The sequence below is a fragment of the Prevotella veroralis DSM 19559 = JCM 6290 genome, assembly GCF_000377625.1.
Lineage (GTDB): Bacteria > Bacteroidota > Bacteroidia > Bacteroidales > Bacteroidaceae > Prevotella > Prevotella veroralis.
The window spans coordinates 1-57,671 of record NZ_KB898325.1; the positions used below are offsets into that span (position 1 = coordinate 1).

Annotated in this window: 52 protein-coding genes (1 of these 52 running past the window's edge); 30 read left to right on the forward strand and 22 right to left on the reverse strand. The window is 42.0% G+C overall.

The features are described 5' to 3' along the window. Positions 1 to 90: 90 nt before the first annotated feature. Together D464_RS0100005 and D464_RS0100010 are read left to right on the forward strand one after the other, a co-directional pair. Complete coding sequence (locus D464_RS0100005; protein WP_004384745.1) at positions 91 to 522, forward strand: plasmid mobilization protein; 432 nt, start codon at positions 91 to 93, stop codon at positions 520 to 522. Beyond that, entirely contained in the window at positions 506 to 1,567 is a 1,062-nt protein-coding gene (locus tag D464_RS0100010; protein ID WP_026284590.1) for a relaxase/mobilization nuclease domain-containing protein, read from the forward strand. Before D464_RS0100005 ends, D464_RS0100010 begins: the two co-directional genes overlap by 17 nt. A gap of 587 nt (positions 1,568 to 2,154) precedes the next feature. Here D464_RS0100010 and D464_RS0100015 read toward each other — a convergent pair. The 5 genes from D464_RS0100015 to D464_RS0100035 form a co-directional block, all read right to left on the reverse strand. Continuing rightward, positions 2,155 to 4,131 carry a carboxylesterase/lipase family protein gene (locus D464_RS0100015; protein WP_018909584.1) on the reverse strand — a complete coding sequence of 659 codons (1,977 nt, stop codon included), beginning with the start codon at positions 4,129 to 4,131 and terminating at the stop codon, positions 2,155 to 2,157. A 132-nt stretch (positions 4,132 to 4,263) separates the two neighbouring features. Next, positions 4,264 to 5,271 carry a lysylphosphatidylglycerol synthase transmembrane domain-containing protein gene (locus D464_RS0100020; protein WP_018909585.1) on the reverse strand — a complete coding sequence of 336 codons (1,008 nt, stop codon included), beginning with the start codon at positions 5,269 to 5,271 and terminating at the stop codon, positions 4,264 to 4,266. A 36-nt stretch (positions 5,272 to 5,307) separates the two neighbouring features. Further along, positions 5,308 to 6,438: a PdxA family dehydrogenase gene (locus tag D464_RS0100025; RefSeq protein ID WP_024985731.1), complete on the reverse strand. Its 1,131-nt coding sequence runs from the start codon at positions 6,436 to 6,438 to the stop codon at positions 5,308 to 5,310. 40 nt (positions 6,439 to 6,478) lie between these two features. Continuing rightward, the gene (rlmN, locus tag D464_RS0100030) at positions 6,479 to 7,519 is read right to left on the reverse strand and encodes a 23S rRNA (adenine(2503)-C(2))-methyltransferase RlmN (protein WP_018909587.1); all 1,041 of its coding nucleotides are present in this window, start codon (positions 7,517 to 7,519) and stop codon (positions 6,479 to 6,481) included. A gap of 360 nt (positions 7,520 to 7,879) precedes the next feature. Then, on the reverse strand, positions 7,880 to 8,308 hold the full coding sequence (locus D464_RS0100035) for a DUF6078 family protein (protein ID WP_018909588.1): 429 nt from the start codon (positions 8,306 to 8,308) through the stop codon (positions 7,880 to 7,882). A 449-nt stretch (positions 8,309 to 8,757) separates the two neighbouring features. On the opposite strand from D464_RS0100035, the gene D464_RS0100040 reads away from it, so the two are divergent. Together D464_RS0100040 and D464_RS0100045 are read left to right on the forward strand one after the other, a co-directional pair. Beyond that, the gene (locus D464_RS0100040) at positions 8,758 to 9,306 is read left to right on the forward strand and encodes a glutathione peroxidase (RefSeq protein ID WP_004382601.1); all 549 of its coding nucleotides are present in this window, start codon (positions 8,758 to 8,760) and stop codon (positions 9,304 to 9,306) included. Positions 9,307 to 9,404: 98 nt separating this feature from the next. Beyond that, complete coding sequence (locus D464_RS0100045) at positions 9,405 to 9,716, forward strand: MGMT family protein (protein WP_004382603.1); 312 nt, start codon at positions 9,405 to 9,407, stop codon at positions 9,714 to 9,716. Positions 9,717 to 9,758: 42 nt separating this feature from the next. Here the strand turns inward: D464_RS0100045 and D464_RS0100050 are convergent, their stop codons facing one another. From D464_RS0100050 to D464_RS0100060, 3 genes are read right to left on the reverse strand one after another with little or no spacing between them, the layout of a single operon-like run. Continuing rightward, positions 9,759 to 10,709 (reverse strand): cation diffusion facilitator family transporter, encoded by a 951-nt coding sequence (locus tag D464_RS0100050; RefSeq protein ID WP_018909589.1) that lies wholly within the window; start codon positions 10,707 to 10,709, stop codon positions 9,759 to 9,761. 35 nt (positions 10,710 to 10,744) lie between these two features. Next, positions 10,745 to 11,557 carry a hypothetical protein gene (locus D464_RS0100055; RefSeq protein ID WP_024985732.1) on the reverse strand — a complete coding sequence of 271 codons (813 nt, stop codon included), beginning with the start codon at positions 11,555 to 11,557 and terminating at the stop codon, positions 10,745 to 10,747. Positions 11,558 to 11,582: 25 nt separating this feature from the next. Then, positions 11,583 to 11,852 (reverse strand): hypothetical protein, encoded by a 270-nt coding sequence (locus tag D464_RS0100060; RefSeq protein ID WP_004382605.1) that lies wholly within the window; start codon positions 11,850 to 11,852, stop codon positions 11,583 to 11,585. Positions 11,853 to 11,991: 139 nt separating this feature from the next. On the opposite strand from D464_RS0100060, the gene D464_RS12875 reads away from it, so the two are divergent. The 10 genes from D464_RS12875 (at position 11,992) to D464_RS0100115 (ending at position 25,491) form a co-directional block, all read left to right on the forward strand. Continuing rightward, positions 11,992 to 15,726, forward strand: coding sequence for a DUF4922 domain-containing protein (locus D464_RS12875; RefSeq protein WP_018909591.1), 3,735 nt, complete (start codon positions 11,992 to 11,994; stop codon positions 15,724 to 15,726). A 17-nt stretch (positions 15,727 to 15,743) separates the two neighbouring features. Beyond that, positions 15,744 to 17,057 carry an MFS transporter gene (locus D464_RS0100075; protein ID WP_018909592.1) on the forward strand — a complete coding sequence of 438 codons (1,314 nt, stop codon included), beginning with the start codon at positions 15,744 to 15,746 and terminating at the stop codon, positions 17,055 to 17,057. Between the two features lie 135 nt (positions 17,058 to 17,192). Beyond that, positions 17,193 to 18,086, forward strand: coding sequence for a M48 family metallopeptidase (locus D464_RS0100080; protein ID WP_018909593.1), 894 nt, complete (start codon positions 17,193 to 17,195; stop codon positions 18,084 to 18,086). Between the two features lie 209 nt (positions 18,087 to 18,295). Then, positions 18,296 to 18,745 carry an NfeD family protein gene (locus D464_RS0100085; protein ID WP_018909594.1) on the forward strand — a complete coding sequence of 150 codons (450 nt, stop codon included), beginning with the start codon at positions 18,296 to 18,298 and terminating at the stop codon, positions 18,743 to 18,745. Between the two features lie 100 nt (positions 18,746 to 18,845). Next, positions 18,846 to 19,802 carry an SPFH domain-containing protein gene (locus D464_RS0100090; protein WP_004382613.1) on the forward strand — a complete coding sequence of 319 codons (957 nt, stop codon included), beginning with the start codon at positions 18,846 to 18,848 and terminating at the stop codon, positions 19,800 to 19,802. Positions 19,803 to 19,808: 6 nt separating this feature from the next. Continuing rightward, the gene (locus D464_RS0100095) at positions 19,809 to 20,945 is read left to right on the forward strand and encodes a UDP-N-acetyl glucosamine 2-epimerase (protein WP_018909595.1); all 1,137 of its coding nucleotides are present in this window, start codon (positions 19,809 to 19,811) and stop codon (positions 20,943 to 20,945) included. Between the two features lie 206 nt (positions 20,946 to 21,151). Then, on the forward strand, positions 21,152 to 22,516 hold the full coding sequence (locus D464_RS0100100; RefSeq protein ID WP_018909596.1) for an MATE family efflux transporter: 1,365 nt from the start codon (positions 21,152 to 21,154) through the stop codon (positions 22,514 to 22,516). Then, positions 22,513 to 23,076 (forward strand): helix-turn-helix domain-containing protein, encoded by a 564-nt coding sequence (locus D464_RS0100105; RefSeq protein WP_018909597.1) that lies wholly within the window; start codon positions 22,513 to 22,515, stop codon positions 23,074 to 23,076. The genes D464_RS0100100 and D464_RS0100105 overlap by 4 nt, the downstream gene beginning before the upstream one ends. Positions 23,077 to 23,348: 272 nt before the next feature. Continuing rightward, positions 23,349 to 23,561, forward strand: coding sequence for a cation transporter (locus tag D464_RS0100110; protein ID WP_018909598.1), 213 nt, complete (start codon positions 23,349 to 23,351; stop codon positions 23,559 to 23,561). A gap of 10 nt (positions 23,562 to 23,571) precedes the next feature. Then, positions 23,572 to 25,491, forward strand: coding sequence for a heavy metal translocating P-type ATPase (locus D464_RS0100115; RefSeq protein ID WP_018909599.1), 1,920 nt, complete (start codon positions 23,572 to 23,574; stop codon positions 25,489 to 25,491). Between the two features lie 794 nt (positions 25,492 to 26,285). Here the strand turns inward: D464_RS0100115 and D464_RS0100120 are convergent. Then, complete coding sequence (locus D464_RS0100120) at positions 26,286 to 27,134, reverse strand: hypothetical protein (RefSeq protein WP_018909600.1); 849 nt, start codon at positions 27,132 to 27,134, stop codon at positions 26,286 to 26,288. Between the two features lie 78 nt (positions 27,135 to 27,212). Continuing rightward, positions 27,213 to 28,163: an aldose epimerase family protein gene (locus D464_RS0100125; protein WP_018909601.1), complete on the reverse strand. Its 951-nt coding sequence runs from the start codon at positions 28,161 to 28,163 to the stop codon at positions 27,213 to 27,215. Between the two features lie 220 nt (positions 28,164 to 28,383). On the opposite strand from D464_RS0100125, the gene D464_RS0100130 reads away from it, so the two are divergent. Together D464_RS0100130 and D464_RS0100135 are read left to right on the forward strand one after the other, a co-directional pair. Then, on the forward strand, positions 28,384 to 29,451 hold the full coding sequence (locus D464_RS0100130; protein ID WP_004382626.1) for a bifunctional 3-deoxy-7-phosphoheptulonate synthase/chorismate mutase type II: 1,068 nt from the start codon (positions 28,384 to 28,386) through the stop codon (positions 29,449 to 29,451). 26 nt (positions 29,452 to 29,477) lie between these two features. Continuing rightward, the gene (locus tag D464_RS0100135; RefSeq protein ID WP_018909602.1) at positions 29,478 to 30,458 is read left to right on the forward strand and encodes an endonuclease/exonuclease/phosphatase family protein; all 981 of its coding nucleotides are present in this window, start codon (positions 29,478 to 29,480) and stop codon (positions 30,456 to 30,458) included. 29 nt (positions 30,459 to 30,487) lie between these two features. On the opposite strand, the gene D464_RS0100140 is transcribed toward D464_RS0100135, so the two are convergent. The 3 genes from D464_RS0100140 to D464_RS0100150 form a co-directional block, all read right to left on the reverse strand. After that, entirely contained in the window at positions 30,488 to 31,270 is a 783-nt protein-coding gene (locus tag D464_RS0100140) for a DUF481 domain-containing protein (RefSeq protein WP_024985735.1), read from the reverse strand. 84 nt (positions 31,271 to 31,354) lie between these two features. Next, positions 31,355 to 31,774 carry a hypothetical protein gene (locus D464_RS0100145; RefSeq protein WP_018909604.1) on the reverse strand — a complete coding sequence of 140 codons (420 nt, stop codon included), beginning with the start codon at positions 31,772 to 31,774 and terminating at the stop codon, positions 31,355 to 31,357. A gap of 96 nt (positions 31,775 to 31,870) precedes the next feature. Continuing rightward, the gene (locus tag D464_RS0100150) at positions 31,871 to 32,737 is read right to left on the reverse strand and encodes a DUF4339 domain-containing protein (RefSeq protein ID WP_018909605.1); all 867 of its coding nucleotides are present in this window, start codon (positions 32,735 to 32,737) and stop codon (positions 31,871 to 31,873) included. Positions 32,738 to 32,986: 249 nt separating this feature from the next. Between D464_RS0100150 and D464_RS0100155 the strand changes: the two genes are divergently transcribed. The 10 genes from D464_RS0100155 (at position 32,987) to D464_RS0100200 (ending at position 41,960) form a co-directional block, all read left to right on the forward strand. Further along, positions 32,987 to 33,697, forward strand: coding sequence for a DUF421 domain-containing protein (locus tag D464_RS0100155; RefSeq protein ID WP_004382631.1), 711 nt, complete (start codon positions 32,987 to 32,989; stop codon positions 33,695 to 33,697). A gap of 520 nt (positions 33,698 to 34,217) precedes the next feature. Then, positions 34,218 to 35,573, forward strand: coding sequence for a signal recognition particle protein (gene ffh, locus D464_RS0100160; protein ID WP_018909606.1), 1,356 nt, complete (start codon positions 34,218 to 34,220; stop codon positions 35,571 to 35,573). Between the two features lie 34 nt (positions 35,574 to 35,607). Next, a complete protein-coding gene (gene folD, locus D464_RS0100165; RefSeq protein WP_018909607.1) occupies positions 35,608 to 36,492 on the forward strand; it encodes a bifunctional methylenetetrahydrofolate dehydrogenase/methenyltetrahydrofolate cyclohydrolase FolD in 885 nt (294 codons plus the stop codon). Next, a complete protein-coding gene (locus D464_RS0100170) occupies positions 36,492 to 36,671 on the forward strand; it encodes a tetratricopeptide repeat protein (RefSeq protein WP_004382634.1) in 180 nt (59 codons plus the stop codon). Before folD ends, D464_RS0100170 begins: the two co-directional genes overlap by 1 nt. A gap of 12 nt (positions 36,672 to 36,683) precedes the next feature. Next, positions 36,684 to 36,917 carry a 4Fe-4S dicluster domain-containing protein gene (locus D464_RS0100175; RefSeq protein WP_004382635.1) on the forward strand — a complete coding sequence of 78 codons (234 nt, stop codon included), beginning with the start codon at positions 36,684 to 36,686 and terminating at the stop codon, positions 36,915 to 36,917. 3 nt (positions 36,918 to 36,920) lie between these two features. After that, positions 36,921 to 38,006 (forward strand): 3-methyl-2-oxobutanoate dehydrogenase subunit VorB, encoded by a 1,086-nt coding sequence (locus D464_RS0100180; RefSeq protein ID WP_004382636.1) that lies wholly within the window; start codon positions 36,921 to 36,923, stop codon positions 38,004 to 38,006. Between the two features lie 20 nt (positions 38,007 to 38,026). Further along, positions 38,027 to 38,794: a thiamine pyrophosphate-dependent enzyme gene (locus D464_RS0100185; protein ID WP_018909608.1), complete on the forward strand. Its 768-nt coding sequence runs from the start codon at positions 38,027 to 38,029 to the stop codon at positions 38,792 to 38,794. Between the two features lie 29 nt (positions 38,795 to 38,823). Beyond that, positions 38,824 to 39,366 carry a 2-oxoacid:acceptor oxidoreductase family protein gene (locus D464_RS0100190; protein ID WP_018909609.1) on the forward strand — a complete coding sequence of 181 codons (543 nt, stop codon included), beginning with the start codon at positions 38,824 to 38,826 and terminating at the stop codon, positions 39,364 to 39,366. Positions 39,367 to 39,673: 307 nt separating this feature from the next. Next, a complete protein-coding gene (locus tag D464_RS0100195; RefSeq protein ID WP_018909610.1) occupies positions 39,674 to 40,804 on the forward strand; it encodes an OmpA family protein in 1,131 nt (376 codons plus the stop codon). A 391-nt stretch (positions 40,805 to 41,195) separates the two neighbouring features. Further along, the gene (locus D464_RS0100200) at positions 41,196 to 41,960 is read left to right on the forward strand and encodes an acyl-[acyl-carrier-protein] thioesterase (RefSeq protein ID WP_018909611.1); all 765 of its coding nucleotides are present in this window, start codon (positions 41,196 to 41,198) and stop codon (positions 41,958 to 41,960) included. Here the strand turns inward: D464_RS0100200 and D464_RS0100205 are convergent. From D464_RS0100205 to D464_RS0100220, 4 genes are all read right to left on the reverse strand, one after another. Further along, on the reverse strand, positions 41,949 to 43,847 hold the full coding sequence (locus tag D464_RS0100205) for a RecQ family ATP-dependent DNA helicase (RefSeq protein WP_018909612.1): 1,899 nt from the start codon (positions 43,845 to 43,847) through the stop codon (positions 41,949 to 41,951). The two genes, D464_RS0100200 and D464_RS0100205, sit on opposite strands and share 12 nt — an antisense overlap. A 16-nt stretch (positions 43,848 to 43,863) precedes the next feature. Beyond that, positions 43,864 to 45,585: a single-stranded-DNA-specific exonuclease RecJ gene (gene recJ, locus D464_RS0100210; RefSeq protein WP_018909613.1), complete on the reverse strand. Its 1,722-nt coding sequence runs from the start codon at positions 45,583 to 45,585 to the stop codon at positions 43,864 to 43,866. Positions 45,586 to 46,238: 653 nt separating this feature from the next. After that, on the reverse strand, positions 46,239 to 47,441 hold the full coding sequence (locus D464_RS0100215) for a C1 family peptidase (protein WP_018909614.1): 1,203 nt from the start codon (positions 47,439 to 47,441) through the stop codon (positions 46,239 to 46,241). A gap of 86 nt (positions 47,442 to 47,527) precedes the next feature. Continuing rightward, entirely contained in the window at positions 47,528 to 48,934 is a 1,407-nt protein-coding gene (locus D464_RS0100220; protein WP_004382681.1) for an aminopeptidase P family protein, read from the reverse strand. Positions 48,935 to 49,022: 88 nt separating this feature from the next. On the opposite strand from D464_RS0100220, the gene D464_RS0100225 reads away from it, so the two are divergent. Both D464_RS0100225 and D464_RS0100230 read left to right on the forward strand, forming a co-directional pair. Further along, complete coding sequence (locus D464_RS0100225; RefSeq protein WP_018909615.1) at positions 49,023 to 49,880, forward strand: patatin-like phospholipase family protein; 858 nt, start codon at positions 49,023 to 49,025, stop codon at positions 49,878 to 49,880. A gap of 139 nt (positions 49,881 to 50,019) precedes the next feature. Further along, the gene (locus tag D464_RS0100230) at positions 50,020 to 50,478 is read left to right on the forward strand and encodes a DUF6078 family protein (protein WP_018909616.1); all 459 of its coding nucleotides are present in this window, start codon (positions 50,020 to 50,022) and stop codon (positions 50,476 to 50,478) included. 477 nt (positions 50,479 to 50,955) lie between these two features. Here D464_RS0100230 and D464_RS0100235 read toward each other — a convergent pair whose 3' ends face one another. Next, positions 50,956 to 51,486 (reverse strand): DUF805 domain-containing protein, encoded by a 531-nt coding sequence (locus tag D464_RS0100235; protein WP_018909617.1) that lies wholly within the window; start codon positions 51,484 to 51,486, stop codon positions 50,956 to 50,958. 31 nt (positions 51,487 to 51,517) lie between these two features. Then, complete coding sequence (gene trmD / locus D464_RS0100240) at positions 51,518 to 52,195, reverse strand: tRNA (guanosine(37)-N1)-methyltransferase TrmD (protein ID WP_018909618.1); 678 nt, start codon at positions 52,193 to 52,195, stop codon at positions 51,518 to 51,520. Between the two features lie 98 nt (positions 52,196 to 52,293). On the opposite strand from trmD, the gene D464_RS0100245 reads away from it, so the two are divergent. Both D464_RS0100245 and D464_RS0100250 read left to right on the forward strand, forming a co-directional pair. Continuing rightward, positions 52,294 to 53,043, forward strand: a complete 750-nt coding sequence (locus D464_RS0100245) for a nucleoside-specific channel-forming Tsx family protein (protein WP_018909619.1) — start codon at positions 52,294 to 52,296, stop codon at positions 53,041 to 53,043. 45 nt (positions 53,044 to 53,088) lie between these two features. Then, positions 53,089 to 53,841, forward strand: coding sequence for a hypothetical protein (locus D464_RS0100250; protein ID WP_024985736.1), 753 nt, complete (start codon positions 53,089 to 53,091; stop codon positions 53,839 to 53,841). Positions 53,842 to 53,907: 66 nt separating this feature from the next. On the opposite strand, the gene D464_RS0100255 is transcribed toward D464_RS0100250, so the two are convergent. The 3 genes from D464_RS0100255 to ligA all read right to left on the reverse strand — a co-directional run. After that, positions 53,908 to 54,984 carry a hypothetical protein gene (locus D464_RS0100255; RefSeq protein WP_018909621.1) on the reverse strand — a complete coding sequence of 359 codons (1,077 nt, stop codon included), beginning with the start codon at positions 54,982 to 54,984 and terminating at the stop codon, positions 53,908 to 53,910. A 106-nt stretch (positions 54,985 to 55,090) separates the two neighbouring features. After that, positions 55,091 to 56,044, reverse strand: coding sequence for a hypothetical protein (locus D464_RS0100260; RefSeq protein ID WP_018909622.1), 954 nt, complete (start codon positions 56,042 to 56,044; stop codon positions 55,091 to 55,093). A 65-nt stretch (positions 56,045 to 56,109) separates the two neighbouring features. After that, positions 56,110 to 57,671: the 3' portion of an NAD-dependent DNA ligase LigA gene (gene ligA, locus D464_RS0100265; RefSeq protein WP_018909623.1), read on the reverse strand. The gene runs 469 nt beyond the window's last position; only the last 1,562 of its 2,031 coding nucleotides appear in the window; its start codon lies off the right edge, out of view; its stop codon occupies positions 56,110 to 56,112.

Consider the following 57,671-nt stretch of genomic DNA (forward strand, 5'->3'; position numbering starts at 1 on the left):
TCGGGGAGATTAGACCGTAATCACTCCGTTCTCATCGGTCAGCGTTCGGAAATTAAGCAAGATTGAAAACAAAGAAAAGAGGACTTTTATATGAACAGATATGATAGCAGAACTGCCAAATGGCAGCAACGAGGTAAAGAAGAAGCGAGGATGAACAAGACGGAGTTCATCAAGGTAAGATGCACCTTAGAGGAAAAGCAGCGCATCAAGTCAAAGGCGGAAAGCACAAGACGGAAGTTCTCAGACTACTGCCGTGAAATACTCCTTAATGGAGAAGTGGTTGCCATTCCTAAGATGACGGACAATGAGAGAGAAGCCATTGCCATTCTCCAGCATACGGGCAGGTTCTATGGGCAGATTTCCAACCTTATTAAAGTCAAGGATGAGAGATGGGTACATATCACACAGAACCTTTCGCTATGTGCCAAAGAAGCATTTAAGCGATTTTACGACCCGCATTTTCGTGTGGACGACGAAATATATAAGGTCTTAAATATGTCAAGAGATGATAGGAAAATGTAAGGCGATAGCGCATGGCAGTACGGCTTTGGATTATATTTTCAGAGAGGGAAAGCTCGGTAATCGGCTTACCTTCCACAATCTTTGCAGCAGAGAACCGAAAGCAATCTATGAGGAAATGAAAGTGGTCAGCGACTATAATAGCCGTTGCAGGAACAAGTTCCTCCGCATTGAAATCGGTATAGCACCTCAGGATGAGAAGAAACTACCCGTATCTGAACTCATGCGGATAGCCCATTTGTTTGCCAAACGAATAGGACTTGACAACCACCAATGGGTGGCAGTAACGCACAAGGACACCGACAACAGACACATTCACATCATCGCCAACCGCATCAGTCTGTACGGAGAAGTCTATGATACCACCTTTGTGAGCAATAGGGCAGCGAGAGTGGCGGAGGAAATAAGCAGAGAGGAAAACTTGACTATCGCAAAGGAGGTCAAAACAGACAAGAAATACCAAAAGGAAAAATCTAACCCAACGAGAGAGCAAACAAAGAAAGAGGTGCAACAAATCTGTTATGCCCTGCTTGACAAGTACAAAGGAACAGGCATCACGGGACACTCCATGTTCCTCTATGAGCTGAATAAGAACGGCATCGCCATAGATCGCATGAAGAACAAGCAAGGTAATGTCTATGGCTTAAAGTTCTCATGCGCAGGGCAATCCTTCAAGGCTTCCGAAATTGGTAGGGAGTTCGGCTACCATTCCTTGCAGAAAAACTTTGAAACAACAAACAAGGAAGAATCAAGGAAACCACATCTAACAGTACAAGAGCCGACAGAAAGGAAAGAACAACCTGATAAAGGTTACCAACTTGTACCTCCAAGCTGTTCCTCTATCTCACGAGCCAATGACACACCACAAGTGCAGAACTCCATTGGTGCAGTGGCAGACACCATCGTTGGTGCAGCCGATGAACTGATGGAAGGGTTAGGCGATTTGATTACACCAACCGCACAGGGCAATGACTATGCCGAAGCTGCGTGGCAGCGCAAACTCAGAAACCAAGCGAACAGAAAGAAGAAAAGAGGAAGAGGTATATAACCCACAGCCAAACAGCCAGTCAAAAGTGCAGAAAGTGCAGAAACAGGAATACTTCATCAAAAACGCTTGTTATTCGGTAACAAAGTATTATCTTTGCAAACAGAATAACAAGCGTTCTTTGTTAGGTAGAATACAGCGACTTGAAGTAGTTCGCTCGTTTCCAAATCGTTACCTATTTACTTTTACCAACAAGGTAACTTCTTTATTTTCAATTAGATACATTTTAACAATTATCTTCGTCTGTATAATTAGTTATACACGTTTGTATAAAGTCCTAATGCTTATATCATAAGCATCCGACTTATAGAAGCGATTGGCTGTAGTTGTAAGTAAGGATACGTTGTTCAGGAGCTTTGCAGACATGCGCAAAGGCTAATAGATTCTCATAGTAATAGGTTAATACCTTGTTTGGGTATTAAGAGTAATGAATCCTATGATATAATAAGGAGAAAGAGTTTGGGAATAAGTTAACGTGAGTTCGACGAACTCACGTTAAATAGCAATCATCATAGTAGGATTGTCCCACCCACCTTGACGTTAAATAGCAAATAAAATGGGGCTTATCCGAACTCATGATAACAGCACAACTATATATTGTTGGACTTATTTTCTTTCTTTTTTCTCATTAGTTTGCGTATATACAAACCTACCAAGACTACGAAGGCAATACCACCATTAATACCACCTACAAGCTTTCTTACAAATGGCACGTTGTATGACACAGCAACATTCCGTCCGTTAAAATGGTATTTATTGATATCATTCATCAGCTTACGCTGGTTTGCAAGCGGATCGTTCTCCATACGGCATTTGCTGCCGAGTATCATTGTCGGATGATTAGCAGTATTGTATTCGCTCCATGTCAAACCGATGATGCTCGGATTGCCCGTCTTAGCAAAGTTCACCCACATCTGCTGAACCTGCTTTGACAATTCGGGGTTAATGCTATCGCCAATATAAACAGGCTCGTTTAGATTACCAAAGACGTAGGCAAGTTCTACGGTATGGCATGCCCCGTAATGAGGTTTAGATGATGGATACGTCCAATAATAGACAAACGTCTTTCCTCCACTATTGGCATGGCTTTCAGCCATAGCTATCATCGGTATGCGGAACATCGTTTCATTAAAAAATTCAGTATACTTCCACGTGTCTGCCATGTCGAGACCGTCCATGAACGTCTTTACTTTTTCTTTATCCGCATCGCTCAATTTAGCAAAGTAGTTCTCGTAGATTACAGGCATACCTATCTTGTAGGGCAAAAGACCGCCGACCTCACCAATCCAATAACGCGCCTCATCTTTGTTGCTACCCATGAGCATATCAATATCTTTTGCAGCACCGTTGGCATACGCCTCATACAAATTTTTTGGCACGTTGATACCATCGCGCTTAGGAAAATTGTTCCAAGTATTAAGGTCTTTGTTCAGTTCTTTAAGCTTAGCTGGACTTAATGCCAAAAGATCTTTCATGTTTTTGGCTCCACTTTTCTTCATCAGCATCTCAGTAAGATGCTGGCATTCATCCGTACTATAAGTGGACGCAATAGATCCACTTTGAGCTATGACACGCTTGAACAACCCTTTTGCCACAGGCATTAAAGGGAGCAATGATACACAACCACCGCCTGCAGATTCACCAAAAATTGTTACATTGTTAGGATCACCACCAAAATGAGAGATATTCTGTCTCACCCATTTCAATGCGGTTACCTGATCAAGCAAACCAAGATTACCACTCTCACGGTAAGCCTCTCCTCCCTTTACCTTTGAAAAATCTATGAAACCATAAAGCCCAGTACGATAGTTAATAGTTACAAGTACCACATCAGGATGTGCTTTGACAAGGTTATAACCATTGTACAAGGGGTCTACACTACCTCCCCAACCATACGACCCACCATGGATGAACACCATAACAGGCTTTTCTTTATCTACCACTCTGTCGCTTGTCCACACATTAAGATAAAGACAATCCTCACTCTGTAGGTAGAAGGAAGAAAGCTCAGAATCAGCTTCTGACTGGACTGAAGACTTTCCGAAATAATATGCCTCATAAATTCCACTATCTGCTGGAGCTAACTGTGAAGGCTTCCACCTTCCAGATTTAGAAGGCTGAATAGAATATGGTATACCCTTAAATGACTTGACGTCATTACTATCAAGACCAACAAACGTACCATTTGAACATCTTACTGACGGCTTAGAATCTGGCAACGAAGTAAGTTTCTTGTTCTCACCATACATTTTCAGCATACGCTCCTTAGCCGCTTCACTATTATCACTTGAACATGATGCAATTAGGACAATTACCGCCAAGAGTAACATGGCGGTCGTAATCATTGATATAATACGATGTAATGTTTTACCCATAACAACTAAATAAAGTTTATCAATAAAATATCTAACTTCTTTCTCACTACCATTTGTTATTTGGCTTGGTAAAGATAGTGGATTGTTTCCATTCCTGCTATCCTTTTGGGGATAAACTTTCTTCTTCCACACTCTTTTCTGTGTGCCTTGCTCGAAGTGAACGACCTGTGGAACCTTGTATCCAATGCTCATGTGCGGTCAGCAATATTTGTGGAAGTGAATGTATCTCCATTGTCTTGAAGTCTCTTGTTGTTCAGGAGCTTTGCAGACATGCGCAAAGGCTAATAGATTCTCATAGTAATAGATTAATACCTTGTTTGGGTATTAGGAGTTCTTTGAGTTCTTAGTTTCTAGTTTGATAAGCAACAAGCCAATAGCAGTCCATATCAACTCTCGGATGCGGACAATCAGGGCGACGAAGATACCAGCACTGGTACCAAGTCCTAAGCCAGTAACCGACATGAGGAATCCGCCTTCGCGTCCGCCCAGTTGCAAAGGCATAAAGAAGAGCATGTTGGCAAATAACGAAGTGAAAGCTAGAATGAGGATGCAATCGAAGTAATTGACGCTTGGCATGAGAACCAATAGAATGAAGAAGATTTCTAAGGCACTACAGATTCTGCAGGACAGCTCCAATAGAACCGCGGTAAAGAACATGCGTGGGTTTTGGTTATGGAGTGATGCAATCTGTTGGTCGATGTTATCGAGTTCTTCTTTATGTTTATTGATGAAAGGTTCTGCCCACTTCTTAATGAACGGGATGTGTCGCACGATACTCATCACACGTACGGCAAGTCCTTTCTTATAGCCTGTCAAGAAGAACCATATTGCTGCTATACAAAAGATTCCAGTAACGCTAAGCATTGTGCCCATCAATAGATTGACGGGTTGAGTAAACAGGTAAAGGAATATTGATAGAAACCAAAACCAGAAGTGACTGAATATGTGTGTCATAGCATATAGCACAACAGATGATGTGGCATGCTCAACTCCTATCTTCGGTGTTAGTTCCATGATACGATAAGGTTCACCTCCCATCAATCCGCCAGGCGTTGCGTAGTTAAGTGCAAAGCCAGAGACTGTCACTTTGTAAAGCCAATGAAAGGAAACACGTTGCTGTTCAGTATTTTCTTTCGTTTGGCTTTTTATGATGACATACCATGCCGATGTATTAAACAGATATAGAACAGCCCATAGTGCAATGACGGCAAAGAACCAGTAACCAGCATGCTGTAAATTACGCCAGACATCAGCAAAGTCGAGTTGAGTAATCATAATGACTAACACGACTAAGCCGAACCCAAAGAATATATTCTGATGCTTTTTACTCATGAGTCTATGGATGGAGTTCTATCTGTTGGATAGATATTATCCTCGCTTCTCTTCGTGTCGCTCGCTATGTGGAGTGCGGTCTTCTCGCTTATGAGGGTTTGCGAAACGCGCCTTATCACTCTCATCACGCTTCTCCTTATAGAGCTTTGGCAGCGGATGAACTTGCGCCTCGTCATACTCTGCACGATTGCGGAAGATGTCTATCGCAAGGTAGATGGCATGGCGGAAAGCCTGCTCGTTGGCAACGCCTTGCCCTGCAATCGCGAGGCTATTAGGTATCTCTGCGGATGTACGAACGAGTGACATTCCTGATGTATAGTTGATTCCTTGGAAGTCAGAGAGTGTGCGGAAGGGTGATAAACCTTGTTCGTAATACATTGCCAAAATGCCATCAAACTCTTGATAATCGCCATTACTGAAGAAGGTATCGGCAGCATACGGACCAAAGACCTGTATATCCTTTTCCACGAGTTCGTTGATAGCGGGCATGATAATCTCTTCTTCCTCCGAACCTAACAAGCCATTGTCGCCCGCCTTAGGGTTCAATCCCAATATGGCAATGCGTGGGCAAGAGATTCGGAAGTCGCGGCGCAAGCTCTGGAAGAGTGCTTCAGCCTTGTTCGCAATGCTCTCTTTTGAGATAGATTCGGGCACTTGACGGAGTGGAAGATTACGTGTTGCCAGTGCCACACGCAGTCCTTCGTTGATAAAGATAGACAATCCGTGCCCTTCAGTCTCTAAGTGATCTTCTATGTAACGGCTTTGCCCACTGAAATGGAACTTGTCGTTATTATCAATAGGAGCAGTCACTAACACGTCGAATAAGCCTTGACGATAATCCTCAAGCGCCTTATCTACAGCTTTCAATCCTGCTTCGCCCGATTCCTCGGAAGCAACACCTAACTCAATCTTTATCTCTTCATCGAAGACAGGGAGTAAGTTCAATCGTCCTTCTTTAGCCTCACTTGCATCCTTAATAATCGTGAAGTTAGCTTCAATTCCTAATGCGTTGCGATGATAGGTAGCCACCTTTGGCGACCCATAGATAATGGGTGTGCATAGCTCCAGCATGTCTGGTTCAGAAAAGGTCTTGAATATCAACTCATATCCAACACCGTTTGTATCTCCGTGTGTGATAGCTACGCGGACTCTTTTATTCTCGTTCATATATGTATATCTTGTATAGTTTTCTATTGTCTCAATCCTCTTATCGTCTCTCTTCAGCAATCTTCTTGGCTGTAGAAAGTAATCCACAGGCGGCAAAGATGTCTTGACCACGACTCGCACGAATGGTCGTAAAGACTCCATGTTGCGTTAGATAGTTCCTGAATTGTTCCATCTTGTGGTCGTCAACTCCATGCAAAGGTATGTTGGGAATAGGGTGGAATCGAATCAGATTTACCCTACATTCTAGACCCCTAACGAGCTTAACAATCGCCTTAGCATGCTCTTCAGAGTCATTGACTCCCTTAAATACTATGTATTCAAAAGATAACCGACGCTGGTGCGAAAAGTCATAGTTACTTAGCAATTCAACGATACTCTCAATCGACATTCCTCGCTCGGCAGGCATCAATTCCGACCGTTGTTCATGCAGAGGAGAGTGCATACTGATTGCCACATGACAATTACTTTCTTCCAAGAACCGCTTTAACTTCCCCTTGATTCCTACACTACTTACGGTGATTCTCTTAGGCGACCACGCATAACCAAAGTCAGCTGTCAGCACCTCAGTAGTACGTAAAACGTTATCGAGATTGTCCATTGGTTCGCCCTGACCCATGAACACTATGTTGGTCAGTTTGTCACGTTCTGGGAGGGAATATATTTGGTTAAGGATATCAGTTGCACTCAAATTCCCCTCAAAACCCTGCTTACCTGTTTGGCAGAAGAGGCAATTCATCTTACAACCAATCTGTGAAGACACACAGAGTGTGGCACGATCTTCTTCTGGGATATATACTGTTTCAACAAATCTCCCACTATCTGTAGGGAATAAATACTTGATTGTTCCGTCCTTAGAATGTTGAGCATCAATAGGTTCTTTACAGCCTATCTCATATTCAGCAGCAAGTTTCTCGCGGTTCGCCTTAGAGATATTTGTCATCTCATCAATGCTCTTCACCTGTTGTGAATAAAGCCATTTCGCTATCTGACCACCTGTAAATGCAGGCATCCCCAACGCCTTCGCAACCTCTTTCAGTTCGCCAAGTGTCATTCCTAACAGATACTTCTTTGCTGTTCCCATCCTTGTTCTCAATGTTTTATTGCCTGCAAAGATAACGAAAAAAAGGCTAAATCCGTGTTCTTTTTGTGCATAAGTTATCTATCTCTCTACAATCTACTTCGATTGAAAATGGTGAGATGAAGCACGAAACGGATAATGAAGTCCAGTGTAACGAGACACTGTTTCGTTAGCAAAAAACAAGGAAGAGCAAAGAAGAAAAGCCTATTCTCAAACGCAGAAAGACATCTACAGGATTTCTCCAAGTGCTTTGTAATACCTCTCCAAGTGCTTTGTAATGGTTCTCCAAGCCTTTTGTAATAATCCTGTAAATGCTGAACTGCAAGTAAACGAGTGGAGAAGTTTACGAGTAAACGACTTAATCTACCAGTCAAATTCATCCTTATAGCTATCGAAAGTGGCTCCATCTTCATAGCCAAAGTCCTTGAACACGCTGTTAATAAACGCTTGTTCGGCTGGAGGAATAGGTTTTTCTCCGTTCCTCCTAAGGTAATAGGAACCATTACCATAGTGCGAAATGAGTTGGCGACGAATACTTGCTACATCTGTGGCAAGCACTTTGTCGAATGAATATCTCATGCCATACGCCATGCGAACGACCTTATCTGGCTGGTAATAAGTGCAGTTGTCCGCCTTATTTACAGCAGGATTGACACACTTAATAAGCCTGTCTTTGCACACTTCGGCGTTTGCGACGAGTCGATGTAAGCAGGTTTTGCCCTTCTTACACTCGGTATTATAACATAAAAGATAGTGCTCTGGTGCCCCTTGATAATCATTCTTGTTCTTCATCTTATCAGTTGTTTAGAGATAAATTAATAGTTATCTATTGCTTTCTAATGAGTCATTAGACGTGCTGAATGCAAAGATACGAAATTCTATTCAGCTATAACTGTATCTGTAATGATAATTTTCTCGGGTTGAGTTTATTTTGTTAAGGTGGCTTAATGAGGCTTTATTTCGATGAAGAACATGCGAAATTATGTTAAAGATAAGCGCCAATCGCCTGCGATATAAATTATTCTTCCTACCTTTGCAATACCAAAAGAGAGAGGTAACTCTCCTTTGTGTAGTGAATATTTGATGATAGATAATAACGTTAGAAAGGCAGAGGCATGACACCGACGATGGTGGGAGCCACAAGAGGTGACATGCCTTTTCTAACAACTTTCGCATTGAAAAGGAACGACACAAACATTTATTAGAGTAAACAACATTATAAACATAAAAGTAAAAGAGTTATGGCAACAGTTTATGACTTCAATTTGAAAGATAAAAAAGGTAATGAGGTTAGCCTCGAAACATATAAGGGTAAGGTTCTTCTTATCGTTAATACTGCTACTGGTTGTGGCTTCACTCCACAGTATGAAGACTTAGAAGCTATGTATCGAAGCCTGAAGGATAAGGGTTTGGAAATCCTTGATGTTCCTTGCGATCAGTTCGGTCACCAGGCACCGGGTACTGATGAAGAGATACATGAGTTCTGCACGGCTAAGTTCGGGACTGACTTTCCACAGTTCAAGAAGAGTGATGTAAACGGAGCAAACGAACTTCCTCTTTACACATGGTTGAAGAGTCAGAAGGGTTATGATGGTGGTGCTTACGAGGAGAAGTTGGCTGCTATCATGGAAGACTTGTACAACAAGGCTAACTCGGAACCGCGTAAACAGAACGATATACAGTGGAACTTCACTAAGTTCTTGGTAAATCGTGAGGGCGAGGTAGTGGCTCGCTTCGAACCAACTGTTGATTGCAAGGAGGTTCAAAAAGCTGTTGAAGCTGAACTCTAAAGCACTGACACGTAAGTTGAATATATTGAAGGATGGTCGTGACAAGGTCTCTCTGTCGACCATCTTTCTTGTTTTTCTGATGCTAATGATGGTGAGGAATGGCTGTTGATATAGCTGCATTTCGCAAAGGAGTATATGAAGTTGTAGCATCGATTCCGTCAGGAAGGGTGTTAAGCTATGGTAAGATTGCGTGGCTCTTGGGCTATCCTCGTCATGCACGATTGGTGGGAAGGATGCTACATAATGCTGGCGAAGCGGAGAAACTACCTTGTCATAGGGTGGTGAACAGTGCTGGGAGGACTGCTCCTGATTGGGCGGAACAACGGCAGTTACTCGAGTCAGAAGGTATTACCTTTCGATCAAATGGATGTGTAGATATGAAGAAATGGCAATGGAAACTATATGAATAGTTCTCATTGCCATTGCTTTTTTATGGTCGACAAGTTGATGTTTTAGCGAGTAGGATGTGCGCTGTCGTAATCCTCTTGATAGTTGTCAGTTTCGATATAAATATAAATCTTATAGCTTGGAAAGGCTGCACGTATGGTACGCTCAATGTCGTTGACAATTTCAGGTGAGTGTACTTCACACTCGTCTTTGATATCCACCTTTGCCGTGACAAGTATGTCTGTCGGACTGAGATGGATTGTTTTTATATTGATGAGCTTACTGATGTCATCTCTATTAAAAGCCTCATTGATACGGGCAAGATCCTTTTTTGTAACGCTTTCTCCAATCAACAGACTATAAAACTCACGTGCCAATAAGAGCGCAGCAAGGCAGAGTAGCACACCGATAAGCACACCTGAGAGTGCATCATAGAATGGATTGCCTGTGAAATGACTAAGAAGTGTACCTGTCAAAGCAATCAACAAGCCCACGACAGCACACGTATCCTCGGCAAAGATGATGAGAATTTCACTGTGACGGCTCTCTCTCAAGAAGCGATAAAGGGGCAAATTGTCTTTGTTTAGTTCGTTGATTTCCTTGAAGGCAACGCGCAGGCTGATACTTTCCACAATCAATCCGAAGACGAGAATACCCATGACTAGCCATGTGTTCTCCACACTGTGCTCTGGATGAAACAGCTTTTCCGTAGCCTCCATGATACCTAAAGCACCTCCCGCAAAGAACAACATCATCGCAACTACCATGCTATAGAAGTACTTTGCACGTGCTTGTCCAAATGGATGTTGGTCTGTTTGCTTTGCTTCCGCTTGTTTATTACCTACGAGTAAGAGTATTTCATTACCGCAATCCACAATACTGTGGATCGATTCATTAAGCATTGCGGCTGATCCGGAGACTGCAAAACCAACGAACTTAGATATCGCTACAAGTACATTTGCACCCAAAGCGGCGATAACACTCACCATTCCTCCCTTGTTATTATCCTTTTCCATATTTTGTATTAAGCCTTTTCTTTAGTGATGATTGCTTACCAAATGTATTCTATTTCAAGTTTAGAATCAACCTTTTTCTTATTCTTCTTGATAGAAGTTGTTACCTCTGTGCTGTGAACAGGACGCCCTTTCCTGTCATAATCTGATGTTATTTGAATGGTATATGAACATCCTTGGGGATCTTTCGGGAGCTTATATCCTTCCATATCTCCCTCTGGGATCATGCCCATATAACCCAATGTGATGAAAGGTAGAGGAACTTGTCCTGTGCTGCCAAACAGGTGTAAGTACCGAAAATCGTAGCATGTGGATTGCTTCTTAGGCTTTCGATAGGTCGTTTTAACGTTTTTGTTTGATATTTGTGTACCTTTCCATTGAAAGTCCCAACGTACAGAACCACACTTAACGTTGGGTTCATCACGACAAATCAACCTACGTTGCTTATCGTAAGTATATCTCCAACCAGCAGGATCAGAGCTTGTCTCAATGATTAAACCATCTTTTAAGATAAAGTAAACATCTGGATGTTCTTTCGTCTGTGGGTTCATTTCATTATAACGGATAGTATCACCAACATACGTAAATGTACAATCGTGCAGACTATCTGTGCCCCATCTTTCTAGGACGGGTTGCCCTTTTGTATTGCAATAATAGCTTATGGTGTCTCTTGTTTTGCCTTGATTGGCTGTTGACTCATCATAGATAACTGTTAAGTAATGGTGCAGTTGCTCACCATGAAATGTTATGTTTTCTTGGATACCATTGTGTGCAGAAGTGCATGAGAGCATTATACTGAAAGGAATAATGCATCCCAAAGAGTATTGGAAAGCCTTTCTTACATTCATCATGATGGTTATGTTTGTTAGTAAGTTGTTACTTCTTCGCAGCCTTTTGAGCCTCTTTTACCATCTTCAAACGCTCCTCGTAGTAAGGACGCCACTTGTTAATCATAGCCTGAAGATCCTTACTTCGTTGTTCAAGTGTGTGATATTCCTCTGTGTCCGTTAGGTTGAGTTTACTCATTGTTAGCATTTGTTGCAACATAAGTCTTTGTTGTTCGTCAGCTTGATGCAGCTGATTTCCCAACTTCTCAAGCTGCTCCATGAATGCTAATGCACGATCAATATGATTCTCCTTATCCATTCTTACCTTTATTATATACCATGTTTAATGGTCGCAAAGTTACGTAAAAAGATGGATAATTATTGCTTTTAAAAGATTGAATATAGGTGTAATAAAGGAATTTGTATTATCTTTGCATACTAGAAAACAATACATTCAGATGGAAAAGAACAAAAAGATAAGTTGCTTCTTAGCCTATAGTTCGAGTGAAACAATGGCTTCATTGATGGCTCAACTACCTATGGGGAAAGGAGAGATAGTTGATCAAGTGTTTTTCTTAGCGGCACAGTCTGTTGCTGTAGAAGGCATACCTGGACAGGCAAAAGTGTTGCAGGGAACAGGCTTAATAGCGTCAGACATGATGCTGTTGATGGCCAAGTCCACAGAAGCAGACTATGTTTTGTTCTATATGAAGTCAAGTCCTTTGACCTTAGGTTACCATGCTTTGGAACGCATGATACAAGCGGCTGAACAGACAGGAGCGGCTATGGTCTATGCAGATCATTACTCCGTTGAGGATGGAAAGACGCAGAAACATCCTGTAATCGACTATCAGTTGGGTAGTATTAGGGATGATTTCGACTTTGGATCAGTAGTTCTTCTAAATGGAAAGATGCTGCGGAAATATGCAGAAGAGCGTCAATCAGAACATTATAAATATGCAGGTTGGTATGACTTGCGCCTGTTCTTGAGTCGACAAGGAAGTATTTTCCACCTGAATGAATACCTATACACAGAAGAGGAAGACGATCTTCGTGCGAGTGGAGAGAAGCAGTTTGACTATGTAAACCCACGTAATCGAGAGGTACAAATTGAGATGGAGCAAGCTGCAACACGCCATCTTGCAGCCATCGGAGCCTTGGTTGACACGCAACGTTATGCTCAACCCGACTTCACGAAAGGTGATTTCCCTGTTGAGGCTTCGGTGATTATCCCTGTTTATAATCGTGAGAAGACTGTGAAAGATGCTGTTGTTTCGGCTCTCTCACAGGTTACTGATTTCCCATTTAACGTCATTGTGGTGGATAATCATTCAACAGATAAGACTACAGAGATACTTAGTTCTTTGGCAACGGATGCCCGATTGGTACACCTCATACCCTCACGAACAGATCTCGGGATAGGTGGTTGCTGGAATTATGCTATCAATGACGAACATTGTGGACGCTTTGCCGTACAGCTGGATAGTGATGATCTCTATTCGTCAGAACGTACATTGCAAACCATAGTTAATGCCTTTCATGAGCAGAAAGCAGCAATGATTGTGGGGTCGTATCGTATGTGTGACTTTGATTTAAACACCTTACCTCCGGGCTTGATAAGCCATAGTGAGTGGACAGAAAACAATGGTTGTAACAACGCATTACGTATCAATGGACTTGGAGCTCCGCGTGCTTTCTTTACGCCACTAGCCCGACAAGTGCAGTTTCCAAACACTAGTTATGGTGAAGATTACGCCATGGGATTGGCTTTCAGTCGCTCTTTTCGTATTGGAAGAATCTATGATGAACTTTATCTCTGCCGTCGTTGGGGGGGGAATAGTGATGCTGTTCTGAGCTTAGAGAGGCTTAATACCAACAATACATACAAGGATCAGCTGCGTACAATGGAGTTACTTGCACGCAAACAACAGAACGATAGCGTAGAGAAAGGGCTTTACGATTTTTTTCATAAGCAGCTGAACCAATGGAAAGAAGTACAGACTCGATTTGAGGAGTTGGCTAATGTGCAGACACGTGAGGTGGGTTCAGCCCTCGCGCAATACAATCCTGCACGCATGGTAAGCACTGGGGCGAAGATAGATAAGGCTTCCCTTGTGAAACGTCCTTGTTTCCTTTGTGCTAAGAACCGCCCTTCTGTACAGATAGGATTGCCTTTTCATCATGATTTCGATATCTTAGTCAATCCTTTCCCCATCCTTCCTGTGCACTTCACAATACCTGCTTGCAAGCACCAAGCACAGTCTATAGCCACAAACTATGGTCAGGTGCATCGCTTGTTGAGCTTATATCCACATCTGATGGTGTTTTATAATGGTCCAAAGTGTGGTGCCAGTGCTCCTGATCATTTGCATTTTCAGGCAGGGACAAGCGGTATCTTACCCATACAAAAGCATTGGAAAGCATTGTGGAGGACATCTAAACCATTGTTGACATTGGATAATAGGGATGGAATCTATGTGATAGAAGATTATATCTGTCCAGCTTTTGCTATTGTGAGCCACGATGAGGAACATGATACACAGTTGTTCCAAACAATCTATAAAGCCCTCCCTTTGAAAGAAGATGAGACCGAACCGATGATGAACATCGTGTCTTGGCGAGATGAGGAACGCTTTATCTCTGTCGTTTTCCCACGTCAGAAGCATCGTCCAGCATGCTATTCTGCAGAAGGAGAAGCCCAATACTTGGTGAGTCCCGGTAGTTTGGATATGGGTGGCTTACTCATTCTTCCACGTCAAACAGACTTTGAAAGAATGACTGCAGAACGTGCCGAAGCCATCTTGCAGGAGGTTTCTTTATCAAAAGAGGCGATGGATAAGGTTGTTAAGAACATATCATTGGCTAATCAGAAAGCAGAACCAGAAGTTTCTGTAGGCGTTGTCAGTGCAGAAAAGATACATTTCCAATTAAATAATGAATACACTCTTGATGATCAAGAGGTGATTGGTGAACAACTTGTTGAGTATTCCCAAGGTAAGATAAGATGGAAGGGTGCCTATTACGAAGAACTCCTTTTCACTCCAAAGAGTGCCGATTCATCCTTCACATTGGCTGATGTTACCATTGGAGTAAACTTCCATTGGGAACGAAAAGAGGCTCAGACATTCCTCGGGCAGCTGCATCTTATCATTGACGAAGGCAAGATTGTGGCAATAAACAAGCTCCCCGTTGAGCGTTACTTAGCCAGTGTTATATCCAGTGAGATGAGTGCTACCTCCTCATTAGAGCTTTTGAAGGCACATGCAGTTATCTCCCGCAGTTGGTTGTTGGCGCAGATAGAGAAGCGGAAAGATATTGCTAACAATCGAAAGAGTGCCACTTCGGCTATGATCGAAACACCCGAAGAGCTGGTAAGATGGTTTGATAGAGAAGATCATAAGCTCTTTGATGTTTGTGCCGATGACCATTGTCAACGTTACCAAGGTATCACGAAAGCTACAAGTCCACATGTGGAGGAAGCCATCAAGGCAACTCGTGGACAAGTATTGATGGCTGGTAACGAGATATGTGACGCCCGTTTCAGCAAATGTTGTGGTGGAGTAACGGAGGAGTATCAGTATTGTTGGGAGAATCTAAGTAAGTCTTATCTGCTTGCAGTTGTTGATAAAGCTCCTTTAGGGACTACTCCAAGTATAGACTTAACCAATGAATCTCATGCTCGAGAATGGATATTGTCTTCTCCAGAGGCATTCTGTAATACGCATGATATGGCAGTTTTGAGTCAAGTACTCAATAATTACGACCAAGAGACGCATGACTTTTATCGTTGGAAGGTGAACTTCTGCCAAACAGAGCTTGCCGAGTTAATATGCAGAAAGACGGGTATTGACTTTGGAAAGATTGTTGATTTGCAACCATTAGAGCGTGGAAAGAGTGGGAGAATCAGTCGTTTAAAGATTGTTGGAACTAAGTATAGTCGTATTATTTGTAAAGAGTTAGAAGTAAGACGCACGTTGAGTGAAACTCATTTGTATAGTTCTGCCTTCGTTGTAGAGCGTAGCCATATAGAGAACGGAGTGCCACAACATTTCCAACTCATTGGTGCGGGCTGGGGACATGGCGTTGGGCTGTGCCAGATAGGAGCTGCCGTAATGGGGGAGAAGGGCTATAAGTATGATACGATACTCCATCATTATTACAAGAATACAATGATAGAAACCCTATATATATAAGGTGTAGAGAGTAAGAGATGAGCGACGAACAGCAAATAAAAAATGGTATTCCGATTGCAAACCAATGGTACAGTCATTGGTTATGGATACCTACGCTCTATCTTACACGGGGCTTACCTTATGTCATCTTGTTAATGACCTCATTGGTTTTCTACAACCGGATGGGCTTGTCGAATGGTGCAATAACACTTACCACATCGTGGTTCTTTCTTCCTTTCATCCTACGTCCACTATTAGGAAGGTTCGTAGTTGGATATAAAAGCAAGCGTTTCTGGATTATTCTTGCAGAATGTGTAATAGCGTTAAGTCTCGTTGGCTTAGCCCTTTCTGTGCGCCTTATGGATTGGTTCTTATGGTCGGTTGCTGCCTTTATGATCATTGCGATAGCTGCAGCCTTGCATGATGTAGCCATTGAAAGGCTCTATAATCGGGAGGCATTATTGCTGGAACGACCTATATTCTTCGGTCTTCGAGCTGTCTCTTATCTGCTTTCTATCATCGTCGGGATGGCTATTCCCATCACATTAGCAGGTAACTTGGAGGTGATCAATCGTACTGTTCGCCCAGCCTGGGCTACTCTTTTCTGGGTATTAGCCGTTTTGATGATTGCTATGACCTTATTTCATGCCCTCATTCTGCCTAAGGCAGTTATCCGTGCGACGCTTCCTATATGGAGTGGTGTTACTCGCCAATGGTGGCATGATGTGACAGCTGCCTTCATAAGAAGACCTCATTACGTTGCAAACCTCGTCTTTCTCTTCTGTTTCTTAATACCCGAAGGGATGTTTATAAGGGTTGCTCCACTCTTTCTCATTGACCCCGGAAGCAATGGCGGATTAGCTCTCTCGCCTCAAGAATTAGGTTTGGTGCAAGGCACAGTGGGTACTTTTGCTTTTATTGCAGGTTGTGGCTTAGGTATCAGCTTTGTCCGTCGGAATGGTTTACAACGCTGGTTATGGTTCTTTGTGATGGCTCTCACCTTACCAAAGTTCCTCTTTGTCTACCTCAGTTATTATTTTGTTTCCACCTTATCCATCATTAATATTTGTATTATTATTGATTACTTCGGGGCGGGTTTGGGCTTAACAACTTACATAGTATGGTTAGGCTTTTGTACAAAAGGTAAACATTCCACTTTCACTTATTCATTGGGAACGGCAATAACAGCCTTTTCCATGGTGATGTCAGGGTGGTTTACAGGCTTCTTACAAGAGTATGTAGGTTATCGAAAGTTCTTCCTTATGGTTGCAATATCAGGTATTATCAGTTTCATTGTGGCTTATTTTATACCGATAACAAAGGATATTGGTAAGCGTGAAAGAACCGTTTAATCCTGTAGAAACTATTTCTTTCAAAATGAATTATCGCTTGTTAACCTTTTTAAAAAAGGTATTTAAATCGTTTGATAGTAATGGAAAAAGTAGTACTTTCGTGCTCGGAAAGTTATAAAAGGTAATTAGAAAGATATGAAAATCAAGTATTTTTTAATGGCAGCTGTCGTTGCTTTGATGACAGCATGTGGTACTGCTTCTAAGGTGCCATTGACTGGGCGCACCCATAGACTTAGTGTTTCGGATGCCCAACTACTAAGTCTTAGCAATCAAGAGTACACTAAGTTCATGGCATCTGCAAAGCGTTCAACAGATGCAAAGAACACTGCTATGGTTCAACGCGTTGGTCGTAACCTTGCAAATGCAGTAGAGACTTACTTGCGAAACAATGGTTATGCCAATGAAGTAAAGAACTTCCAATGGGAGTTCAACCTTGTTCAAGACAAGCAGGCAAATGCTTTCTGTATGCCTGGAGGTAAGATCGTTGTTTATGAGGGCTTGCTTCCTTATACTCAAAACGAGGCAAGTTTGGCTATTGTTTTAGGGCATGAAATAGCGCACGCAGTGGCTAAACACAGTGCAGAACAGCTTACCAAGCAGATGAATCAGCAGATGGGAACGAACATCTTAGGTACTGTTTTGAATTCAACAGTGGGTAGTGGCGTAGGAGATGTAGCAGCTCAAGTAGCTGGCGGATACTTCTCTTTCCGTAATCTAAAGTACAGTCGCGATAACGAAAGTGAAGCCGATTACATGGGATTGATATTTGCTGCGATGGCTGGATACGACCCCGCAAATGCCGTTACATTCTGGAAACGAATGGCAGCAGGCACTAATAGCAATACAGCAGAGATTCTTAGCGACCACCCATCAGATGCTCGTCGTATCCAAAACATTGAGAAGTGGCTGCCGGAAGCAGAGAAGTATTATCGTCAGAGTGGCTCTTCTAATGTTCGCACAAGTACAACTTCGACTGCTGGTACATTACATATTGGATCGTCAAAGAAGGCTTCAAAGAAGCGTCGTTAAGCCTAGTTGAAATAGAGACAAGATACTCTTCAGATTCAAGAGACGCCCTTTTCATATTAAGGAGACGCCCTCTTTGATGCAAAGAGACGCCTTTCTCAATGCGAGAAGAGCGTCTCTTCGTATTTAAAAGAGCACATATTTTTACGTAAACATTTGACAGATCCATTTTTTATCACTATCTTTACAAACGAAATCAACCCTTTATAGCTATGATAGATTATATGATACAGAACCTTTGGTTGGCTTGGTTGCTGGCAGGGATAGTATGTCTTATCCTCGAGATGATGAACAATGATTTCTTTATCATGTGCTTCGCAATTGGTAGTTTTTGTGCTTCTGTTGCCTCACTGATGATAGATAGCATAGTTGTTCAAGTCATCGTGTTTGCCATCTTCACATTGTTAAGTATCTTCTATGTACGTCCTATCGCCCTGAAATACCTCCATAAGGGGGAAGACCAACGGTTAAGTAATGCTGACGCTTTGATTGGGCGTGAGGGAAAAGTAACCGATACAATAGAGACTGGAGGCTATGGTCGTGTGAAGATAGATGGTGACTCATGGAAAGCCAAGTCGATAGATGGACAGGAGATAGGCGTTGGGACTGACGTTCGAATCCTCCGTTTGGACTCTATCATTGTGACTGTTGAGAGGTGTTGAACAGGTATGACAATTAAAAGAAACAATATTAAATAACCCTTCTCTTGCCTTTTTATCATCGTCTTAACAATGGATAGTGAGCGAGAGAACCTAAAGACTTATGCTTATGAATATTCTAGGTTTTGTGTTGATTGCGCTTATCATCATGGTAATTATCTTTGCCAAGATGTCGATAGTCATTATCTCTCAGAGTGAAACAAAGGTCGTTGAACGATTGGGAAAGTACTATGCTACGCTCCGACCGGGCATTAACATCATCATACCTTTCATTGATCGGACAAAGGAAATAGTAGCTATGAGGGCTGGCAGGTACGCTTATACCAGTTCAATTGACCTACGCGAGCAGGTGTACGACTTTGATCGTCAGAACGTGATAACCAAAGATAACATCCAAATGCAGATTAATGCGCTGCTCTACTTTCAGATAATTGATCCGTTCAAAGCCGTTTATGAGATCAATAACTTACCTAACGCCATTGAGAAACTGACGCAGACTACACTCCGAAACATCATCGGTGAGATGGAACTTGACCAAACGCTTACCTCGCGCGATACGATTAATACGAAGCTAAGATCGGTTCTTGATGATGCAACTAACAAGTGGGGAATCAAGGTGAACCGCGTAGAACTACAAGATATAACGCCTCCTGCAAGTGTTTCTCAGGCTATGGAGAAGCAGATGCAGGCTGAACGTAATAAGCGTGCAACCATCCTTACGAGTGAAGGTCAGAAGCAATCGGCTATTCTCCAGTCGGAGGGTGAGAAGCAAGCAGCCATCAACCGTGCTGAAGCTGACAAGCAACAGCAGATCTTAATAGCTGAAGGTCAGGCGCAAGCACGCATTCGCAAGGCTGAAGCAGAGGCTATTGCCATTCAGAAGATAACGGAGGCTGTTGGACAAAGTACCAATCCTGCCAACTATCTCATTGCACAGAAATATATCCAGATGTTGACCGATTTAGCTCATAATAATAACCAGAAGACTGTTTATCTACCATTTGAGGCATCAAACCTTATGGGTTCTATCGGTGGTATTAAGGATATGTTTAAGGGATAATAGATAATGACAACACAGGACATAAATCTTTGTATTTTTTGTGGTGCGCGTCCTAACTTTATAAAGGTGGCACCAATTATTAGGGTAATAAACAAGTTGTCAGAAAGTGATAGCAGCCATAAGGTGAACTACTCACTGGTTTATGCTGGTAGTGAAGACGACCCGACGTTGGAAGATAAGCTCTTTGACGAGTTGGCTATCCATCGTCCTGATGCATACTTGGGCGTTGAATGTGAGAATCTTAACGAACTCACGGGGCAGGTAATGTCGAAGTTTGAACAGTACCTACAGGCTAATAGCAGTGATGTCGTTATCGTTGTTGATGACTTGGCATCGACAATGGCGGCCGCAATAGTCACTAAGAAGCAAGCAATCACACTTGCGCACATTGCTGCGGGGACGCGTTCTTTTGACATAACAATGCCTAAGGAGATCAATAGATTGGTCATTGACGGACTGTCGGATATCCTCTTTACGGCTGGATTCAGCAATAATAGTATTGCAAACAAGGAGGGTGCCGAACTCTCAAAGGTATATATGGTGGGCAACATCCTTATTGACAACATCCGTTATAATCGTGAGCGCATTGAGGGAATGAGCCTTACTGATATTGATGCGTTGGCAGGTTTACCTATAAAAGAAAGTAATTATCTTGTCTTTACACTGAATCGTAAGGCCTTACTTGCTGATCAGGACAATCTGGAGAAGATGCTCCGTGTCTTGAGCGAGACGGCAGGCGATTTACCAATCATTGCTCCTTTGCGTGACTCTGCAGTACAGGTTATCATGTCTCTAAGCCTAAAGAAGAATATAAACTTGTATAATCTGCATATTGTTAAACCGCTTGGTTACTTAGAGTTTGCCTATCTCACTACTCATGCACTGGGTATCGTGACCGACTCGGGGAACGTTGCTGAGGAGGCAACATTCAATAGTATTCCTTGTATAACACTCAACAGTTACACCGAACACATAGAGACTGTGAAGGTAGGAAGCAATGTTCTTGTTGGTGAAGATGCTGAGTTGCTTCGTTCGGCACTATCGGATATGGTCGTAGGAACGTGGAAGAAGAGTGGAATACCTGATAGATGGGATGGCAGATCGGCTGAACGTATCTTACAGATATTGCTTGAACACCATTAAAGGTACGTTCTTTTAGAATCGTCGAAGAACTTATATAGAAGGATAAACACCCTCTTCTTGCAGTCTATTCAGTTGGATAGATAATGCAGAAGAGGCTGTTTTTCCTTCTTCTTTATCTATTATTACCATTTATAAATGGTGTAGATAAGAACTTAGTTTTCATTAATTTCGTACCTTTGCATTGATATTTAACAGGTGATAAGATTATGCACGGACATACAGACAACTACACTTTCTTGACACAAGGACCAATACATCGTGTCATACTAACGATGGCTGTACCCACAATTATATCTATGCTTGTGACCGGACTGTACAACATTGCAGACACATTCTTCGTTGGTAAGATCGATACACAAGCCACTGCAGCTGTCGGAGTGTCGTTTTCTATGATGTTCTTTGTGCAGGCGATGGGGTTCTTCTTTGGGCATGGTTCGGGCAACTACATATCTCGTGAGTTAGGAGCAAAGCGTCATGGCAATGCTATAAAGATGGCATCAACAGGCTTCTTTAGCTCTTTCTTCTTTGGACTAGTTATCCTTGTTCTGGGTGAGATATTCCTTACTCCACTCTCATTAATGCTGGGTAGTACGCCAACTATCCTCCCTTATACAGAGGAGTACATGCGGATAATCCTCTTGGGAGCACCTTTCTTGACCTCATCCCTTACGCTGAACAATCAGATGCGATTGCAAGGTAATGCGAATTTCGCTATGTATGGCATTGTAACAGGTGCTATCTTGAATGTTGCCTTAGACCCTTTACTTATCTTTACATGTGGTATGGGGGTTAGTGGAGCAGCCCTAGCGACTGTGATAGGACAGTTCGTTTCGTTCGTAATCCTATTCTTTATGACTCGAAGAGGGGAGAATATAGCTATTCACTTTCGACACTTTTCACCCTCATGGGCGGCTTATAAGGAGATATTCTACGGTGGTAGTCCATCATTAATGCGTCAAGGTCTGGCGTGCGTAGCCACTATGTCCCTCAATCTGGCAGCTGGTGTCTATGGTGATTCGGCTATTGCTGCGATGAGCATAGTCGGTAGAATCGCCATGTTATCATTTGCTGCTGTGATTGGATTAGGGCAAGGCTTCCAGCCAGTTTGTGGCTTCTGCTATGGGGCGGGACTTTATACTCGATTGAAGAAAGCCTATAATTTCACCGTAGCCCTTGGTACTGGCTTCCTCATTCTACTTGCTATTGGAGGCTGGATAGTGAGTGATTCCCTTATAGGAGTGTTCCGTGACGATCCTAAAGTAATTGAGATTGGAGTGGTTGCATTGCGTTGGCAGCTCTGTACCTTCCCTCTCAATGCCTTTATCTTAGCAAGTAATATGATGGCACAAACTTGCCGTAAGCCTTTACGAGCTAATATTCTTGCTGCTGCAAGACAAGGTTTATTCTTTATCCCACTCATCTTTATCCTTCCAGCTCACCTTGGTTTGCTAGGCGTTGAGATGTGTCAAGCGGTCAGTGATGTGTTCTCTTTTATGTTATCAGTGCCTATCGTTGTTTATACTTTCAAGGAGTTTAATAAGGAAGCAGTGGTTAGGAGGGTCGCAGAATGAGTAAGATTTATATAAAGAACATGGTTTGTGATCGTTGTAAGATGGCTGTTGAGCAGACCTTACAACGTCAGAATATACATCCTATAAAGGTTGATTTGGGCGAAGCTATTGTCGAGGAAGAATTGACGGAAGCACAACTCTTAGCACTTCGAGCAGCTTTAAAAGATTTAGGTTTTGAACTTCTCGGAGATAGAAGACAGCAGACAATAGACCTTATAAAGTCCTCTTTGATAAAACTTGTACATTATCAAGATAACCAGTCAGCAACAACTCTAAGTGATTATCTCGTCTCTCAACTCCATCAAGACTATAGTTCGCTTTCCAAACTCTTCTCGGAAGTAGAAGGAAAGACCATCGAACGCTATTATATAGAGCTTCGTATCGAGCGTGTGAAAGAGCTAATTCGTTATGACGAACTTACTCTTACACAAATAGCGCAGCGTATGAATTATTCTTCGGTAGCCTATCTCTCCAGTCAGTTTAAGGCTGTTACGGGAATGACTCCATCTCAATTCCGAGGGATGAAGACGAATACTCGTAAGCCTTTAGACCAGCTCTAAGATCTATTCAGGCTTCTGATAAGCATCCTTATCATACATGTCTGTCTTTCTATTCATCACCTAATACCTTTATAATAACGTATAGAAAAAGTAAGTCATTGCATTTAGAAAGAAGTATGATAAGCGTGAAATAATATGAAAGGAAGCATTTTGTAGGAATGTTATAACCTTTATCCATAATTCTGTAACAGGCTTTCCTTAATATAAGTGTACCTTTGCAAGCGACAAGGAGAAAGTCTTCTTGCAAACAACTAATATATTAAAACGAAGTTATGAAAAGTGATATTTTTGCAGTAAGTGGTATGAAGTGTGTACATTGTAAGGCTAACGTTGAGAATGCGCTAAAGTCTTTAAATGGTGTAAAGAGTGCAGAAGCTAATATAGAGAAAGCCAATGTAAATGTCGAATATGATGAGTCTGTTGTTACTCCAGCACAACTCAAGGAGGCAGTAGACAATAGCGGGCGCTATGAGTTGAGCCTATAAGGAGATAAGCATGAAGCAAACAATTCCTGTTATCGGCATGGCATGTTCTGCATGTTCTGCTAATGTCGAGAAGAAACTGAACGAGCTTAAAGGCATTAATACCGCATCGGTATCATTGCCTGGTCGTTCCGCTTTGGTCGATTATGACCCCGAAACCATCTCACTGGAGCAGATGAAAGCTGCAATCAATGGGATTGGTTATGACTTAGTCATTGATAAAGAGACTTCAGTTGAGGAGATTGAGAAGCGCGAATACACGTTATTACGTCGGAAAACCATCCTTTCTTGGATATTCTCCATTGCCGTAATGAGCGTTTCAATGGGATGGATCGACCTCCATTCACGCACCATTGCCAATCAAGTTTCTCTATTGATTGCCTTGGCAAACATTGTTTATTGCGGTCGACAGTTCTATGTTTCAGCATGGAAACAACTACTTCATGGCACTGCAAACATGGATACCCTCGTAACCTTATCCACGGCAATATCATTCCTATTCAGTACTTTCAATACCTTCTGGGGGGATGCTGTATGGGCGAGCCGAGGTATCGTTTGGCATACATACTATGATGCGGCTGTAATGATCATTACCTTTGTCTTGACAGGACGAATGTTAGAAGAAAAGGCAAAGGACGGCACTGCCTCCTCTATTAGGCACATGATGGGTATGGCTCCAAAGACGGCACATATTGTTGATGGTGACCGAATAGAAGAAGTGCCAATATCGACTATTGAAGTAGGAGATATTCTAGAGGTTCACCCTGGCGAGAAGGTTCCTGTCGATGGAGAAGTTATCTCTGCTGAGAGCTTTATGACCCCCGATGCCGCCTATGTTGATGAGAGTATGATCACAGGTGAGCCTACTCCTGCCGAGAAGAATAAGGGTTCAAAGGTGTTAGCAGGCACTATTCCTAGTCAAGGAGTATTCCGCATGAAGGCAAATGAGATAGGTGAGAACACGGCATTAGCGCATATTATTCGGATGGTGCAAGAGGCACAAGGCTCTAAAGCACCCGTGCAACGCATTATCGATAAGGCTGCTTTAGTGTTTGTTCCAGTCGTTACGCTCATTGCCTTGCTAACCTTTCTTCTATGGTGGCTGATAGGTGGCGAGGCTTACTTACCACAAGCGATTATCTCTGCCGTAGCCGTTTTGGTCATCGCTTGCCCATGTGCCATGGGATTGGCGACACCGACTGCCTTGATGGTAGGAATTGGTAAGGCAGCACAAAAGCAGATACTCATCAAGGATGCAGCAGCATTGGAGAGCTTACGTAAGGTGGATGCACTTGTAACCGATAAGACGGGAACGTTGACGATACCTAATAAGGAGGTAGACTTCACCAAGGCTGACAATCTTCCTTTCGAGAAGCGGGAACAACTGAAGCCCAATGCTCGTGAGGCGATGGAGGAATTGCAGAAGAGTGGGATAGAGGTCTATATGATGAGTGGTGACAAGGATGAGGCTGCACACTATTGGGCCGATAAAGTGGGTATAAAGCACTACTTTAGTAAGGCTTTACCGCAGGACAAAGAGAACCTTGTTAAGCGTTTGCAGTCTAAAGGAAAACGCGTTGCGATGGTAGGAGATGGCATTAATGATACCCAAGCGTTAGCGTTAGCAGATGTCAGTATAGCGATTGCCAGGGGTACTGATGTTGCAATGGATGTGGCACAAGTGACGCTCATGGGCGATGATTTAGCTACCCTTCCAGAGGCAATCCGACTAAGTAAGAACACCGTTAGAATGATATGGGAGAATCTTTTCTGGGCGTTCATCTATAACCTTGTTTGTATTCCTTTGGCAGCTGGGCTATTATATGTCTTCGGTATTAACTGTCAGATTACACCTTCTTGGGCAAGTGCCCTAATGGCATTCTCAAGCGTTAGTGTCGTTTTGAACAGCCTTCGCCTGCGTTGGATGAAATAGGTGAGTAAGAATAGAAAGAAGGGTGTGATACTTTTGTAATAGATTATTGCTAATTTGGATGCTTCTCATTGCGTTATTTTCGATAAAGTATGATGTTGTGTCCAAATACGCGATTCATAGCAAAGGTATTGTGCCTTTCTTTAATTTGTTGATAACCAGTTTGTTATGAAAAACATACCTATTAATTACTTAAAATATTCTAGACTTTCCATTGAAAAATACTAGTTTTTGGGTAAAAACGTACCTCCGTTTCGCCAAAAACGTACCTCTATTTCACTAAAAACGTACCTCCGTTTCACTAAAAACGTACCTCAGTTTCACCAAAAACGTACCTCCGTTTTACTAAAAACGTACCTCCGTTTTATGAAAAAGGTATATACGAACCACTTAAAACGTATATTCCTTTCTATTTCAATGCTAGTTCGATCATTAGTTTTGTAAAGTATATTCAGATAAAGGGAGGGGGCTCTTTGTTTTTAGTCTTGCTGTTTTAACATGTCTTTTAACTGATCAAAGTAGGGACAGACGCCCTCGTCTGTCCGCATAAGAGAATGTATTTCACAAGGAGGTAAGGAGGTTCAAGCGGACAGACGAGGGCGTCTGTCCCTACATTAAATCGTGAATTTCAAATAAGGGAAATAGTTCTTGTATTCAAAGAGAGTCTCTCTTCCTATCGAAGAAGGCGTTGCGTAACATAGAAATAGGACTTATCATAGCTTGAAGATTGCTGATGATAAGTCCTATTGATGCTTATTTACGTGAGTGAAACGTACCTCGATGATAGGAGAAGAACCCTATCTCACAGGGTAATCGAATCTGTTCGTGTTGTAGAAGTTCGTCTGCTGTGATGGAACATGATCGAATTCTACGTTGATAGAAATAGCGTTTTGATTGTGAGAACCCCATTGATAGGTTATGCCACCACCAATTCTATCCATGAATCGACTAGCCATTGCGCCATAACCGAAGCCCATTGCACCATAACCGTAACCAAAGGGACTATAGCCCAACATGCCATATCCGCCCCAAGCAGGGTACCCATAACCTGCGTAACCGAAAGCATTTCCGACGTTATTAGAGGTGAATGCCTTCTGAACAAAGGCGTAAGCACTCCAATGCTCATCGAATTGATAGCCGAGAACAGCATTGACTCCGCCAACGAAGTAGTTGTTTCCTTGATAAGTCAGATGGTTTACATAGCCACCAACAGCTAGGGTCGCCTTCTTTGAAAGGTTGGTTACATACATCAGTGACACATCTTGCGAGAATCCTGCGCCATGGTTATATCCATGTCCAAGGTTGGCAAATGCCGATGCACTAAGGTTTATGTTCAATCCTTTATGCAGTCTCCATGGACCTAAGCCATAGCCCCACTCGGGGTAATAGAAACTATTGGGAGTAACAGTCTGACCGCTTTCTGTTATGACAGGGAGGTTATTGTCTATTTGAGATTGCTGTTCACGATCCTCTGCCATACGCCTAGCATATTCTTTCTCAGCCTCAGTTGCTTCCCTTGGTCCTTTCAAGCGCGATGACTCGATAGGCTTCACAACCGATGTATCAACGTTGTGCTGCCCCGCTATTGTTTGCGCCTGCAATGGCAAGCACAAGATAGCTGTTATTATGAAAGCATATTTCTTCATTTGCTTGCAAATATAAATAATCGTCTATCAACAGCCAAGTATTTTAAAAGTTATTAGTGTTTTTTCAAGTTGTTGGTACTACTTAGTTTTCATGATGAGCGGTGGATCTGTTGTAAAGAGAAATACGGTTGCACCATGGAAAACCTGTCCTGGCTGTAAGCTATTGTCTACTTTTTCCATACCACTATTGTATCCAGCATGCAAGGGTTGTAGTGTTATGCCGCTACTTTGTGCCCCATGCGTATTGATGAGTAGGGTGGGTTCACTAGAGTAGATGGTCATTGCGCGCCCACTTTGTGCATCGAAAAGGATAGCGGCAGGCTTTTGCATATTGTCAGGATGTCGCAGTTGGAAAGCATGATAATAGCCATTGATCGTTGCTTTTATTCGCTCTCCAATCTCTCTTGGTTGGGTAAAGTCGAATGGAGTAAGGCGTGTTTTCTGTAGTTCATTAGTGGGTAATTGCTCCTTATCCAACTTATTTGTATAGTGCGTATCTAGCCACAGATGTTGTTTAAGGATAGATCGGTGCATGTCACCAGATAGATTGAAACAAATTCCATTGGTTACTTGCAATGTTGTAGGAGCAGTCGTCGTGATACGATAATCAATGTCGAGTGCATTCTGATCGGATAGCGTATAGGTAACAGTTGCATTCAGTTTACCATCGAGATTGTTCTCTCCCTCAGTCGTAATATAGCGTAGGGAGACCGATTGGTTATCAGAGCTAACAACCTCCCAAACCTTTGATGAGAGCGTTTCTGTATGATCCTTACCGAAATAGATAAGCGTTGCTCCTAATGTAGAGTCTTGCTTGTAGTCTTCCAGCTGATTGTACTCTTTGACCACAGGCTCTAGTCGTCCATTCCAATTATGGGCTGTCAACGAAACAAGCCGCGCTCCGTAATTACTCACAATAGCCTCCATACCATTGCTGTTAGTGAGCTTGACGAGTCTTGCTTCCTGTGCATTTATGTTCATAACAAGGCTCAATAAAGCCATTGTTATTAGTGCATGTATCTGCTTCATAATGTATCCTTTCTGTATATTGCAAAGTTAGTAAAAAACTTTAGAAATGCTTGTGTGGTAGAAATAAATGTTATACTTTCGTATCCAAATACAACTATTTGAGAATAAAAGAAGAAGTCTTCTCTCTCTTTCCGTTGCTTTTGTCTTCTACAGCCTATGCGAGTTTATAAGATAAAAGAATGTCAGGAAAGAGCAAAGAGATAGCAAAAGATACAGGATTATGGAGTTAGAATTAGAACCCTTATGCCTTCCTTGTGATAAGAAACGCCCCATTGTCATAGCAGGACCCTGCTCCGCCGAAACCGAAGAGCAGGTGATGAGTACGGCACGCATGTTGGCAGATAAAGGATGTCACATCTTTCGTGCAGGCGTATGGAAGCCACGTACCAAGCCTGGAGGATTCGAAGGAAATGGAGAGAAAGCCTTACCATGGTTGAAAGAAGTCAAGGAAGAGACTGGGATGATGATTTCTACAGAGGTGGCAACCCCCGATCATGTCGAGTTAGCAATGCGGTATGATATGGACGTACTATGGGTTGGTGCACGTACATCGGCTAATCCTTTTGCAATGCAGGCATTGGCAGATTCGATGCAAGGACTTCAAATACCAGTATTGGTGAAGAACCCAGTCAATCCTGATTTAGAACTATGGATTGGTGGCTTACAACGGTTGAATCAAGCAGGGATAAAGCGTCTAGGTGTAATCCATCGGGGCTTCTCTAGCTATGATAAGAAGATATATCGCAACCTACCGATGTGGCAAATCCCTATTGAATTGCGCCGTCGTATTCCTGGATTACCCATTATTTGTGACCCTAGTCATATTGGCGGACGCCGTGACTTGATTGCTCCTCTCTGTCAGCAAGCAATGGATTTAGGCTTTGATGGACTCATCGTAGAGAGCCATTGCAACCCAAAAGAAGCATGGAGTGACGCCAAGCAGCAGGTAACTCCTGATATTCTGGATTATATTCTGTCGTTACTTGTGATACGTGATGACACCTTCACGACTGAAGATATCCGTTCGTTACGTGCGCAGATAGATGAGTTAGACAACTCATTGATGGAACTCCTTGCGAAGCGTTTCCGCTTATGTAGGGAGATTGGAACCTTTAAGAAGGAACATAACATGACTATCTTACAGACGAGGAGATATAATGAGATACTTGAGAAACGTGGTACACAAGCAGGCTTATGTGGTATGAATCCAAAGTTTGCAGCACATATCTTCGAGCTTATCCATGAGGAGAGTGTACGACAGCAGTTGGCTATCGTCAATCAATCATAGGTCTGTTTGTACTTAAAATTACTGATATGTTGCGTTTGTTGTTAACCTTTCTTTTGGGTGTAATAACCCTATACTCTGAAGCACAGAGTAGGTTTACTATCGTAGAACTAAACACTGAGAACCTCTTTGATGCACGGCATGATACACTGAAGAATGACTATGAGTTCTTACCCAATTCACCACGTCACTGGACACGAGCGAAGTATTGGAAGAAGTTGAATAGGACGGGGCAGACCATCATAGCCTGCGGTGAGGATAGTTGTGGATGGCGGTTACCTGACCTCGTCGGATTGTGCGAGGTAGAGAATGATAGCGTACTCTTCGATCTTACGAAACGCTCTTTATTGCGCAAGGCACGCTATGAATACGTTATGACGTCATCGCTTGATACACGTGGTATAGACGTGGCTTTGCTCTATTCTCCCTTCTCTTTTCGCTTGTTGAAAGCCGATACTATCAGGGTTAGCTTGATAGCCAACATGCAACCAACTCGTGATATTCTCTATGTCAAGGGGGCTATTATTAATGGTGACACCTTACATGTTCTATTGCTTCATGCACCGAGTAGAAGGGGTGGAGAAATGCAGTCGCAACCTTTCCGAAAGCACGTGATGATGCAAGTGAGTAACGTGGTTGACTCTATCCAGAGACGCCACTCTGATGCGAAGGTAATCGTGATGGGCGACTTCAATGACTATGCTGATAGTCCTTCATTAAAGCCTTTGTACGAACGTAACTTATTGAATGTCTCGGCACAAGCAAAGGGTAAGAATGGGGCGAAAGGAACGTATCGCTATCATGGAGAGTGGGGTAGTTTGGATCAGATACTCATTAGTGAGAACCTCCGTTCCTATGTACTTTCATGCCACATCAATGACGCTCCATTCCTATTGGAGGAAGATATAAAGTATGGTGGAGTAAAGCCTCACCGTGACTATAACGGGATGCGTTATAACAATGGCTTTAGCGATCATTTGCCCTTGGTGTTACAAATGGCTATCCCTTAAAGAAGGGCTCTTTAAGGGATAGCGAATATTTAGAAGTTAATGTTGAGACCTGCTTCTACCGCAGTGTAAGACTTTCTTATAGGTACGATAGGTGCCGTATCGTAGATGAGACGATAAGAACCATTGATGCCAATAGCTGGTGTTATCTTATATAAAAGGTCTACCGCACCCCCGAATCTGGCTTTCTTGAAATAACTATCAGGCTTTCCTTGGTGAATGGCAGTAGCTGTTAAGTCCCAATGATCACTGATGTGATGCTTGAAACTCAAGGACAGATGCGTCTTGATACTACGGCTACAAGCGTAGAGCGTGGGCGCAGATGAGGTTGGATCTTTCCATTTCTCGAACTCATAGAACACACCTGCTGCAGCGAACATAAGGAACTTCTCTTTGTTTACAAGTCGATAACGTGATTGCAAACCAGTAGATACCTTAAACTCTAAGCCTCTACTTCCTGCCCATTCCGACTCGGCATAGGGATAGACTTCAAAGGCTCGGCTCAATAAGTAACGATACTCCGTGTGAACGTATCCACCACTTACTGTCACCTTCTTACCGTATGTTGAGAACTCCAGTTTATTGATGAGATTGATAACACGGCGGTGCTTTATCAATACGTTGAGATTAGCAGTGTTCTTAACAGTGAGTATATTCTCTTGTTCTGTCTTAAAGTCTAATACTGGCATGAGAGATCCTTGTATGGTCTTCGCACTATCAATGCTTAGGGTGAGATTCTCCGAGAATAACATCTGAGAATACGACGGGATAGAGAGTAATAAAGCAAATAATGCAATCGAAAGTCTTTTCTTCATGTGCGTTGATAAGTTCTAAATGTGATAGAGGGGATAAAAAATAGGGGCGTACAAATGTTAGTGTGCGTCCCTGTTTATTAGTTGCTATTGCTTATCAAAAATCTTAAGTTTCTTATTCAACTTGTCAATTTTGGACTGAAGTTTAGCTATCTTCTTACCCATCTTATCCAATTTTTTCTTACTCTTAGCCAACTTCTTATTTATGGCTTTTGCCTCTTTCAATTTCTTGATAGTGTCCTTTGCATCCTTTACCGTGCTAGAAGGGCTTGTTGCAGTGAAGTCGGTTGTTGCCATGTTAGCGTCAGCGTTAACATTAGCAGCCTTCTCCGTTAACTCATTATAGTCGACTTTCTCTTTCTCATAATCAAGCTGTGTCTTATTCAACTTAGCAGTTAGGTCGAGTACTTCCTGCCGTTCCTTTAGGTTCTTGATAGCCGTTGTGTTTGGTGTAGAACCACATGATGTCATTAGTGCTATAGCACCAATTAAGAATAATCTTTTCATACTTTTCTTTACTTTCTTAGTGTTATAATAATTAAATACGATACTTTTTTACTTTTGTGTTAGCCTTAGTCCGTAGGCTTACTCTTATATGTTATGTTAGAAAATGGAGTCTGTCGACTGTTCTATTTGCTTGTGAATATCAGCCTTGCTCTTGCTTAATCCAATTTCATCTAATAGACCACCTATCGCCCCGTCAACCACCTCTTCAATCGTAGATGTAGCTGGTTTGACAATCTTTTCTTGTATCATTTTCTGCGCCTTCTGCCTTATCTGATCCTTAAGATTTACCTCCGAGTTCTTGTAGTATTGCCTTGCTGCTTCCTGCAAGTCGTCCTCGTCAACCGTAAAGATATGTCCTAAGAGTCCCAGAGATACGATATGATCCTGTCCAGCATAGTTTACCTTGCCAGTAGAATATATAATGTGATTGTCCACCGTAACGAGATTGTCCACTGCAGATCGTATCACATTCCCTGCAAAAGCATTACTGATAGAGCGGAAAGCATTGTCGAAGAGTGCGTTACCCGTTGTGTTGGTCGTGTCGTTAACAGCGTCATTCACCGTCTTAGTGATTACACCCGACAGCACTTCCTTATGCTGTTCTGGTTTCGGACAAGTGAGGATTAAGACGATAGCGAAAGCCACTAAGGTAATCAATATACCCAAGAGACAACCCATGTGACTCTTCTTTTGCGTCACTTGTTGCTGTGGAATTGCTTCAGGTTGAGCAGCTTGTTCAATGGGAGTAGCCTCTACGTAAGGCATATCCTGCTCCTGCGTCTCGGTATCAATAGGGTCATTTCCTACTAATATCGTACGTAATTCTTCTATTTGCCAAGCTGGAATCCATTGCTGTGTATCGGTAGGCATGACCAATGTTGTAGCCTGAATCTTACGTTCGGCAAGCTCGTTAAGACTGTATGGTCCCCTCTTTTCGTTATCAATATTAATGAAATATTCCATAATTTAATCCTTAGCTATTTTGTGGGATACGTGATATAACGTTCTTAGATGTTATCAAACACTCCCTTACCTATTTCTATTCGGTGCAAAGGTAAGTATTAATTCCCAATAGACAAAGAATTACAATCTTTTTATCTATAAGTTGTTACTATTTGAAGATTTATGCTTCTTAGCATGTGTAATCAGTGAGAAAGCGGTATATTTGCACGTCAATAAGATCGTACGATAATTCTTAATCAGATAATAATAATGGTAGATTTAATCCAGCCTTATGGCGCAATAGCAATGAAGCTAATTGTGGGCATGATTGGTATTTTAGCCTTCTTACGCATTACGGGTAAAGCGCAAATGGGACAGTTGACGCCTCTTGACACCGTTAGTGCATTCGTGATAGGTGCGTTAGTCGGTGGTGTTTTGTACAACCCAGATATGACTACCTGGCATCTCATCTTCGCTTTGGCTGTCTGGACAGCCTTTAATATGCTTGTCCGCTTCGCTATGCGTTCCGCTTATCTGCGTCATCTCATTAAGGGCGAGAGCGTCTTTCTGGTGAAAGATGGCGTTCTAAACTTTAGAAACTTTAAGCGCAACAGTCTTGAGATGGAGCAGTTTAGATTAATGCTAAGGCAGAAAGGCATCTTTTCTATGTTCGATGTAGACGACGTTCTATTTGAGGCTAATGGTGCCGTGACGGTTCTTTCGCCCGGTCAAACTGCTTATTCCGTATTGTTGGTGAATAACGGAGAGATTGTAGAAAGCAGTCTTGCACAATTTAATCACACGCAGGAATGGGTGCAGAAGGCCATCAAACGCAATGGATTCCGCAGCCCCTCTGAACTCTTCTGTATGGAGTGGACACCTCGAAAAGGGTTCTATTTTGTAACGTTCGAAGGTGATGTGAAGCGTGGTAAAGAGGAGTTCGACTCTGAAGATATAGACCCAGATAACGCACAAGTATAGGTTGGTTGATGTGTAACGATGCGCTGCCTCGTTAGCAGTAAACAAGAAGCAATACAGAAGGAAACGCTCTTCTTCATTTGAAGAGGGCGTTTCTTTGATGTGAAGAGAGGCTCTTTTCGATGTGAAGAGAGGCTCTCTTTTATTATTAGGTAAGATTCTTCTTTCTCCAAAGAATATTCCAGTATCACGCTGATGATATTCCAGTATCACGCACATGATATTCCAGTATCACCCTGATGATATTCCAGTATCACGCACATGATACTCTATAGAGGCTATAGGCGCTGACTTCTTTTATCATACTTTACGAAAGACACGGGGTATAGGAATGCTTGAAGTATCAGCTAACATCGTCTACCTTAATTGTAGTCATATTTCTGCACAAAGCATATTTATATGCGCATGAATAGCTAATAAGTGTTTTAAAATACATTAAAATACTACTAACTGGCTTGTTGGTTTATTTCTCTTTTTGCTATCTTTGTATATCAGAAAAGAATTATAAGTATACTATAAAGCAATGTTTGAGAATTTAAGTGATCGTCTAGAACGCTCCTTTAAGATCCTTAAAGGTGAGGGAAAGATAACGGAGATCAATGTAGCAGAGACCTTGAAAGATGTTCGTAGAGCATTACTCGATGCCGACGTTAACTATAAAGTAGCCAAGTCTTTTACCGATACAGTAAAGCAGAAGGCTCTCGGTATGAACGTACTTACAGCCGTGAAGCCTGGTCAGTTGATGGTAAAGATAGTGCATGATGAGTTAGCAGCGTTGATGGGTGGCGAAGCAGTAGGTCTAAATCTTACAAGCCGTCCAGCCATTATCTTGATGAGTGGTTTGCAGGGTTCGGGTAAGACCACATTCTCTGGTAAGTTAGCAAACATGCTGAAGACAAAGGAACATAAGAACCCTTTGTTGGTTGCTTGTGACGTATATCGCCCTGCAGCTATCGACCAGTTGAAGGTTGTTGGCGAACAGGTGGGCGTTCCCGTATATTCTGAACCAGAGAACAAGAACGTTAATGAGATAGCTGATCACGCCCTCGCAGAGGCAAAGGCGAAAGGTTGTGATGTGGTAATCATCGATACCGCAGGTCGACTGGCAGTTGATGAGGAGATGATGAATGAGATTGAGAGTCTCAAGAATCATGTTAATCCAGATGAAACGCTGTTCGTTGTAGACTCCATGACAGGTCAGGATGCTGTTAACACTGCTAAGGAGTTCAATGATAGATTGGATTTCAACGGCGTTGTCCTAACGAAACTTGATGGTGATACACGCGGTGGTGCTGCTTTGTCGATTCGCACAGTTGTAACCAAGCCTATCAAATTCATCGGTACTGGTGAGAAGATGGAAGCTATTGATGTGTTCCATCCAGGACGTATGGCAGATCGTATCTTAGGTATGGGTGACGTAGTCTCTTTGGTGGAACGAGCACAAGAGCAGTTCGATGAGGAAGAGGCGAAACGCTTGCAGAAGAAGATACAGAAGAACCAATTCGACTTCAATGATTTCTACAACCAGATACAACAAATAAAGAAGATGGGTAATCTGAAAGACCTCGCTTCGATGATTCCTGGTGTGGGTAAAGCTATCCGCGATGTAGATATAGACGATAATGCCTTCAAGGGTATTGAGGCTATCATACAGAGTATGACACCAAAGGAACGTACGAATCCAGAGGTATTGAATAACTCACGTCGCCAGAGAATAGCGAAGGGTTCAGGTACTAGCTTGCAGGAAGTAAACCGACTCATTAAGCAGTTTGATCAAACGCGTAAGATGATGAAGATGGTTACAGGTTCTAAGATGGCTGGTATGATGAGCAAGATGAAAGGTATGCCTGGTATGCCCTCTATGCCTAAGGGCTTGTGAGAAGAATCATCAACAAACAATAATAATATAAGCTATGGAATATCAGTTAATCGATGGTAAAGCAACCGCAACAGCTATCAAACAGCAGATTGCGCAGGAAGTAAAGGCTATTACAAAGGCAGGTGGAAAACAACCACATTTGGTTGCTATATTAGTAGGGCACGATGGGGGAAGTGAGACTTACGTAAAGAACAAGGTTATTGCTTGTGAGCAGTGTGGCTTTAAGTCTACGCTTATCCGTTACGAAGCTGATGTTACCGAGGAGGAGTTGTTGGCTTGTGTAGACAAGTTAAATAAGGATGATGACGTTGATGGATTCATCGTGCAACTCCCATTACCAAAGCATATTGATGAACAGAAGATCATCATGGCTATTGATTATCGCAAAGACGTGGATGGCTTCCATCCAGTCAATGTGGGGCGAATGGCGATCGGTTTACCATGCTTTATATCGGCAACACCATTAGGAATCCTAACTCTGTTGCAGCATTACCATATTCCAACTTCTGGTAAGAAGTGCGTTATCTTAGGTAGAAGTAACATCGTTGGGAAGCCTATGGCACAGCTCATGATGCAGAAGCAATATGGAGATGCAACCGTAACAGTTTGCCACTCGCATTCAGCGACATTGAAGAAAGAATGTCAGGAAGCTGATATTATTATTGCAGCTATTGGGCGTCCCGATTTCTTAACAGCTGATATGGTTAAACCAGGTGCTGTAGTTATCGACGTTGGTACGACGCGTGTACCCGATGCGACACGTAAGAGTGGCTATCGCTTGAATGGTGACGTGAAGTTTGATGAGGTGGCTCCGTTATGCTCATTCATTACTCCAGTACCAGGAGGCGTTGGTCCGATGACGATTTGTTCTTTGATGAAGAATACACTTGCAGCAGGCAAGAAAGAATATTATAAGTGATGACAGCAGAAGAATATCTACAACTCGGCAATGAGTGTCGGCAACGAGGAGACTGGCAGAATGCCTTAGCCAATTATATGGAGGCTATCGAACTGGATCCTAATTCGCCAGCAGTAGTTGCAAAAGAGATGCTGGAGAATATTCTAAACTTCTATAACAAGGATGCGTATAATCCTTAAAATACAAAAACTATGAGCAAGATGAAAGGTGCCATCGTAGTGAACACTGATCGCTGCAAAGGATGCCAGTTGTGTATCGTTGCATGCCCGAAAGATGTGATTGCCTTGGCTCAGAAACAAGTAAATGTCCACGGATATCCGTTTGTTGAGTCTGCTAAACCAGATGATTGTATCGGTTGTGCAGCTTGTGCAACAGTGTGTCCTGATGGCTGTATTACAGTCTATCGTAAAAAAGTGGAGGGGTAATTTATGGCAGAACAAGAAGTAAAATTGATGAAAGGTAACGAGGCTATCGCCCATGCTGCAATTCGTTGTGGTGCGGACGGATACTTCGGTTATCCTATCACTCCACAGAGTGAAATAATAGAGACGCTGGCTCTCTTGAAGCCATGGGAGACCACGGGAATGGTTGTCTTGCAGGCTGAAAGTGAGGTGGCATCCATTAATATGATTTATGGTGGTGCTGGTGCTGGTAAACGTGTGCTGACAAGTTCTTCTTCACCAGGCGTCGCCTTGATGCAAGAGGGTATCAGTTATATGGCAGGTGCAGAGCTCCCAGGTGTGTTTGTAAATGTACAACGTGGTGGTCCTGGGCTTGGAACGATACAGCCAAGTCAGAGTGATTACTTCCAAGCGACACGTGGTGGCGGTAATGGTGATTATAATGTTATCGTATTAGCACCTAACTCTGTTCAGGAGATGGCCGACTTTGTAGACCTTGCTTTTGAATTGGCATTTAAGTATCGCAACCCTGCGATGATTCTGTCTGATGGTGTGATTGGTCAGATGATGGAGAAGGTTGTTCTCCCACCAATGAAACCTCGTCGTACAGAAGAGCAGATTCGTAAAGAGTGCCCGTGGGCTTCTATGGGGCGCACAGCTGGTCGTAAGCCTAATATCATCACCTCTCTGGAGTTAATGCCAGAGGTAATGGAACAAAGAAACTTACATTTGCAGGAGAAGTATCGTCAGATACGTGAGAATGAAGTGCGCTTCGAGACACAGCAATGTGAGGATGCAGATTATGTAATCGTAAGTTTTGGTAGTGCCGCACGTATCGGTGAGAAGGCTGTTGAGTTAGCTCGTGAACAAGGCTTGAAGGTTGGACTCTTTCGTCCTATCACACTCTGGCCTTTCCCAAGTAAGCAGCTTGCAGATCTTTGCAAAGGTAAGAAAGGCATCTTGGTTAGTGAGATTAACGCTGGTCAGATGGTACAGGATGTTCGTCTTGCGATTGATGGTGCTTTACCTGTAGAACATTTTGGACGTTTGGGTGGTATCGTTCCTGATCCAGAAGAGATAGTGAATGCACTCAAAGAAAAGTTAGTAAAGTAAGAGAGGAGGGCGTATATATTATGGCAAATGATATAATTTCACCTGAGAATTTGGTGTATAAGAAGCCGACCTTGATGAATGATACGACAATGCATTATTGTCCTGGATGTTCACATGGTGTGGTTCATAAATTAGTTGCAGAGGTAATCGAAGAGATGGGTATGACCGATAAGGCTATTGGTGTATGTCCTGTTGGTTGCGCTGTATTTGCTTATCGCTATCTTGATATTGATTGGCAGGAAGCGCCTCATGGTCGTGCTCCAGCTGTAGCAACTGGTATCAAGCGTGTATGGTCTGATCGTCTTGTGTTCACTTATCAGGGTGATGGTGACTTGGCATGTATTGGCACTGCTGAGACAATTCATGCCTTGAATCGTGGTGAGAATATTCCAATCATCTTCATCAATAATGCTATCTATGGTATGACTGGTGGTCAGATGGCACCAACAACACTGATGGGGCAGAAAACTGCGACTTGTCCTTATGGTCGTGAACCAGAACTGCATGGTTACAACTTAAATATTACAGAACTTGCTAGTCACTTAAAGGGTACTTGCTATGTAACTCGTCAGAGTGTAGATACAGTTGCCTCTATTAACAAGGCAAAGCGTGCTATTCGCAAGGCTTTTGAGGCAAGTATGCAAGGGAAAGGTAGTTCCTTGATAGAGATTGTTGCGACATGTAATAGTGGTTGGAAGCTCTCTCCTGTAAAGGCAAATGAGTGGATGCGTGAGAATATGTTCCCTGAATATGAGAAAGGAGATTTGAAAGATACAACCAATCTTTAGTCCGTCTCTATATATAAATAAGGTGTAATATGAAAAAAGAGATAATTATTAGTGGCTTTGGTGGGCAAGGCGTACTCTCTATGGGTAAGATCCTTGCATACTCAGGACTAATGGAAGATAAGGAGATAACATGGATGCCCGCTTATGGTCCAGAGCAGCGTGGTGGTACGGCAAATGTAACTGTTATCATCAGTGATGAGCGCATCTCTTCACCTATCCTCAGTAAGTATGATGTTGCAATTGTCCTCAATCAGCCATCGTTAGATAAGTTCGAACCAAAGGTGAAGTCGGGTGGTATTCTCATTTATGATGGTTATGGAGTGATGAATCCTCCTACACGTAAGGACATCACTGTCTATCGTGTCAATGCGATGGACAAGGCTGCTGAAATGAAGAATGCCAAAGTTTTCAACATGATAGTCTTAGGTGGATTACTTAAGGTTTGTCCTGTTGTAAGTACTGACGGTTTGAAGAAAGCACTCTATAAGAGTTTGCCAGAACGTCATCATAACTTGATTCCATTGAATATGCAAGCAGTGGAAGAAGGTATGAAGATCATCGTTCAGCAGTAATGATATACAAAGAAACCTGATTTTTTATAACTCTCTAATTTGTTTAAGGGATCTCAGCAGTGATGCTATGGATCCCTTATTTCAATTTATGAGAGACTGAACTTATTAAAGGTGAACTTTCCCAAGCAATTGTGTATTAGATTGTTCTATTATTCCAATAATATAGTTTGATTTGTTCATAGTACCCCTTTATACGCAAACTTTTTGTGGAAAAGATTTGGCGGTTTCATTATTTTTTTATTACTTTGCAGCCAGTTAAAGCATTGATACTATATAATTTATAAATATTAATTAATTCAGAGAGACAATGAAAAAGTTAGTTTTGATGTTAGCAGCTGCTTCTATGGCAGCTTCTGTTTCTGCTCAAACTGTAGCAGAAAGCAAGGCATTTGACAACGTTTATGTTGGTATTAATGGTGGTGTTGCTACGAAGACTACTGGTCACAAGTGGTTGAGCGACCTTGATCCAAACGCTGGTATCCGCGTTGGTCGTTACTTCACCCCAGTATTCGGTTTAGCTGTTGAGGGTAATGCTTACTTCTCAAACAAGCCTTGGCACTCAACAGGTACAGCAGTTCGCGCTACAAATGTTAGTTTACTCGGTACAGTAAACTTGAGCAACCTCTTCGGTGGTTACAAGGGTGAGCCTCGTGCATTTGAGGTTAGCGCACTTTATGGTCTTGGTTGGGCACACGTATTCACAAACAACAAGACTACAAAAGAGCTTACTTCTGGTCAGCGTAACCGCATGACTTCTAAGGCTGCTTTAGACTTCGCTTACAACTTCGGTTCTCAGAAGCAGTGGCAGGTTTATGTTGAGCCTTCTATCAACTTCGCTTTCTTAGGTAAGGATCGTTCTAAAGTTCTTACAGCTGCTGGTATAGTAAATTATGATGTAAACTATAACTACAAGGCAGTTGCACAGGATGGTCAGCCAGCTTACAACATTAACAACTCATTTGTTCAGTTGAACGCTGGTGTTGTTTACAAATTCAAGAACTCTAACGGTACACACAACTTCACAATCGTCGTTCCACGTGATCAGGCAGAGATTGATGCATTGAACGCACAGATCAATGAGCTTCGCAACCGTAAGCCAGAGGTTATCACTAAGGAGGTTGTTAAGGAAGTTCCTGCAGTTAAAGTTAAGGAATTCACAGTATCTGACCTTGTATTCGTAACCTTCGCACAGGGTAAGTCTGCTCTTACAAACGACGCTAAGGCTGCTCTTAACAACGTTAAGGAGGGTGTTCACGTTCAGGTTGTTGGTACAGCTTCTCCAGAGGGTTCTAAGGAACTTAACGATCGTCTCTCACAGGCTCGTGCTGACGTAGTTGCTAACTACCTCAAGGGTCGTGGTGTTATCGTTGACGAGGCAACTGGTAAGGGTGTACAGGGTGTAACTTCTAATCGTTTGGCTGTTGTTTACGTAAAGTAATCAATCTTACGGACTAAGAAGTTAAAACTTCTATAAAACAATTTGGGATGCATCTCTTGAGGTGCATCCCTTTTTAGTTGTCCTTGATTAATGGATTTATTCTCTATTGGATGAACCGTAGAATATTATTCATGAAATTAAGTTTACTGTCATTCCTCTCATCTTCTCAGCATATATAACATTCTAGAAACTAGGTTGTTTACTGCAAATGTTAAATATGACGGCAAATGAAATAAAGAATAAAAGTGCACTTCAGTATGGGTATAATAACTGTAGTGAGTCGTGATATCTTTGTTATTTATAGTTGTAGAGAAGTAATAAAGCAATATCGCAAGCCGTTATATAATTGTCTGATAGATTGAGATGATATTATTTATTAAATAATGAAGAAATGGATAAGTTACCAAAGATAGGAAGATATGAGTTTATGGCGGAGCCTTTTCATTGCGATTTCTCTAATCATCTATTCATGGGACATTTAGGTAATCACATGCTTAATGCTGCTGATTTTCATAGTAATGAACGTGGTTATGGCATGAATTATCTTAATACTATCAACAAGACATGGGTGTTGAGTCGTCTCGCTATTGAAATGGAGGATATGCCTAAAGCATACGACAAGTTTTATGTTGAGACATGGGTTGATAATGCTATGAAGTATTTTACAAGCCGCAACTTTAAGGTCGTTAGTGAGTCGGGACACATTTATGGATATGGTAAGAGCGTCTGGGCACTCATCGACACGGGTACTCGTGAGCCTTCAGATATCTTTGCTGTCCGTGAGGGGCTTATTAATGAATACATAGAGAAAGACTATATTTGTCCGATTGGCAAGTCTTCTCGTGTGAAGATAACAGATAATGTATCACTTATCCGTTCTATTGATACCTATTATAGTGATGTGGATGTGAATGGGCACATCAACTCCGTTAAGTATATTGAACATATATTTGACTTGTGGGATTTAGATTGGTATCGTCAGCATACAATTAAGCGTCTTGAGATTGCATACGTAGCTGAGTCTCATCAAGGCGATTGCTTACATTTCTATCGTGAGCATCGTGATTCAGACTTAGACTTTAATGTGAGAATAACAAAGAGCAATGAGCTTTGTGAGGAAACAGAGGCCTGTAGGTGCAGGGTGTTATTTGGCTGATAGAATAAGGTAACTCCCATCCATTAATAATTGTTCCTCGTCCATTAGTTCTTTCATAACCTTGGTGACCATATCCCAATCCTCATCAAGCTGTCTAACCTCTGTCACATGATGTCTCTCACCATCAGCTACCATTGCGAGGATCTTTTCTTTTATCTCCTCTTGTTGGTTGTGATCATCGTGATGAGAATGAGAGAGACATACATCACACTGTTCACAATCTACTGATTTCTTCTCTCCGAAATAATAGAGCAGCTGTCTACTCCTACAAACCCTATCGTTCTGTGCATAGTTAATAACAGAATTAATGCTCTTCTGGAATTGCTCCTTCCGCTCTTCGTAAACACTTTTATCCAGTATGACGTCGCTACCATCAACACGATCTCTCTTATAGCTAATGAGCGGAATACTCTTACGAGGAATGAAATCTATGATGCGTTTCTTACTTAGATTTACAAGCACCATATAAGTTTGATTGCGGTCAAGACCAGCCTCTTGCGCTATGTAACTCTCATCGACATAACCATAGTCAGTGAATAATCCACCATAGTTCCTAAGTAGAGATATGACGACATCATTCTCTTTCTCGTTTAATGAATCAAGGCGATAAAGGTCATCACGTCTTAACAAGAACCGCACACGTGCATTATTATCTGGGTTTGGTTCGTAGTCAATATATCCAGCTCGTTGTAATAGAATCAACGCAGCGTTGGCTCGGATAGGGAAGTGTTTAAATGTTGCACAGAACTTATCAATAGGGAACTCGAACGTACAGCCTTCACCGCTATTCACGCCTATTTGATAGAAATAAGCTAAGTGCTCGTAAACCTGTTGTACATATTCTTTAGGGGGGAACGTGTCTTCGATTCTCTTTTGTAGCGTTCGGTTGTCATGCCCATTATAGAGTAAAACCGCATAAGCCTTCTGCCCATCACGCCCTGCGCGTCCTGCTTCTTGGAAATAAGCCTCGAGCGAACTAGGGCAATCCATGTGTATCACCACGCACACGTCGGCTTTGTCAATTCCCATACCAAAGGCATTCGTCGCAACTATAACACGCACCTTGTCATGTTGCCATTCACTTTGACGTTGATCCTTCACGGCTGGCTCCAATCCTGCATGATACCATGTTGCAGATATACCATACTGCATAAGCAGTTGAGCAATCTCTTTCGTTCTCTTCCTACTACGACAGTAAACAATAGCCGTCTTTGGTATTGATTGAAGGATATGAACCATCTCCGCCTCTTTATCTTCCGCCTGTCTGACAACATACACAAGATTCTTTCGCTCGAAGCTCATACGGAAGACATTCTTCTCTGTGAAACCGAGTCGTTCCTGTATATCGTCAATAACGTCAGGTGTGGCAGTGGCGGTTAATGCAAGGATAGGTACGTTGGGTACGAGCTTTCGTATTACCGCTATCTGCAAATAGGATGGGCGGAAGTCGTAACCCCATTGACTAATGCAATGAGCCTCATCTACCGTGATGAAACTCACTTTTATATGTTTTAGTTTGATTTGGAAGATATCAGAACTAATGCGCTCGGGCGAGATGTACAATAACTTAACGCCACCAAAGATACAATTCTCTAATGTTGTCACAATCGCATCTCTACTCATCCCAGAGTAGATAGCTGCTGCGGTTATTCCTTTGTGTCGAAGGTGCTCCACTTGGTCTTTCATTAATGCGATAAGCGGAGTAATAACAATACACACACCCTCTTGGGCTAATGCTGGTACTTGGAAGGTTAGTGATTTACCTCCTCCTGTTGGCATTAGTCCTAAGGTATCCTTCCCCACACCGATACTTTCGATAATTTCTCTTTGAATACCACGAAAGTCGGGATACCCCCAATACTTATGAAGAATGTCAAGATAGGACATTGTTTGTCAGCGATTATCACTCCTCAGTAGGTCTTATATCCTCAATCTGCAGCTGCACAGCTCCACGTTTGAAGACATTGTCCTCGATGGTATACGCAATATCAAACGAACGCTTGGATTTGATGTACCGTGCCGACGCACTCTGTCCGAAAGCAATACCATTCATAACATTGTTTGATTTCGAATCAACGAGTTCCAGCTTGATATGCTCTTGCTCACGTCCAACGACTTTACTTGTTCCGAAATCGTACACATCCAACGTACAGAAGATAGGTTTAGGATTTGCAGGCCCGAAAGGTGCGAATCGCTTCAAGTCACTATGCAGTTTCTTCGTAATATCTTTGAAGTCTATGACGGCATCAATGTCTAGTATGGCTTCTCGCTGTTCTGGTTCGATATGCTCCTCTACGTATGCTTGGAACCGCTTACGGAACTCCTTAACATCCGACCACTTCATCGTTAAGCCAGCCGCATAAGTATGTCCACCGAAGTTTAGAAGTAAATCACGGCAACTCTTGATAGCCGCATAGACATCAAAACCAGCTACACTACGGGCAGAACCAGTTGCAAGATTCTCGTCACGGGTCAGTACAACTGTCGGGCGGAAATATATTTCAGTGAGGCGGGAGGCAACGATACCGATGACACCTTTCTTCCAGTGTTCGTCATACAGTACGATACTGGATTGGTGCTTCTGACTCTCTAGGCGTGCCACAATCTGGTTCGCCTCTTCCGTCATCTGCCTATCGACGTCCTTGCGTTGTTCGTTATATTCATCAATGTGTTTTGCCTGATTGAGTGCTAAGCTATATTCGCGTTCAACTAATAAATCCACACTCTTCTTACCATTCTCCATTCTTCCGCTGGCGTTAATGCGCGGTCCTATCTTGAAGATAATATCACTCATGGATAGTTCCCGCCCATTCAGCCCACAGATGTCAATAATCGCTTTAAGTCCTAAGCTGGGATTCTGGTTGAGCTGTTTCAATCCGTGGAAGGCAAGAATACGATTCTCGTCAATCACTGGCACAAGGTCGGCAGCTATACTAACGGCACAGAAGTCGAGTAGGGGAACGAGACGTGAGAACGGAATATTATTATTCTTAGCAAAGGCTTGCATGAACTTGAAGCCCACACCACAGCCACATAAGCTCTTAAAAGGATAAGAGTCATCTGGTCTTTTGGGGTTCAATATCGCCACTGCGGGCGGCATAGTCTCGTCGGGCACATGATGATCACAGATAATGAAATCAATTCCTAGCTGCTTAGCATAGGTAATCTCTTCTATGGCTTTAATACCGCAATCAAGGATGATAATAAGTTTTACACCCGTTTCAGCGGCATAATCAATTCCCTTCTTACTCACCCCGTAACCCTCATCATATCGGTCGGGGATATAATAATCAATGTTGGAATAGAACTGTCGTAAGAATTTATAGACCAGCGCAACAGCCGTGCACCCATCTACGTCGTAATCTCCGTAAACAAGGATACGCTCCTTATGCCCCATTGCGTCGTTCAACCTGTCAACGGCGGCATCCATATCTTTCATTAAGAAGGGGTTGATGAGGTCGGCCAGCTGTGGTCGGAAGAATCTCTTCGCAGCACTCTCCGTCGTTATCCCGCGGCGTATAAGCAGAGATGCAAGTGTAGGGCTCATGCCTAACTTATCACCTAATTCCTTAGCAGCATTACTCTGTTCGGTTGTCGGTGGTGTATAGTTCCATTTAAAATGCATCTTAATTTATTTTTATTTCTGCCCGTAAAGGTACAAAAAAAAAGCCAACCGCCGTGATGGCTAAGATGAATATTTGTATTAGATAGGATATGTTTCCGATTCGTTTCTGTTGCTATTTGTATGATTTTATGATGGGTATTTGCAGGTGAAAGGGTAGGGGAATGGCATATTCAGAAACGGCTAAGAATCTTTTTAGTAGCCTTATGTACTACGCTCACCTGCGGTTTCCGTGTTTGTTTTATACGCTTCCTGTATTATCTCCGTACTTATTCTGTCTTTGCGGAATGCGTATGTTTTTATATTATCTAAGTCTGATAATTAATTATCTAAGCGTGATAATTAATTATCAGACTTAGATAATACTTTATCACGCTTAGATAATACAATTATATACGTATCAAAACAATGCGGAACGCTTGAGAAAAGAAAGCGAATACGGGGAGAATGAAATGCAATACGTATGTTTTTCTTCTTTTATGCTTATGTCTTACGGGGGATTATGGGTGGTTTATCTATTGTATAGGGGGGCGCACAATGTGTTGTTGATGTGTGAAAGTGTGGGTAGACTGGTTTGTTTCGAGGCTTAGGGCATAAAAAATCCCGCTCCATAGCTATGGAACGGGAAGAGTTATTTGTGATTGGAATCTAAGTGATTAGAGTCCCATTTTTTTGCGAATATCCTTAGGAATTGCATTCTTGTTAATCATGTAGTCCATGGTGTTAGCAGCAATGAAGTCCTTTGTCATGTACCAGATACCCTTGTAGTCACCAGTCTCACCCCAAGAGTTCTTTACCATGTAGTACTCCTTACCATTCTGATCCTTTGCGATACCAAATATGAGCATACCATGGTCATCGGTTAGCTCCCAGTTGTCGAAACGCTCTTGACGCTGCTTCTGTGTAGGGGTAATCTCTGGTACGTTTACGCCGAGAGAGTCGATCAGGTCCTTCTTCTTCGCAGTAGATAGACCTAGCCAGTGAGCCATGTCACTGCCCTTCATGCTCTCAACTTTCTTGCCATCAACCATGTAAGCGAGTCCCTTGCGTGAGAAACCAGGCTCACTAACATCGCCACCCCAGGCAACGGTGTAACCATTCATTACGGCATTGTCGATGACGCGCATCATCTCATCCATCGGAAGGTTATAAGATAGTGGGTTACGCCAGTTGTCCTGTACTTCTACAGCGAATGTGGTGTAGAATGGATGGTGTGTGTAAGAGGTAATGGTTACGTAATCATCCCAATTCACACCGAGGCTTGCAGCGAAAGTCTCTGGAGTGTATTGCTTGCCTTCGTATGTGAATTTATCTGGGCACTTGCCGAGGTAGGCGTCGAGAATACCTTGCAATCCTACCTTCCACTGACCTGAAATCTTGTTAGTCTTGTTGCGTGCAACTGCGTTTACGTATGGTTCCATCAATGAGAAGAACTCGTTGAAGTTATTCAATGAGTCGCCATAGAGTGAACCTGGGAAAGGCATTGCGCTCTCTGGTACGATACCATGGTGCTGAATGGTGTAAAGTACGTCGTATGCTGAACCGCCTTGTGCAAACTGGCAATCGCCATGCAGACGAACAACTTGAACGGCACGATCCATGTAGGTCTTGTTAGCAACGAAGCTCTCGCAGAGGTCGTAAGTCTTACCAGTCTTTTTGAGAATCTCCGCCTCGAAGTAGCTAAGTGTGGAGTAATCCCAGCACGTACCTGAGCGGTTCTGGTCTTTAATACTTGTAATTGGGTTCTGCTTTACTACTGTAAAGACAGGCTTGTTAGAAGCAGATGCTTCTTTCTTGTCTGCAGCGTTAGCGCCTATCGCTACCAAAGCGAGCAGTGCTACTACTAATGTTTTCTTCATAAAGTTGTAAATAAAAGTAGGCTGCCATTGTTAGCTTTTGCATTGAGTGGCAGCCTTGGATGAAATTATTAATTATATGTTATCAATTACTTTCTGTTGGCTGCGATAAACTCTTCAACATCCTTTGGATGGTAAGGAATGAGGTCTTTACCAATAAAGCGACATCCCTCCTTGGTGATGAGGATATCGTCCTCAAGACGTATTCCACCGAAGTCTTTATACTCGTCGAGCTTATCGAAGTTCAAGAAGTCAGCGCAGTGTTTCTTTGCTCTCCATTCGTCAATGAGAGCAGGGATGAAATAGATACCGGGCTCATCAGTTACCACGAATCCTTCTTCCAGACGGCGACCCATACGCAAGCAGTTCGTTCCGAATTGCTCTAGGTTAGGGCGTGTCTCCTCATCGAATCCTACGTTAATCTGGTCGAATGATTCCATATCATGAACGTCCATACCCATCATGTGACCTAATCCGTGAGGCAGGAACATTGCGTGTGCGCCAGCAGCAACAGCAGCGTCTGTATCGCCCTTTGCTAAGCCTAATTCTTTCATGCGATCGAAGAGAATACGGCAAATAGCAAAGTGAACATCGGCATACTTGACTCCTGGTTTCGCATACTTCAAAGCAGCGTCATGACATTCCTCAACAACTTTGTATATCTCTAATTGTCTCTGCGTAAACTTGCCATTTACTGGGAAAGTACGTGTGTTATCCGAGCAATAGTGGTTGATGGTCTCAGCACCAGCATCACATAATGCAAGTCGACCTGATTCCAATACTGCCATTGATGGGATACCGTGCATAATCTCACCATGCTGTGAGAAGATGGTTGGGAAAGAAACCATTGCACCGTAAGAACTAGCGATACCGCTAACCTGTCCACCAACGTACTTCTCCGTTACGCCAGGTTTAGCAATAATCATAGCCGTTGTGTGCATCTTATAACCAATAACGGCAGCACGCTCCAGTTCTTCGATTTCTTCTTGCGTCTTCACAGAACGCATCTTTACGACGGCACGGATGAGATCCATGCTTGCTGATTCTTTCTGCTGGTTAGGATGAATACCGAAGAGATCAAAGATTTGAATCTTTATATCGGCACGATAAGGAGGAAGGAAATGGACTTTACGGTGCTCACGCAATGCGTTGTTGCAAATCGTCTTGAGTCCTTTCATGTCTACTGTGTTAGCCACGCCAACGGCATTGGCCATGTCTCTAACAGAATCAACACTTCCATACCAAACAATGTCATCAATGTCGATGTCGTCACCAACGAGTGTCTCAGTGTCGTTATCAACATCAATCACACCAACAAGCCCATCACGCTTCATACCGAAGTAATAGAGGAAAGACGAGTCTTGGCGGAACGGATAATAACCATTTGCAGGGAAGTTTGCAGGTGATTCGTTATTGCCAAAGAGAATGATGATACCACTCTTTACGAGCTTCTTTAGCTCTGCTCGGCGGTTTACATAAGTTTCTTTGCTAAACATATTTCAATAAATTAGATGGTTTGATTGCAAAGATAGTTATTTTTGCTTGAAAGTTATTAACTTTGCAGTTGTTTTTTAACGAGTTTTTATGCAAATTGATAGGAATACGGGCTTAGTATTAGAAGGAGGTGGCATGCGAGGAGTATTTACCTCGGGTGTATTGGATGCTTTTATGAAGTATAATCTTCGTTTTAAGTATGTCGTAGCTGTATCGGCAGGTGCCTGTAACGGCTTGTCATATATGAGCAGACAGCCCCGCCGTGCACGTATTTCTAACATAGATATGCTTGCCAAGTATGATTATATAGGCTTGCGCCATTTGGTAACACAGGGCTGCATTTTTAATCCTGAGTTGTTGTATAAGCAGTTTCCATTTGAGCTTGTTCCCTTCGATTATGATGAGTACTTCCGTCAAAGTAAGTTAGGCGAAGTCTATGAGATGGTTGTAACGAATTGTGAGACTGGGTTAGCTGAATATCTTACCGAAACTGAGGGCAATGCGAAGAGATTAAATGAGTTAGCACGGGCATCCTCCAGTTTGCCTTATGTAAGTAAGATTGTCACCATAGATGGCAAACCTTTGTTGGATGGTGGTATCGTTGATTCCATTCCTGTTCAACACTCTATAGAGACTGGACACGAAACAAACGTAGTGATTTGCACACGTAATAAAGGATGGCGAGATAAGGGTAAAGACTATAAGCAACCTAAGTTTATCTATCGTAATTACCCCCGCCTACGCGTCGCATTAAGTCATCGTATAGAGGTGTATAATCGTCAGTTAGATTTGATTGACGAGTTAGAAGAACAAGGAAAGATACTCGTCATTCGTCCAGAGAAGCCCGTTGTTGTCGGTAGAATGGAGAAGGATGTCAACAAGCTCGAAGATCTTTATGAAGAAGGATTCCGCTTAGGCGAAGACTTTATAAAGGAGCATGTCGGGTAGTGGGAGTAGTTTCGTTGAACAACTATAGGAAGCTCTTCACATCAAATTATCAGTCCGAATTATTTGCCATTATGTAAGAAATTATCATTACCTTTGTATCTGTTAAGAACTAACCATTACAATTTAAAATAATAGTATTATGACACAAGAGGAATATAACCTTTTAGACATTGATTTTGCTCATTGCCCTGGCTCTCATTGTGGAAAAGCAAATGAATGTTTCCGCTACGTAGCCTATCAGATGCTTGCAAATTGCACACGAGATCGTTATATGGTAACCAATCCGAACGTGATAACGGGCAAGCCTAATTGTCCGCTCTTTATATCTAACCGCAAGGAACGCTATGCTTGGGGAATCTCACACATCTTTGACAACGTGCGTACCTCTGATTTGCGTGGCGTCCGACTGAGCGTTATGCAATGCTTCGGTGCAGCTACCTATTATCATGTTAAGGAACAACTCCGTGCCATCACCGAAGAAGAACAACAGGACGTCCGTGATGCCTTTACCGAGAATGGTTATGACGGGCAGAGCATTGAGTTCGATCGCTATGAAGAGCATTATCCCGTGCTTATGCGCATGAAACGTTATAAGTAAGCACAGTCTTCGCCTTTCAGTTATAAGTTCTTTTCTGCTTATATAAGTAATACGATAATACTTATATAAGCAGTACAATAGTATTCCTATAAGACCTATCGAGTTCTACACGTTTGTATAGCGAATTATACAGGCGTGTATAACTAATTATACAAACGTGTATAATTGATTATACAGACGTGTATAACTGATTATACAGACGTGTATAACTCGTTATACAAACTTGTATAATTCGGTTGATAAAGGCTAAGGAGGATGCGATGTCAAGTATAAGTGCTATCGTACATTAACTTACAGGTGCCTCGCATGGGTATTAGGAGTAAGATTGTAGTCTAATTGAATGGCGGAAGATAACGCTATCTTCTCTGTCTATATGGGTAAAAATAAAGGATTCCTCACAGGTATATTGCTGTGAGGAATCCTTATAAAGTGAATTGAGTATATAATTTCAAAGAGGTATATCTCCCTTCGTGATAGTTAGTCGGTTATATTCTGGGTTACATACTTCGGAGATTCACCATATTTATTAGCTTCTCTTTGACTATCCATTGTTGTAAATGCAAATATGATAAAGCTGAAAGCGAGACTAACAAACCAGATTAGCATACCGAAGATGGCAATTCCACCGCCCATAGCTGTTTTGATTAAAGGTATCATAGTGTCTATATCGCCGAAGAGAGCGTCAATGTTCGTTGTCCCTATTCCCAGAAGCATGAGAGATATGCCAATAGCTTCAATGATGATAGTCGTTAAGAGCCACCATCCACTTTTGCCTATGTCGTGCAGACGACGAATAGTCATAGAGCAGTTCAGGAGTATTAAAACGATGTTAAGATAACGACCTATGACTGGGATAAAATCGCATAAATAGCTGACAATGAGGAGAAACAACGCCCCCCACCAAAATTCAGAGCGACGACTACGAGTGTTTAGTTTCAAAGCTCTCGTGAAGATTCTTTTAACAGCTTCTATAAATCCTACTTTGGGTAATTCTTTAATTTGTTCCATAATATTGCTTTTACTTTGAGTTGTATTGATTCTATTCCTTTAGTAAGTCGGGACGTAACCGCTTTGTTCGCTCCATAGCTTGATCGAATTCCCATTGCTTGATCTTAGCTTCATTACCGCTTAGCAATATCTCTGGTACATCCCATCCTTTATAACTGCGTGGGCGTGTATAGATTGGAGCGGAAAGCATATCGTCCATAAAACAATCAGAGAGCGCACTTTGGTCGTCACTGATAACACCTGGAACGAGTCGAACCACAGCGTCGGCAATGATGGCAGCAGGTAGTTCGCCACCCGTAAGCACGAAGTCGCCTATAGAAATTTCACGTGTAATGAGATGGTCACGTACTCGCTGATCAATCCCCTTATAGTGACCTGCAAGAATGATGATGTTACCCCCCATTGATAAGTCATTGGCTATCTTTTGATTGAATTGTTCGCCATCGGGAGAGGTGAAGATAACGTCGTCATAATCTCTCTCTTCCTTTAAAACACTAATACAATTATCAATAGGTTCAATCTGCATAACCATTCCAGCCTGTCCGCCGAATGGGTAATCGTCCACTCTGCGCCACTTATCCTTTGTATAATCACGAAGGTTATGAAGCCTAATCTCTGCAAGTCCTTTCTTTTCGGCTCTGGCAAGGATGCTCTCATGCACGAATCCTTCCAGCATTTCTGGTAAAACGGTGATAATATCTATTCTCATAAGTGTTACAAAGTTAAGTATTATTTTACTATTGCGTTGAGACATTAAGTTTTTTTTGTAACTTTGCAGCAGTTTTCTAATAATAACTTAAGAACAATATGAAAAGATTCTTTTCCCTCGCCATCCTCTTGATGGCAGCTTTTAGTGGTGCTATGGCACAAAACGTTCAAGTTCATTATGACTTAGGACACAGTTTTTACAAAGATCTCTCTTCGCGCATGTCGGTAACGACTACTGTTGAGATGTTTAAACCTGATACCTGGGGTTCTACTTTCATGTTTACCGATATCGACTATAAACGCGATGGTGCTATTGGTGCTTATTGGGAGATCGCTCGTGAGTTTAATCTTTCAAAGAACAAGCAGTGGGCAGCCCATGTAGAGTATAATGGTGGTGCTGGAACTAACTTGAAAGATGGTAATTATGTAGGTAATCGTTATCAGCATGCAGTTCTCCTGGGTGGTGCTTGGAACTGGGCTTCAAAGGATTTCTCAAAGACATTCAGCGTTCAGTTAATGTATAAGTATTATTTCAAGAACGCTAATAAAGGTTGGCATCCCTTTAGTGGTTTTCAGTTGACTGAAGTTTGGAGTACCACCTTTGCAAAGGGTCTTTGCACATTTGATGGCTTCTGCGATGTCTGGTATGATCCGAATGTAAAGGGCAAGTTAATCATGATTTCAGAGCCACAGTTCTGGTTTAACCTTAACACACTAAAGGGAATGAAGAATGTAAATCTGTCCTTAGGTTCAGAGGTTGAGCTTAGCAACAACTTCGTTTATAACGATAAGGGTAAGAATAACCGCTTCTACGCTATCCCAACTATTGCTGCTAAGTGGACGTTCTAAAAATATCTTCAATAATAAGATTTATTCATTGATATAATTTTACGAATGAAAAACTTAAGGATTCTCATATTATTGGTAGCTTTGTTGGCAACTATGTCTCTTAATGCTCAAAGTTCTAAAAATTTTATTAAGCCTTTAGTGAAAGATGGATTTTATGTTGATTCTATATTGAGTCTAAAAGGAAATACCATAATTTATATGAGGGCTGGAACAGAGTTTGATATAGAGAAGGCAAGGGTTGCCTATGTAGAGCATTCTATTCTTGGGCGAATAGATATTACAGACGAAAAAACTGCCAATCAGAATTCTACTAGTCTTATATTTCCTGAACCAGAGTTTAATGGTGATGCCTTTATATGTAATTTAGAAGATAAAACATATATAAAAATGGAAAGAGCTATTGGTCAAGTTAAGATAAAAGACCAGTTGTGGGGACCAGAAAGTAAACTATATGTAAAGCCAGAAGCTTCTCCTGTAAGGATTCCTAAAGGGAAAGTAGTTATTCTCATAAGAGTTCCAGATGTAAATGAAGATCCAAAATCTTTTGTTAAGGTTTCACAGTTTTCTGTAAGTAAAACTCGTAAGTTGTCTTTAGCAAGGCAAAATGAATTAACAGGTAAAATAACTTATGGTGGTTATAATAGACAAGAAAAGGATTTTACATATAAACGATATGGTAATAGTTCTTTGTTGCTTACAGTCGATATAGACGATTCAGGAGAATATTGTGTTAGTATTAGTAATCCTAACAGAGTAGATAGTAAGCTTTCTGTGTCTTGCTTTGGAGTTGACGAATAAACAAGTTCTTTGAATAGTAAACTTAAAAGGGCTCACAAGAATGGTTGTGAACCCTTTTGTTTTTAGTTAGTTGTTCTTTCTGCGTAATCTTATTCGGCGTTCCCACAGAGCCGTTCCAAATTTGATAGTGCTAGTTATATTGTATTCAGCTGCAAATCCATCGGGGGTGATATGTATCTTTATCTTATTATAGAGTGGATGAAAATCTTCGGTTAGCGAATCACAATCATTGTCAATTTCAGCAGTATCTATGACAACAGAGTCTGTGTCATCATCCACTACTTCTGCTATGGCTGTATCACAAACCGCTTCATATTCTGTACTATCATCTGATATAGAGTCGACTTCTATGGAATCAATCTCTCCTTCTGAATTTCCATTGAAATAATCAAACATATAATCGCTGACATATTCTTCACTCTTTATGTCCCTGTAGAAATTCTCGTCTGAAACCTTATCGGTTGTGTTGCAGTAGTTCATTGTCCGACTACTCCCATCTAATGGGTGCCCGGTGATAGTTACCTTGTCTTGCCAAGGAATACTCTGTGCCATAATAGCAAGTTTTAATCCTGGGCAAATAACATTAATCAAGTATTTAAGAATCTCAAAAGACCTTGTATTGTTGTTTTTGACTAGTATGTCAGAGAATGAGTCATGCTCCTTATCTAAGATCCTGTATGAAATCCCAGACTTTGGAAGTTTAGAGAATGATGGATAAAGCTCATGTGAGTTACAAATGATGTATTGATCTAATGATGAATTATAGGCTAGGATAATGTCATGTTGTGTTATGAATTGGATGACAGAGTCAAGAGAGGCATATTGATTGTCTAGTGGATAACACGGTTGATTGATATGCAAGCGGAAGACAGTCCCATAAGCGGAAGAACTGAGAGCTGTTAATGTGAAACTGGAGTAGACACTATCAGGGGTTGATTCATAGAGTGAAGTATAAGGAAGGAGTAAATTATTCTCACCTGTAGGCTTGAATAATTGTTCTCCATAGTCTGTTTCGTCCCCTTTGGCAGAGTATGACCATGAGTTAGTAAACTCATAGCTAATTTCATCACCTATTTCTATTGCGTTTTGGGCTGAAACTGATAGTGAAATAAAAGTAAGACAAAGCCAAATCCAGAAACTCATGTATGATTTGTGCTCTGAGTGTAATGTTGTATGGGAGGAATATTGTGATGTACTCATACCTTATTGATTAATATTTAGTGAGAATCGTGTTGGGGCATTTGCCTTTTTATTCTCTAACAAGTGATTCGTGTGAAATTATCAGTGATTGGGGTTGTCTAGAAGTAACATCCCTCGTATATTCTGTTAAACAGCCTTCTGGGTTGAAAGAGATAGTTTCTTTTATGTTGAGAGGATTAGATTTGTTCTTTAGCTTGGATTGTGACGATTGCCCCCTTGAACTTGTGAGAGTAAATATAGCTTTCGTGTTACCAGTTTCATCTTTTGTTATGTTACTAGTGGTGTTTTGCAGTCTTTGATTATCTTCAAGTTCATTATGATGTATTCCTGACTTGTATTCACGTGCGTAGATGTTGGGTATTATACTAAGACCTGGAGTTGAGAGGTTTATAATTAGTGAAATAAAGGGGTTTATGTTCTCAAGGGTACTAATATCTTTCTTTACTTCTTCTTTTGAAACGTCTGCAAACATGTCTGTAGTAAGCTGATTCTCTCCTTTATGTGCATAGACGTAATCTATAAAATCGCTTATTAAGTCTTTAGGATTAGTAAGCATGTAATTAGTCATGTCTGCATTAAAGGTGATTAGTAGCCCATGTTCCTTTAGGAACTCCTTAGCAAACTGAGCAAAGACTACATCCGACTTGTCATGGTCTTTATCTCTATAAGGACTTTGCTGAACCAGCAACCTCATGGTATAAGTCTGAGGAGTTACATTCCTTACTATTAATGTGAACCTTGATTCGTAGGAATCTTTTATTTCATTTAAGAGGTAGTAGGACCATACAGAACTACAAGCTAGATTTTCATAGATGTCATCAGGAAAGTCTATGGGCTTCCCTGTAGTTGGATTTGTCGTTTTTACTGAAAGCTTATAGACATATTGAATAGAATCTCCACGTTTGAAATGAGTAGAGATATACTCTCCTTTGGTTTGTGCAGAGAGTATTGTACAAATGAGCGAAGCCATCAATAAGACTATTTTTCGTCGGTCAATCTTCATGCTGGTAAGGTTGTAAGAAGTTATTAAATTGTTATGTAATAGAATCATATCAAAAAGAAGATGTTTTAGAATAGTGATCCTTCGGTGATTGGAGAGGATTCTAAGGCGAGTTTATTCTCGTCCATCTGCACGAATCGAGCAATGAATTCTTCCTCAGAGATAATTGGAATAGAGAGCTCCTTTGCCTTTTTATTTTTGCCAGAAGAACTTTCTACGTCGTTGTTAATAAGGAAGCTGGTTGATTTAGAGACAGAACCTGTTACTTTGCCCCCTTGACTCTCAATGTAAGCCTTCAGTTCATTACGATTCTTATGATGATGCACATCGCCAGTGATAACAAACGTTAGTCCTTCGCAACTATTACCAGTTGGCGCAGATGAAGACTGACTAATATTGAGTTCTACTAATAGCTGTTGCAGCATTGAATAGTTATCTTTATCCTTCATCCATCTAACAAAGCTAGCACTCTTTTCTGGACCAATGCCTGCAATAGTAGCGAAGACATCTTCGGTAGTAGCTTCAGTAGCTGTATGGAATAGGTCTGCTATTTGATAAGCCGATAACAAACGATTGCAAACATCACGCCCGATAAGTGGTATATTTAATGCAAAGAGTAAGCGATGCGCTTCCACGTTACGAGCTTTCTCAATGGCTGTAAGTAACTTGCTAACGCTCTTGTCTCCAAATCCCTCCATTGTTCGTAGTTCTGAAGCATGGTTGTTGAGATGGAATAAGTCTGCATATTCACGTACCCAACCAAGATTGATAAACTTCTGTATTGTCTGTTCGGATAGTCCATCAATATTGATTCCTTCTTTTGAAACAAAGCGTCCGAACTTCTTGAGTTGCTTTGCAGGACAATGCGTGTTGGTGCAATGCAACGTCTTTGTTCCACTATTCTCACTCTCTATTACCTCTGTTGCTGATTGGCATACAGGGCAAACTTCAGGTATATGAAATACGCCCAATCGCTCAACAACATTGATTACCTTTGGGATAATCTTATTTGCTTTGATAACAGCTATCTTTGTTCCCTTATCGCCAATCCCCAATCGCTCACATTCGGAGATATTACAGAGCGAAGCACGCTTTACAGTTGTTCCTTCTAGTTCAACGGGCTTGAATACGGCAACGGGAGATATGGTTGAGGCTGCACAAGACCATTCTATATATTCTAATTCTGTTTCCGCACTCTCATCCTGCCATTTGAAAGCATAACCAGCACGTGTCGCATGATGCCCTGTCACCGAACCTGTTGCAGCGTAGACAGCATCGTCGTATGTGATGACTAAGCCATCAACAGGATAGGGGAAAGGCGATGAACTCTTGCCTGTTACCCGTTCTGTCCAACGATCGATGACTACTTGGATATTTACCTCTGTGGGCTGCTCAATGAGTTCTCTGTCTACTGGCTTAAAGCCTTGTTGTTCTAGCCATGCCATACGATTGCCCCATGAGATAATCTCTTCTTCTTCATAGACAAGGGTAAACGGAATCCAACGGATATGACGTTCTTTCACTTCATTGATGTTCTTCAACGTCAATGAACCTGATGCAAGGTTGCGTGGGTTGGCATATTCTTCCTCTGCTTCCATGTTAAACTGTTCAAAATCAGGATAACTGATGA

What these genes read in the sequence shown, in the direction of transcription:
- D464_RS0100050 (WP_018909589.1), bottom strand. Translation starts at nt 10,709, where the DNA reads ATGGAAAAGGATAATAACAAGGGAGGAATGGTGAGTGTTATCGCCGCT.
- D464_RS0100020 (WP_018909585.1), bottom strand. Translation starts at nt 5,271, where the DNA reads ATGAGTAAAAAGCATCAGAATATATTCTTTGGGTTCGGCTTAGTCGTG.
- trmD (WP_018909618.1), bottom strand. Translation starts at nt 52,195, where the DNA reads ATGAGAATAGATATTATCACCGTTTTACCAGAAATGCTGGAAGGATTC.
- D464_RS0100245 (WP_018909619.1), top strand. Translation starts at nt 52,294, where the DNA reads ATGAAAAGATTCTTTTCCCTCGCCATCCTCTTGATGGCAGCTTTTAGT.
- D464_RS0100115 (WP_018909599.1), top strand. Translation starts at nt 23,572, where the DNA reads ATGAAGCAAACAATTCCTGTTATCGGCATGGCATGTTCTGCATGTTCT.
- D464_RS0100110 (WP_018909598.1), top strand. Translation starts at nt 23,349, where the DNA reads ATGAAAAGTGATATTTTTGCAGTAAGTGGTATGAAGTGTGTACATTGT.
- D464_RS0100100 (WP_018909596.1), top strand. Translation starts at nt 21,152, where the DNA reads ATGCACGGACATACAGACAACTACACTTTCTTGACACAAGGACCAATA.
- D464_RS0100095 (WP_018909595.1), top strand. Translation starts at nt 19,809, where the DNA reads ATGACAACACAGGACATAAATCTTTGTATTTTTTGTGGTGCGCGTCCT.
- D464_RS0100220 (WP_004382681.1), bottom strand. Translation starts at nt 48,934, where the DNA reads ATGTTTAGCAAAGAAACTTATGTAAACCGCCGAGCAGAGCTAAAGAAG.
- rlmN (WP_018909587.1), bottom strand. Translation starts at nt 7,519, where the DNA reads ATGGGAACAGCAAAGAAGTATCTGTTAGGAATGACACTTGGCGAACTG.
- D464_RS0100170 (WP_004382634.1), top strand. Translation starts at nt 36,492, where the DNA reads ATGACAGCAGAAGAATATCTACAACTCGGCAATGAGTGTCGGCAACGA.
- D464_RS0100155 (WP_004382631.1), top strand. Translation starts at nt 32,987, where the DNA reads ATGGTAGATTTAATCCAGCCTTATGGCGCAATAGCAATGAAGCTAATT.
- D464_RS0100145 (WP_018909604.1), bottom strand. Translation starts at nt 31,774, where the DNA reads ATGAAAAGATTATTCTTAATTGGTGCTATAGCACTAATGACATCATGT.
- D464_RS0100080 (WP_018909593.1), top strand. Translation starts at nt 17,193, where the DNA reads ATGAAAATCAAGTATTTTTTAATGGCAGCTGTCGTTGCTTTGATGACA.
- D464_RS0100140 (WP_024985735.1), bottom strand. Translation starts at nt 31,270, where the DNA reads ATGAAGAAAAGACTTTCGATTGCATTATTTGCTTTATTACTCTCTATC.
- D464_RS0100260 (WP_018909622.1), bottom strand. Translation starts at nt 56,044, where the DNA reads ATGAAGATTGACCGACGAAAAATAGTCTTATTGATGGCTTCGCTCATT.
- D464_RS0100205 (WP_018909612.1), bottom strand. Translation starts at nt 43,847, where the DNA reads ATGTCCTATCTTGACATTCTTCATAAGTATTGGGGGTATCCCGACTTT.
- D464_RS0100090 (WP_004382613.1), top strand. Translation starts at nt 18,846, where the DNA reads ATGCTTATGAATATTCTAGGTTTTGTGTTGATTGCGCTTATCATCATG.
- ffh (WP_018909606.1), top strand. Translation starts at nt 34,218, where the DNA reads ATGTTTGAGAATTTAAGTGATCGTCTAGAACGCTCCTTTAAGATCCTT.
- D464_RS12875 (WP_018909591.1), top strand. Translation starts at nt 11,992, where the DNA reads ATGGAAAAGAACAAAAAGATAAGTTGCTTCTTAGCCTATAGTTCGAGT.
- D464_RS0100010 (WP_026284590.1), top strand. Translation starts at nt 506, where the DNA reads ATGATAGGAAAATGTAAGGCGATAGCGCATGGCAGTACGGCTTTGGAT.
- D464_RS0100055 (WP_024985732.1), bottom strand. Translation starts at nt 11,557, where the DNA reads ATGATGAATGTAAGAAAGGCTTTCCAATACTCTTTGGGATGCATTATT.
- D464_RS0100195 (WP_018909610.1), top strand. Translation starts at nt 39,674, where the DNA reads ATGAAAAAGTTAGTTTTGATGTTAGCAGCTGCTTCTATGGCAGCTTCT.
- D464_RS0100105 (WP_018909597.1), top strand. Translation starts at nt 22,513, where the DNA reads ATGAGTAAGATTTATATAAAGAACATGGTTTGTGATCGTTGTAAGATG.
- D464_RS0100025 (WP_024985731.1), bottom strand. Translation starts at nt 6,438, where the DNA reads ATGAACGAGAATAAAAGAGTCCGCGTAGCTATCACACACGGAGATACA.
- D464_RS0100135 (WP_018909602.1), top strand. Translation starts at nt 29,478, where the DNA reads ATGTTGCGTTTGTTGTTAACCTTTCTTTTGGGTGTAATAACCCTATAC.
- D464_RS0100085 (WP_018909594.1), top strand. Translation starts at nt 18,296, where the DNA reads ATGATAGATTATATGATACAGAACCTTTGGTTGGCTTGGTTGCTGGCA.
- folD (WP_018909607.1), top strand. Translation starts at nt 35,608, where the DNA reads ATGGAATATCAGTTAATCGATGGTAAAGCAACCGCAACAGCTATCAAA.
- D464_RS0100125 (WP_018909601.1), bottom strand. Translation starts at nt 28,163, where the DNA reads ATGAAGCAGATACATGCACTAATAACAATGGCTTTATTGAGCCTTGTT.
- D464_RS0100200 (WP_018909611.1), top strand. Translation starts at nt 41,196, where the DNA reads ATGGATAAGTTACCAAAGATAGGAAGATATGAGTTTATGGCGGAGCCT.
- D464_RS0100190 (WP_018909609.1), top strand. Translation starts at nt 38,824, where the DNA reads ATGAAAAAAGAGATAATTATTAGTGGCTTTGGTGGGCAAGGCGTACTC.
- recJ (WP_018909613.1), bottom strand. Translation starts at nt 45,585, where the DNA reads ATGCATTTTAAATGGAACTATACACCACCGACAACCGAACAGAGTAAT.
- D464_RS0100180 (WP_004382636.1), top strand. Translation starts at nt 36,921, where the DNA reads ATGGCAGAACAAGAAGTAAAATTGATGAAAGGTAACGAGGCTATCGCC.
- D464_RS0100015 (WP_018909584.1), bottom strand. Translation starts at nt 4,131, where the DNA reads ATGAGCATTGGATACAAGGTTCCACAGGTCGTTCACTTCGAGCAAGGC.
- D464_RS0100235 (WP_018909617.1), bottom strand. Translation starts at nt 51,486, where the DNA reads ATGGAACAAATTAAAGAATTACCCAAAGTAGGATTTATAGAAGCTGTT.
- D464_RS0100120 (WP_018909600.1), bottom strand. Translation starts at nt 27,134, where the DNA reads ATGAAGAAATATGCTTTCATAATAACAGCTATCTTGTGCTTGCCATTG.
- D464_RS0100225 (WP_018909615.1), top strand. Translation starts at nt 49,023, where the DNA reads ATGCAAATTGATAGGAATACGGGCTTAGTATTAGAAGGAGGTGGCATG.
- D464_RS0100045 (WP_004382603.1), top strand. Translation starts at nt 9,405, where the DNA reads ATGGCTGTTGATATAGCTGCATTTCGCAAAGGAGTATATGAAGTTGTA.
- D464_RS0100060 (WP_004382605.1), bottom strand. Translation starts at nt 11,852, where the DNA reads ATGGATAAGGAGAATCATATTGATCGTGCATTAGCATTCATGGAGCAG.
- D464_RS0100075 (WP_018909592.1), top strand. Translation starts at nt 15,744, where the DNA reads ATGAGCGACGAACAGCAAATAAAAAATGGTATTCCGATTGCAAACCAA.
- D464_RS0100040 (WP_004382601.1), top strand. Translation starts at nt 8,758, where the DNA reads ATGGCAACAGTTTATGACTTCAATTTGAAAGATAAAAAAGGTAATGAG.
- D464_RS0100005 (WP_004384745.1), top strand. Translation starts at nt 91, where the DNA reads ATGAACAGATATGATAGCAGAACTGCCAAATGGCAGCAACGAGGTAAA.
- D464_RS0100230 (WP_018909616.1), top strand. Translation starts at nt 50,020, where the DNA reads ATGACACAAGAGGAATATAACCTTTTAGACATTGATTTTGCTCATTGC.
- D464_RS0100130 (WP_004382626.1), top strand. Translation starts at nt 28,384, where the DNA reads ATGGAGTTAGAATTAGAACCCTTATGCCTTCCTTGTGATAAGAAACGC.
- D464_RS0100185 (WP_018909608.1), top strand. Translation starts at nt 38,027, where the DNA reads ATGGCAAATGATATAATTTCACCTGAGAATTTGGTGTATAAGAAGCCG.
- D464_RS0100175 (WP_004382635.1), top strand. Translation starts at nt 36,684, where the DNA reads ATGAGCAAGATGAAAGGTGCCATCGTAGTGAACACTGATCGCTGCAAA.
- D464_RS0100150 (WP_018909605.1), bottom strand. Translation starts at nt 32,737, where the DNA reads ATGGAATATTTCATTAATATTGATAACGAAAAGAGGGGACCATACAGT.
- D464_RS0100255 (WP_018909621.1), bottom strand. Translation starts at nt 54,984, where the DNA reads ATGAGTTTCTGGATTTGGCTTTGTCTTACTTTTATTTCACTATCAGTT.
- D464_RS0100250 (WP_024985736.1), top strand. Translation starts at nt 53,089, where the DNA reads ATGAAAAACTTAAGGATTCTCATATTATTGGTAGCTTTGTTGGCAACT.
- D464_RS0100035 (WP_018909588.1), bottom strand. Translation starts at nt 8,308, where the DNA reads ATGAAGAACAAGAATGATTATCAAGGGGCACCAGAGCACTATCTTTTA.
- D464_RS0100215 (WP_018909614.1), bottom strand. Translation starts at nt 47,441, where the DNA reads ATGAAGAAAACATTAGTAGTAGCACTGCTCGCTTTGGTAGCGATAGGC.